The sequence below is a fragment of the Streptomyces sp. NPDC039424 genome (genome assembly GCF_055639495.1).
Genome location: NZ_JBVKAI010000018.1, coordinates 1,693 through 55,499, shown reverse-complemented (window position 1 = coordinate 55,499; position 53,807 = coordinate 1,693). Strand labels below are relative to the sequence as shown.

General features: G+C 71.0%; 54 protein-coding genes, 1 tRNA gene, 4 pseudogenes and 1 riboswitch (1 of these 60 running past the window's edge). Of the genes and pseudogenes, 25 read left to right on the top strand and 34 right to left on the bottom strand.

Going from position 1 to position 53,807, the window contains the following annotated elements; translation table 11 throughout:
* On the bottom strand, nucleotides 1-129 hold the start of the coding sequence (locus ACZ7L0_RS33545) for a hypothetical protein (RefSeq protein WP_471246302.1). It extends 255 nt beyond the left edge of the window; 129 of the gene's 384 nt are visible here — the first part of the coding sequence; the start codon lies at nucleotides 127-129; the stop codon falls past the left edge of the window.
* A 55-nt stretch (nucleotides 130-184) separates the two neighbouring features.
* Between ACZ7L0_RS33545 and ACZ7L0_RS33540 the strand changes: the two genes are divergently transcribed.
* From ACZ7L0_RS33540 to ACZ7L0_RS33530, 3 genes are all read left to right on the top strand, one after another.
* Nucleotides 185-1,081: a MurR/RpiR family transcriptional regulator gene (locus ACZ7L0_RS33540; protein WP_471246301.1), complete on the top strand. Its 897-nt coding sequence runs from the start codon at nucleotides 185-187 to the stop codon at nucleotides 1,079-1,081.
* A 119-nt stretch (nucleotides 1,082-1,200) separates the two neighbouring features.
* A complete protein-coding gene (gene murQ, locus ACZ7L0_RS33535) occupies nucleotides 1,201-2,136 on the top strand; it encodes an N-acetylmuramic acid 6-phosphate etherase (RefSeq protein WP_471246300.1) in 936 nt (311 codons plus the stop codon).
* Nucleotides 2,137-2,152: 16 nt separating this feature from the next.
* The gene (locus tag ACZ7L0_RS33530; RefSeq protein ID WP_471246299.1) at nucleotides 2,153-3,547 is read left to right on the top strand and encodes a PTS transporter subunit EIIC; all 1,395 of its coding nucleotides are present in this window, start codon (nucleotides 2,153-2,155) and stop codon (nucleotides 3,545-3,547) included.
* Here ACZ7L0_RS33530 and ACZ7L0_RS33525 read toward each other — a convergent pair.
* Both ACZ7L0_RS33525 and ACZ7L0_RS33520 read right to left on the bottom strand, forming a co-directional pair.
* Nucleotides 3,507-3,752 (bottom strand): hypothetical protein, encoded by a 246-nt coding sequence (locus ACZ7L0_RS33525; protein WP_471246298.1) that lies wholly within the window; start codon nucleotides 3,750-3,752, stop codon nucleotides 3,507-3,509. The genes ACZ7L0_RS33530 and ACZ7L0_RS33525 overlap by 41 nt on opposite strands.
* A gap of 165 nt (nucleotides 3,753-3,917) precedes the next feature.
* A pseudogene (locus ACZ7L0_RS33520) lies at nucleotides 3,918-4,109 on the bottom strand (hypothetical protein); the annotation flags it as partial.
* A 176-nt stretch (nucleotides 4,110-4,285) separates the two neighbouring features.
* Between ACZ7L0_RS33520 and ACZ7L0_RS33515 the strand changes: the two are divergent.
* A complete protein-coding gene (locus tag ACZ7L0_RS33515; protein WP_471246297.1) occupies nucleotides 4,286-4,858 on the top strand; it encodes a hypothetical protein in 573 nt (190 codons plus the stop codon).
* Between the two features lie 14 nt (nucleotides 4,859-4,872).
* Here the strand turns inward: ACZ7L0_RS33515 and ACZ7L0_RS33510 are convergent, their stop codons facing one another.
* The 7 genes from ACZ7L0_RS33510 to thrC form a co-directional block, all read right to left on the bottom strand.
* The gene (locus ACZ7L0_RS33510) at nucleotides 4,873-6,447 is read right to left on the bottom strand and encodes a carboxylesterase/lipase family protein (protein WP_471246296.1); all 1,575 of its coding nucleotides are present in this window, start codon (nucleotides 6,445-6,447) and stop codon (nucleotides 4,873-4,875) included.
* On the bottom strand, nucleotides 6,447-7,352 hold the full coding sequence (locus ACZ7L0_RS33505) for a metallophosphoesterase family protein (protein ID WP_471246295.1): 906 nt from the start codon (nucleotides 7,350-7,352) through the stop codon (nucleotides 6,447-6,449). Before ACZ7L0_RS33505 ends, ACZ7L0_RS33510 begins: the two co-directional genes overlap by 1 nt.
* Nucleotides 7,353-7,437: 85 nt before the next feature.
* Nucleotides 7,438-8,565, bottom strand: coding sequence for an NADH:flavin oxidoreductase (locus ACZ7L0_RS33500; protein WP_471246294.1), 1,128 nt, complete (start codon nucleotides 8,563-8,565; stop codon nucleotides 7,438-7,440).
* Between the two features lie 180 nt (nucleotides 8,566-8,745).
* A complete protein-coding gene (groL, locus tag ACZ7L0_RS33495; RefSeq protein WP_471246293.1) occupies nucleotides 8,746-10,368 on the bottom strand; it encodes a chaperonin GroEL in 1,623 nt (540 codons plus the stop codon).
* Between the two features lie 307 nt (nucleotides 10,369-10,675).
* The gene (locus ACZ7L0_RS33490; protein WP_004986573.1) at nucleotides 10,676-10,879 is read right to left on the bottom strand and encodes a cold-shock protein; all 204 of its coding nucleotides are present in this window, start codon (nucleotides 10,877-10,879) and stop codon (nucleotides 10,676-10,678) included.
* 442 nt (nucleotides 10,880-11,321) lie between these two features.
* The gene (locus ACZ7L0_RS33485; protein ID WP_471246292.1) at nucleotides 11,322-11,597 is read right to left on the bottom strand and encodes a MoaD/ThiS family protein; all 276 of its coding nucleotides are present in this window, start codon (nucleotides 11,595-11,597) and stop codon (nucleotides 11,322-11,324) included.
* Nucleotides 11,594-12,880 carry a threonine synthase gene (gene thrC, locus ACZ7L0_RS33480; RefSeq protein WP_471246291.1) on the bottom strand — a complete coding sequence of 429 codons (1,287 nt, stop codon included), beginning with the start codon at nucleotides 12,878-12,880 and terminating at the stop codon, nucleotides 11,594-11,596. Before thrC ends, ACZ7L0_RS33485 begins: the two co-directional genes overlap by 4 nt.
* 18 nt (nucleotides 12,881-12,898) lie before the next feature.
* A riboswitch (SAM riboswitch) is annotated at nucleotides 12,899-13,065 on the bottom strand.
* A 130-nt stretch (nucleotides 13,066-13,195) separates the two neighbouring features.
* On the opposite strand from thrC, the gene ACZ7L0_RS33475 reads away from it, so the two are divergent.
* Both ACZ7L0_RS33475 and ACZ7L0_RS33470 read left to right on the top strand, forming a co-directional pair.
* On the top strand, nucleotides 13,196-14,140 hold the full coding sequence (locus tag ACZ7L0_RS33475; RefSeq protein ID WP_471246290.1) for a glucosyl-3-phosphoglycerate synthase: 945 nt from the start codon (nucleotides 13,196-13,198) through the stop codon (nucleotides 14,138-14,140).
* 41 nt (nucleotides 14,141-14,181) lie between these two features.
* The gene (locus tag ACZ7L0_RS33470; RefSeq protein ID WP_471246289.1) at nucleotides 14,182-15,588 is read left to right on the top strand and encodes an alpha,alpha-trehalose-phosphate synthase (UDP-forming); all 1,407 of its coding nucleotides are present in this window, start codon (nucleotides 14,182-14,184) and stop codon (nucleotides 15,586-15,588) included.
* Nucleotides 15,589-16,095: 507 nt separating this feature from the next.
* Here ACZ7L0_RS33470 and otsB read toward each other — a convergent pair.
* Genes otsB through ACZ7L0_RS33455 form a run of 3 tightly spaced genes read right to left on the bottom strand, consistent with a single transcriptional unit; the run spans nucleotide 16,096 to nucleotide 18,532 of the window.
* Nucleotides 16,096-16,953, bottom strand: a complete 858-nt coding sequence (otsB, locus tag ACZ7L0_RS33465; protein WP_471246288.1) for a trehalose-phosphatase — start codon at nucleotides 16,951-16,953, stop codon at nucleotides 16,096-16,098.
* 51 nt (nucleotides 16,954-17,004) lie between these two features.
* The gene (locus ACZ7L0_RS33460) at nucleotides 17,005-17,238 is read right to left on the bottom strand and encodes a DUF3263 domain-containing protein (protein WP_471246287.1); all 234 of its coding nucleotides are present in this window, start codon (nucleotides 17,236-17,238) and stop codon (nucleotides 17,005-17,007) included.
* A 34-nt stretch (nucleotides 17,239-17,272) separates the two neighbouring features.
* Entirely contained in the window at nucleotides 17,273-18,532 is a 1,260-nt protein-coding gene (locus ACZ7L0_RS33455) for an extracellular solute-binding protein (RefSeq protein WP_471246286.1), read from the bottom strand.
* 110 nt (nucleotides 18,533-18,642) lie between these two features.
* Here ACZ7L0_RS33455 and ACZ7L0_RS33450 point away from each other — a divergent pair, with 110 nt between their 5' ends.
* From ACZ7L0_RS33450 to ACZ7L0_RS33440, 3 genes are all read left to right on the top strand, one after another.
* A complete protein-coding gene (locus tag ACZ7L0_RS33450) occupies nucleotides 18,643-19,584 on the top strand; it encodes an ROK family protein (protein ID WP_471246285.1) in 942 nt (313 codons plus the stop codon).
* Nucleotides 19,584-20,726: an N-acetylglucosamine-6-phosphate deacetylase gene (gene nagA, locus ACZ7L0_RS33445; RefSeq protein WP_471246284.1), complete on the top strand. Its 1,143-nt coding sequence runs from the start codon at nucleotides 19,584-19,586 to the stop codon at nucleotides 20,724-20,726. The genes ACZ7L0_RS33450 and nagA overlap by 1 nt, the downstream gene beginning before the upstream one ends.
* Nucleotides 20,727-20,850: 124 nt before the next feature.
* Nucleotides 20,851-21,780 carry a 1-phosphofructokinase family hexose kinase gene (locus ACZ7L0_RS33440; protein WP_471246283.1) on the top strand — a complete coding sequence of 310 codons (930 nt, stop codon included), beginning with the start codon at nucleotides 20,851-20,853 and terminating at the stop codon, nucleotides 21,778-21,780.
* A 15-nt stretch (nucleotides 21,781-21,795) separates the two neighbouring features.
* Here ACZ7L0_RS33440 and ACZ7L0_RS33435 read toward each other — a convergent pair whose 3' ends face one another.
* On the bottom strand, nucleotides 21,796-22,740 hold the full coding sequence (locus ACZ7L0_RS33435) for a carbohydrate-binding protein (RefSeq protein ID WP_471246282.1): 945 nt from the start codon (nucleotides 22,738-22,740) through the stop codon (nucleotides 21,796-21,798).
* A 118-nt stretch (nucleotides 22,741-22,858) separates the two neighbouring features.
* On the bottom strand, nucleotides 22,859-24,511 hold the full coding sequence (gene cdgB / locus ACZ7L0_RS33430) for a diguanylate cyclase CdgB (RefSeq protein ID WP_471246281.1): 1,653 nt from the start codon (nucleotides 24,509-24,511) through the stop codon (nucleotides 22,859-22,861).
* Nucleotides 24,512-24,875: 364 nt separating this feature from the next.
* On the opposite strand from cdgB, the gene ACZ7L0_RS33425 reads away from it, so the two are divergent.
* Together ACZ7L0_RS33425 and ACZ7L0_RS33420 are read left to right on the top strand one after the other, a co-directional pair.
* Complete coding sequence (locus ACZ7L0_RS33425; RefSeq protein WP_471246280.1) at nucleotides 24,876-25,460, top strand: flavin reductase family protein; 585 nt, start codon at nucleotides 24,876-24,878, stop codon at nucleotides 25,458-25,460.
* Nucleotides 25,461-25,515: 55 nt separating this feature from the next.
* Nucleotides 25,516-25,977, top strand: coding sequence for a GNAT family N-acetyltransferase (locus ACZ7L0_RS33420; protein WP_471246279.1), 462 nt, complete (start codon nucleotides 25,516-25,518; stop codon nucleotides 25,975-25,977).
* A gap of 573 nt (nucleotides 25,978-26,550) precedes the next feature.
* Here ACZ7L0_RS33420 and arfB read toward each other — a convergent pair.
* On the bottom strand, nucleotides 26,551-26,988 hold the full coding sequence (arfB, locus tag ACZ7L0_RS33415; protein WP_471246278.1) for an alternative ribosome rescue aminoacyl-tRNA hydrolase ArfB: 438 nt from the start codon (nucleotides 26,986-26,988) through the stop codon (nucleotides 26,551-26,553).
* A 165-nt stretch (nucleotides 26,989-27,153) separates the two neighbouring features.
* On the opposite strand from arfB, the gene ACZ7L0_RS33410 reads away from it, so the two are divergent.
* The gene (locus ACZ7L0_RS33410) at nucleotides 27,154-27,729 is read left to right on the top strand and encodes a TerD family protein (protein ID WP_471246277.1); all 576 of its coding nucleotides are present in this window, start codon (nucleotides 27,154-27,156) and stop codon (nucleotides 27,727-27,729) included.
* A 113-nt stretch (nucleotides 27,730-27,842) separates the two neighbouring features.
* Here ACZ7L0_RS33410 and ACZ7L0_RS33405 read toward each other — a convergent pair whose 3' ends face one another.
* Entirely contained in the window at nucleotides 27,843-29,252 is a 1,410-nt protein-coding gene (locus tag ACZ7L0_RS33405) for a M1 family metallopeptidase (protein WP_471246276.1), read from the bottom strand.
* Between the two features lie 71 nt (nucleotides 29,253-29,323).
* Here ACZ7L0_RS33405 and ACZ7L0_RS33400 point away from each other — a divergent pair, with 71 nt between their 5' ends.
* Complete coding sequence (locus tag ACZ7L0_RS33400; protein WP_471246275.1) at nucleotides 29,324-29,824, top strand: hypothetical protein; 501 nt, start codon at nucleotides 29,324-29,326, stop codon at nucleotides 29,822-29,824.
* 33 nt (nucleotides 29,825-29,857) lie between these two features.
* Here ACZ7L0_RS33400 and ACZ7L0_RS33395 read toward each other — a convergent pair whose 3' ends face one another.
* Complete coding sequence (locus tag ACZ7L0_RS33395; protein ID WP_471246274.1) at nucleotides 29,858-30,553, bottom strand: pentapeptide repeat-containing protein; 696 nt, start codon at nucleotides 30,551-30,553, stop codon at nucleotides 29,858-29,860.
* A gap of 172 nt (nucleotides 30,554-30,725) precedes the next feature.
* On the opposite strand from ACZ7L0_RS33395, the gene ACZ7L0_RS33390 reads away from it, so the two are divergent.
* Nucleotides 30,726-31,706, top strand: a complete 981-nt coding sequence (locus ACZ7L0_RS33390) for a zinc-binding dehydrogenase (protein WP_471246273.1) — start codon at nucleotides 30,726-30,728, stop codon at nucleotides 31,704-31,706.
* Nucleotides 31,707-31,882: 176 nt separating this feature from the next.
* A pseudogene (locus ACZ7L0_RS33385) lies at nucleotides 31,883-33,317 on the top strand (MFS transporter).
* On the opposite strand, the gene ACZ7L0_RS33380 reads toward ACZ7L0_RS33385, so the two are convergent.
* The 3 genes from ACZ7L0_RS33380 to ACZ7L0_RS33370 are packed head-to-tail and all read right to left on the bottom strand — an operon-like array spanning nucleotide 33,306 to nucleotide 35,887.
* Nucleotides 33,306-33,794: a GNAT family N-acetyltransferase gene (locus ACZ7L0_RS33380; protein WP_471246272.1), complete on the bottom strand. Its 489-nt coding sequence runs from the start codon at nucleotides 33,792-33,794 to the stop codon at nucleotides 33,306-33,308. The pseudogene ACZ7L0_RS33385 and the gene ACZ7L0_RS33380 overlap by 12 nt on opposite strands.
* 23 nt (nucleotides 33,795-33,817) lie before the next feature.
* Nucleotides 33,818-35,224 carry an NAD(P)/FAD-dependent oxidoreductase gene (locus tag ACZ7L0_RS33375; RefSeq protein WP_471246271.1) on the bottom strand — a complete coding sequence of 469 codons (1,407 nt, stop codon included), beginning with the start codon at nucleotides 35,222-35,224 and terminating at the stop codon, nucleotides 33,818-33,820.
* 9 nt (nucleotides 35,225-35,233) lie between these two features.
* Complete coding sequence (locus tag ACZ7L0_RS33370; RefSeq protein WP_471246270.1) at nucleotides 35,234-35,887, bottom strand: rhomboid-like protein; 654 nt, start codon at nucleotides 35,885-35,887, stop codon at nucleotides 35,234-35,236.
* Nucleotides 35,888-35,921: 34 nt separating this feature from the next.
* On the opposite strand from ACZ7L0_RS33370, the pseudogene ACZ7L0_RS33365 reads away from it, so the two are divergent.
* Nucleotides 35,922-36,099: pseudogene (locus ACZ7L0_RS33365) on the top strand (hydroxyurea phosphotransferase); the annotation flags it as partial.
* Nucleotides 36,100-36,233: 134 nt separating this feature from the next.
* On the opposite strand, the gene ACZ7L0_RS33360 reads toward ACZ7L0_RS33365, so the two are convergent.
* Nucleotides 36,234-36,307 (bottom strand) — tRNA-Thr (locus tag ACZ7L0_RS33360).
* Between the two features lie 221 nt (nucleotides 36,308-36,528).
* Here ACZ7L0_RS33360 and ACZ7L0_RS33355 point away from each other — a divergent pair.
* The 3 genes from ACZ7L0_RS33355 (at nucleotide 36,529) to ACZ7L0_RS33345 (ending at nucleotide 39,143) form a co-directional block, all read left to right on the top strand.
* Entirely contained in the window at nucleotides 36,529-37,665 is a 1,137-nt protein-coding gene (locus ACZ7L0_RS33355) for an ABC transporter ATP-binding protein (RefSeq protein ID WP_471246269.1), read from the top strand.
* A gap of 194 nt (nucleotides 37,666-37,859) precedes the next feature.
* Nucleotides 37,860-38,315: a hypothetical protein gene (locus tag ACZ7L0_RS33350; RefSeq protein WP_471246268.1), complete on the top strand. Its 456-nt coding sequence runs from the start codon at nucleotides 37,860-37,862 to the stop codon at nucleotides 38,313-38,315.
* A gap of 96 nt (nucleotides 38,316-38,411) precedes the next feature.
* On the top strand, nucleotides 38,412-39,143 hold the full coding sequence (locus ACZ7L0_RS33345) for a nucleotidyltransferase family protein (protein WP_471246267.1): 732 nt from the start codon (nucleotides 38,412-38,414) through the stop codon (nucleotides 39,141-39,143).
* A gap of 89 nt (nucleotides 39,144-39,232) precedes the next feature.
* Here ACZ7L0_RS33345 and ACZ7L0_RS33340 read toward each other — a convergent pair whose 3' ends face one another.
* The 7 genes from ACZ7L0_RS33340 to ACZ7L0_RS33310 form a co-directional block, all read right to left on the bottom strand.
* A complete protein-coding gene (locus tag ACZ7L0_RS33340; RefSeq protein WP_471246266.1) occupies nucleotides 39,233-40,948 on the bottom strand; it encodes a DoxX family protein in 1,716 nt (571 codons plus the stop codon).
* 118 nt (nucleotides 40,949-41,066) lie between these two features.
* Nucleotides 41,067-42,008 carry a 23S rRNA (guanosine(2251)-2'-O)-methyltransferase RlmB gene (rlmB, locus tag ACZ7L0_RS33335; RefSeq protein ID WP_471246265.1) on the bottom strand — a complete coding sequence of 314 codons (942 nt, stop codon included), beginning with the start codon at nucleotides 42,006-42,008 and terminating at the stop codon, nucleotides 41,067-41,069.
* A gap of 100 nt (nucleotides 42,009-42,108) precedes the next feature.
* Nucleotides 42,109-43,512: a cysteine--tRNA ligase gene (gene cysS / locus ACZ7L0_RS33330; protein WP_471246264.1), complete on the bottom strand. Its 1,404-nt coding sequence runs from the start codon at nucleotides 43,510-43,512 to the stop codon at nucleotides 42,109-42,111.
* A gap of 94 nt (nucleotides 43,513-43,606) precedes the next feature.
* Nucleotides 43,607-44,011: a PPOX class F420-dependent oxidoreductase gene (locus tag ACZ7L0_RS33325; RefSeq protein ID WP_471246263.1), complete on the bottom strand. Its 405-nt coding sequence runs from the start codon at nucleotides 44,009-44,011 to the stop codon at nucleotides 43,607-43,609.
* Between the two features lie 57 nt (nucleotides 44,012-44,068).
* Nucleotides 44,069-44,566 carry a 2-C-methyl-D-erythritol 2,4-cyclodiphosphate synthase gene (ispF, locus tag ACZ7L0_RS33320; protein WP_471246262.1) on the bottom strand — a complete coding sequence of 166 codons (498 nt, stop codon included), beginning with the start codon at nucleotides 44,564-44,566 and terminating at the stop codon, nucleotides 44,069-44,071.
* Nucleotides 44,556-45,305 carry a 2-C-methyl-D-erythritol 4-phosphate cytidylyltransferase gene (gene ispD / locus ACZ7L0_RS33315; protein ID WP_471246261.1) on the bottom strand — a complete coding sequence of 250 codons (750 nt, stop codon included), beginning with the start codon at nucleotides 45,303-45,305 and terminating at the stop codon, nucleotides 44,556-44,558. The genes ispF and ispD overlap by 11 nt, the downstream gene beginning before the upstream one ends.
* 301 nt (nucleotides 45,306-45,606) lie before the next feature.
* The gene (locus ACZ7L0_RS33310) at nucleotides 45,607-46,089 is read right to left on the bottom strand and encodes a CarD family transcriptional regulator (protein ID WP_003953493.1); all 483 of its coding nucleotides are present in this window, start codon (nucleotides 46,087-46,089) and stop codon (nucleotides 45,607-45,609) included.
* A gap of 603 nt (nucleotides 46,090-46,692) precedes the next feature.
* Here ACZ7L0_RS33310 and ACZ7L0_RS33305 point away from each other — a divergent pair.
* Nucleotides 46,693-47,370 carry a copper chaperone PCu(A)C domain-containing protein gene (locus ACZ7L0_RS33305; RefSeq protein WP_471246260.1) on the top strand — a complete coding sequence of 226 codons (678 nt, stop codon included), beginning with the start codon at nucleotides 46,693-46,695 and terminating at the stop codon, nucleotides 47,368-47,370.
* Nucleotides 47,371-47,461: 91 nt separating this feature from the next.
* Here the strand turns inward: ACZ7L0_RS33305 and phoP are convergent, their stop codons facing one another.
* Together phoP and phoR are read right to left on the bottom strand one after the other, a co-directional pair.
* A complete protein-coding gene (phoP, locus tag ACZ7L0_RS33300; protein WP_018568744.1) occupies nucleotides 47,462-48,133 on the bottom strand; it encodes a two-component system response regulator PhoP in 672 nt (223 codons plus the stop codon).
* 5 nt (nucleotides 48,134-48,138) lie between these two features.
* Complete coding sequence (phoR, locus tag ACZ7L0_RS33295; protein ID WP_471246259.1) at nucleotides 48,139-49,455, bottom strand: two-component system sensor histidine kinase PhoR; 1,317 nt, start codon at nucleotides 49,453-49,455, stop codon at nucleotides 48,139-48,141.
* A 191-nt stretch (nucleotides 49,456-49,646) separates the two neighbouring features.
* Between phoR and phoU the strand changes: the two genes are divergently transcribed.
* From phoU to ACZ7L0_RS33280, 3 genes are all read left to right on the top strand, one after another.
* Complete coding sequence (gene phoU / locus ACZ7L0_RS33290; protein WP_471246258.1) at nucleotides 49,647-50,336, top strand: phosphate signaling complex protein PhoU; 690 nt, start codon at nucleotides 49,647-49,649, stop codon at nucleotides 50,334-50,336.
* A 133-nt stretch (nucleotides 50,337-50,469) separates the two neighbouring features.
* On the top strand, nucleotides 50,470-50,625 hold the full coding sequence (locus ACZ7L0_RS33285) for a hypothetical protein (RefSeq protein ID WP_471246257.1): 156 nt from the start codon (nucleotides 50,470-50,472) through the stop codon (nucleotides 50,623-50,625).
* A gap of 202 nt (nucleotides 50,626-50,827) precedes the next feature.
* Complete coding sequence (locus tag ACZ7L0_RS33280) at nucleotides 50,828-51,076, top strand: SCO4226 family nickel-binding protein (protein ID WP_471246256.1); 249 nt, start codon at nucleotides 50,828-50,830, stop codon at nucleotides 51,074-51,076.
* A 118-nt stretch (nucleotides 51,077-51,194) separates the two neighbouring features.
* Here ACZ7L0_RS33280 and ACZ7L0_RS33275 read toward each other — a convergent pair whose 3' ends face one another.
* On the bottom strand, nucleotides 51,195-51,551 hold the full coding sequence (locus ACZ7L0_RS33275; RefSeq protein ID WP_471246255.1) for a carboxymuconolactone decarboxylase: 357 nt from the start codon (nucleotides 51,549-51,551) through the stop codon (nucleotides 51,195-51,197).
* A 204-nt stretch (nucleotides 51,552-51,755) separates the two neighbouring features.
* Between ACZ7L0_RS33275 and ACZ7L0_RS33270 the strand changes: the two are divergent.
* Nucleotides 51,756-51,890: pseudogene (locus ACZ7L0_RS33270) on the top strand (UDP-glucose 6-dehydrogenase); the annotation flags it as partial.
* Nucleotides 51,891-52,012: 122 nt separating this feature from the next.
* Nucleotides 52,013-52,723, top strand: coding sequence for a hypothetical protein (locus ACZ7L0_RS33265; protein WP_471246254.1), 711 nt, complete (start codon nucleotides 52,013-52,015; stop codon nucleotides 52,721-52,723).
* Here the strand turns inward: ACZ7L0_RS33265 and ACZ7L0_RS33260 are convergent.
* Both ACZ7L0_RS33260 and ACZ7L0_RS33255 read right to left on the bottom strand, forming a co-directional pair.
* Complete coding sequence (locus ACZ7L0_RS33260) at nucleotides 52,720-52,857, bottom strand: hypothetical protein (RefSeq protein ID WP_471246253.1); 138 nt, start codon at nucleotides 52,855-52,857, stop codon at nucleotides 52,720-52,722. The genes ACZ7L0_RS33265 and ACZ7L0_RS33260 overlap by 4 nt on opposite strands.
* Before the next feature lie 321 nt (nucleotides 52,858-53,178).
* On the bottom strand, nucleotides 53,179-53,807 hold a 629-nt coding region (locus tag ACZ7L0_RS33255), incomplete at its 5' end, for a tetratricopeptide repeat protein (protein WP_471246252.1).

Below are 53,807 nucleotides of genomic sequence, written 5' to 3'. Positions count from 1 at the left end.
CCGCTGGGCGACGGACTCCTCGACCAGCGAGACGACGTCCGCCTCGGCGACATCACCCGCGACCAGGTCGGCCAGTACGAGGGCGCGGGCGGCGTGCAACGCCTGCTCCAGGGGGCTGATGGGGTTCATGCACCCATTGTGCGCACTCTTGACCGGGACACCGAGCCGAAAATATCTTTCATTCGTGACCCAGGACGTGAAGGAAATTTTCGGGGGAGCCCTGGCCGCCAAGGTCCGCACGCTCGCCCCGTCGATGACCCGCTCCATGCAGCGCGTCGCCGAAGCCGTCGCGAACGACCCGGCGGGCTGCGCGGCCCTCACGGTCACCGGCCTCGCCGAACTCACCGGCACCAGCGAGGCCACGGTCGTACGCACCGCCCGCCTGCTGGGCTACCCCGGCTACCGCGACCTGCGCCTCGCCCTCGCCGGCCTCGCCGCCCAGCAGCAGTCCGGCCGCGCCCCCGCCATCACCACCGACATCGCGGTCGACGACCCTCTGGCCGACGTCGTCGCCAAACTCGCCTACGACGAGCAGCAGACCCTCGCCGACACCGCCGCCGGACTCGACACCGCCCAGCTCGGCGCCGCCGTCGCCGCGCTCGCCGTGGCCCGGCGGACGGACGTGTACGGCATCGGCGCCTCGGGGCTGGTCGCGCAGGACCTCACCCAGAAGCTGCTGCGGATAGGCCTGATAGCCCACGCGCACAGCGATCCGCACCTCGCCGTCACCAACGCCGTGCAGTTGCGGGCGGGGGACGTGGCGATCGCGATCACGCACTCGGGGTCGACGGGGGACGTCATAGAGCCGCTGCGGGTCGCCTTCGAGCACGGGGCGACGACGGTGGCGGTCACCGGGCGGCCGGACTCGCCGGTCACCCAGTACGCCGACCATGTGCTGACCACGTCCACGGCCCGGGAGAGCGAACTGCGGCCGGCCGCGATGTCCTCGCGGACCGGTCAGCTGCTGGTGGTGGACTGCCTGTTCGTCGGGGTGGCGCAGCGGACCTACGAAACGGCGGCGCCGGCGCTGGCTGCCTCGTACGAGGCACTGGCCCACCGCCATCGGAGTGGTTCACGCTGAACCCGGGCACGCTGCGCCATCCTCACCGAAGTCCTCGTGAAACCGATGTCCTCGTGAAACCGCAGTCCCCGTGAAACCGCAGTCCCCGTGAAAAGGGAAACCGGAAAGAGCCACCCCCCATGACCTCCACCTCCGACGCCCGCGACCTGCGCGCCGAGTTGGCCGCCCTGACCACCGAGGCGTTCCGTCCGGAACTCGCCGACATCGACCGGCTGCCCACCCGCGAGATCACCCGCCTCATGAACGGTGAGGACACGGCCGTGCCCGCCGCCGTCGCCGAACAGCTCCCGCGGATCGCGACCGCCATCGACGCCCTCGCCGAGCGCATGCGGCGCGGCGGGCGGCTGATCTACGCGGGCGCGGGCACCGCCGGACGGCTCGGCGTGCTGGACGCCTCCGAGTGCCCGCCGACCTTCAACACCGACCCCGACCGGGTCGTCGGCCTGATCGCGGGCGGCCCGGAGGCGATGGTGACGTCCGTGGAGGGGGCGGAGGACTCCAAGGAGCTGGCGCACCGGGACCTGGACGCGCTGAAGCTGACCCCCGAGGACACGGTGGTCGGCGTCTCCGCCTCCGGCCGCACCCCGTACGCGATCGGCGCCGTCGAACACGCCCGCGCCCAGGGCGCCCTGACCATCGGCCTGGCCTGCAACCGGGACAGCGCGCTCGCGGCGGCGGCCGAGCACGGCATCGAGGTCGTCGTCGGCCCCGAGCTGATCACGGGCTCCACTCGGCTGAAGGCGGGTACGGCCCAGAAGCTGGTCCTCAACATGCTGTCGACGATCACGATGATCCGCCTGGGCAAGACGTACGGGAACCTGATGGTCGACGTACGCGCCTCCAACGACAAGCTGCGCGCCCGCTCCCGCCGGATCGTCGCGCTGGCCACGGGCGCGGCGGACGAGGAGATCGAGAAGGCCCTCACGGAGAGCGGCGGCGAGGTGAAGAACGCGATCCTGGTCCTCCTGGCCGGCGTGGACGGCCCGACGGCCGCCCGCCTTCTGGAGGACTCCGGCGGCCATCTGCGCGCCGCGCTGGCGGCGACGGGCGGCTGACCCGCACGCTCGGGGGGTGCACACCTCGTACGACACCGCCGCCGCCGTCCTCCCCCTGGTGGGCGGTCCCGCGAACGTCACCTCCGTCGCCCACTGCATGACCCGGCTGCGGCTCGGGCTCGCCGATCCGTCGGTCGTCGACGAGGAGGGGCTGAGGGGGCTGCCCGGGGTGCTGGGTCTGGTCGTGGACGGCGGGTCGTGCCAGATCGTGCTGGGGCCGGGGGTGGTCGCCGAGGTCACGGCGGAGGTCGAGGCCCTGCTGGCGGCCCGCACGACCGCCGAGGAACTGGCCGCCCGGGGCGCCGGCTTGAGGGAGCGGCACCGGCAGCGCAACGCGACCCCGGTCAAGACCGCCCTCCGCCGCGTCGCGAACGTCTTCGTCCCCCTGATCCCGGCCCTGATCGGCTGCGGCGTCCTCGCCGGCCTGAGCGGCCTGCTGGTGAACGCCGGCTGGCTACCGGGCCTGACCCCCGCCCTCTCCGCGATCGCCTCCGCCTTCATGGCGCTGATCGCGGTGTTCGTCGGCTACCAGACGGCGAAGGAGTTCGGGGGCACGCCGGTGCTGGGCGGGGCGGTGGCGGCCGTGGTCGTGTACCCGGGCGTGGCGAAGGTGACGGCGTTCGGTGTGCACCTGGTCCCCGGGCAGGGCGGGGTGCTGGGCGCGCTGGCGGCGGCGCTGCTGGGCACGTACGTGGAGAGGTGGTGCCGGGGCCGAGTGCCGGGCGCCCTGGACGTGCTGCTGACGCCGACCGTGACCGTCCTGGTCGCCGGCCTGGTGACGCTCTACGGCCTGATGTACGCGGCCGGCGCGGTGGCCTCGGCGATCGGCACGGCGGCCGACTGGCTGCTGGCGACCACGGGCGCGTTCGCCGGACTGGTCCTGGGCGGGCTGTTCCTGCCCCTGGTGATGCTGGGCCTGCACCAGGCCCTTATCCCCATCCACACCACCCTCATCCAACAGCAGGGCTACACGGTCCTGCTCCCGGTCCTCGCGATGGCGGGCGCGGGCCAGGTGGGCGCGGCGCTGGCGGTGTACGTCCGCCTGCGCCACGACGTCTCGCTGCGTACGACGATCAGGTCGGCGCTCCCGGCCGGTCTGCTGGGCGTCGGCGAGCCGCTCATCTACGGCGTCTCCCTCCCCCTGGGGCGGCCGTTCCTGACCGCCTGTGCGGGCGGGGCGGCGGGCGGGGCCTTCGTCGGGTTCTTCGCGATGCTGGGCGACAAGGTCGGGGCGACGGCGATCGGGCCGTCGGGCTGGGCCCTGTTCCCGCTGCTGGCGGGGAACAGGAGCCTGGCCCTGACGGCGTCGATCTACGCGGGGGGACTGCTGGTCGGGTACGGGGTGGGCTTCCTGGCGACGTATGTGGTCGTCAGCCCGCCCGGTAGCCGGAAACCCGGGCGATCCACTTGATGAAGTCGCCGGGGTCCTGGTCGGCGCCGTGCCCGGCGTCCCAGTAGTACTTGATGTCGACGTCGTCGCCGAGGTTGTCCAGCCGGGCGGCCGGGTTGGAGGCGACGGTCAGCGAGGTGTCGGAGTCCTTGGTGCCGAGCCGGATCCACCAGTGCTTCGCGCGGTGCGGGTTGACCTTCTCGACCAGGTGGAACATCGGGTTCATCAGGGCGAGCTTGGCGGGGATGTCGCTGTCCGGGCGCGCTGCCGCCCGAGGTGTGGCGCAGGCTGTAGAGGGTGAAGTGGCGGGCCTTGGTGGTGCCCGTGAGATGCCGCCAAAATTGTCAGCATGACCTCGGGAGGGGCGGAGGTTGACCGGATCCAGCCGTCAGGGCCGCGACATCGCCCGCAGCGCGTCCGTCAGACGCTCGGCCGTACGTACGTTGCAGCGCCCCAGATCGACCAGGGCGAACGGCTTCTCGCTGGCTCCGGTGACGGGGTCGACCCGAAGGGAGGGCAACACCACACCGACGCCTTCCAGGGCGGCCCGCAGGGACTCCACGACTTCCTCGGTCGAGCGCATCTCCGTCTCCCTCCACGATGAGTTGCCGTATCGACACACAGAGTGACCGCTACCCGTCCGGCCCGGCGATATCACCTGCCGCGACGCCTGTCCGGCCCGCGCAAGCACGACAATGGCGGGAGGCACCCAGGTCACCCCCTCTCGCCCGAGCATCCGAAGGACTACGTGGACCGATCATGAACCACGCCCAACTCACCGCCCTCGGCCGCGCCCTCCGCGTGCTCGGCGAGCACGGGGACGCGCTCACCGTCGACACGCCGGACGCCCGGCTGCACGAGGTCAAGGCCGACCTGCGCCGGGCTCTGGATCTGCTGGACGAGAGCGTCGGCAACGGCGCCGCCACCACCCGGTGTCCCGAACATCCGACCGGGCCCGTCGACGAGAGCGCCCCCGATCTCTGCCTCCTCTGCGAGACCCGGCGGCGCGCCGCCCGGCGGTCGGAGTTCGGCGGCGGCCGGCCGCAGACCGCTGAATCCGCGTCCTCCGCCCCGTCCCGTTACGGGGTCCGCGGGGACCGCCCCCAGCCCCAGCAGCGCTGGCTGCCGGAGCTGTGGAACGGCAGGGAGTGGCAGTTGTGCGGCACCCCGCGCCGGGACCGCAGGGAGGCAGAGCTGTACCTCGCCGCCCAGCGGCGCGGGTCGCGGCCCGCGATGGCGTACCGGCTGGTGCACGAGTTCACCGACTACGAGGTGCTGCGGGTGTGGGGCACCCCCGTGCAGACCGACATCGAGCCGCTGGGGAATCTGTAGTACTCCAGCCCCCCTCAGCCGGCCAGCGGCAGTGCCTCGAACCCGTACCCCTCCCACAGCCGGCGGCTCGCCTCCTGCGGAAACGCCGTCACCGTCGGCTCCACGTCCAGCACCTGCACCAGGCGCCGCTCGTCGTCGTACTCCGGCCAGCCGGGGTCGCCCGTCCGGGCGAACGACGTCCAGGACCGGCGGAAGCGGGACGACAGTGCCTCCGCCTCCGGAGGGACGTCGACGCCGGCGAAGAGCAGGGCGCCGAGGTCGGCCTTGAAGTTGCCGAACAGCAACGACACGTCCAGGAAGTGGCAGGCGCCCAGGGTGCCGCCGTTCCCGGGGGCGGGGTAGGTGAGTTCGTAGTAGTGCACACGGCCGCCGCCCGCTCGCTGGGCCTGAGCCAGACGGAGGGTGGGGATGGCGAACAGCCAGTCGGTCTGGACGCGTTCGTACAGCTCGGCCGGGGTGGCCTCGGGGAACGCCGCCCGGTAGGCCTGCTCACCGGCCTCGCCGCCCGGTGCGTACAGGCGCAGCGCGGAGGTCGCCCGCTCCTCGGTGATCCGGCCGGTCATACCGCCGAGGGCGAGGAAGAGGCGGAACTCGTCGCGGTTGTGGCCGGCGACGAGGTCGATGTCCCGGGCGGCTCCGGACGCCAGCGCCTGCCAGGGCGTCGTGGGCAGCACCTCGCCGTCGACGACCGGGGCGAAGGGGGTCGTCGTGGGTGCGGCCTTGCCCCACCGGTCGAGGTACCGGACCATTTTCTCGCCCAGTGCCAGTCCCGCGTAGGTCAGTTTGCGCGGGTCGACCGTCGACAGGTCGGCGGCCGTCGGGCGCAGGCCCGCCTCCGCCGCGAGGGCGGTGCCGATGTCCCGGGCGAGGGCGTCGGAGAAGTACGTGCCCGGCACGCTCTGGGCGATGGCCCGCCCGAAGAGGCCCTTCGCCCTCGGCATCGCCAGCAGCGAGGCCACCGATCCGGCGCCGGCCGACTCACCCATGACGGTGACCTGTCCGGGGTCGCCGCCGAACGCCGTGATGTTGTCCCGTACCCATTCCAGGGCCGCCACCTGGTCCAGGAGGCCGCGGTTGGCGGGGGCGCCGTCCAGCGCGGCGAAGCCCTCGATGCCCACGCGGTAGTTGAAGGTGACCACGACGAGGTCGCCGTCGCGGGCGATGTGCCGGGCGTCGTAACCGGGGCTGCCCGCGTGGCCCAGCTTGTAGGCGCCGCCGTAGATCCACACCATGACGGGGCGGGCGGACGCCGGGTCCGGTTCGGGGGTCCAGACGTTGACCGTCAGCCAGTCGTCGTCCCGCGGGATGTCCGGTACGGCGCCCGTACGAGCCTGGAGGCCCGGTTCCTGCGGGGGCGGTGGCCCGAACTCGTACGCCTCGCGGGTCCCGTCCCAGGCCCGGGGCGGGCGCGGTGCCGCGAACCTCGCCGGCCCGACCGGGGGTTCGGCGAACGGGATGCCCCGGAAGACCGCCAGGCCGTGTTCGCGGCGCCCGCGCACGGCGCCCGCGGTGGTCCGTACGACTGGCCCCTCGGCCGAGGAGGAGGGGGAGGAGGAGTTCGTCGCCCCGTGGGACTCCGTGGTCGTCATCAAAGCTCCCTACTGGTCTGCGGCTGTTCCGCGGCGTGCTTCTCGATGAAGTCTCGCGTGCGCTGCTCGTCCAGTTGGTACACCGTCTCGTGCGCCCGTGGGTCGCGGGCGTGGAAGGTGTGGAACATCGGGCTCGCCGGTCCGCCGAGCTCCACCAGCGAGGCCGACGCCCCGCGCACCACCCGTTCGGTGCCGGGGGCACAGGTCAGGTCGACGCGGCTGACGACGCCCGGCGTGACCCACACCGGCGTCCGCTCCAGGAAGCCGAAGAGCTGGAGGTGGAAGTGTCCGGTGAGGATCACCCGGACGTCGGTGTCGCGGATCGCGTCGGCCAGTTCGGCCGGGTCGAGCAGGCCGAACGCCCGCTGGGTCGGTACGTCGAGGGTGACCGGAGGGTGGTGGAAGACCAGGACCGTGCCGTGTTCGGCGGGCGTCCGCAGCACCTCGCGGAGCCAGTCGAGCTGGGCGGTGCCGAGGCGGCCGTACACCTTGCCGGGTACGAGGGAGTCCAGCGTGACGAAGCGGTGGCCGCCGACGGTGCTCACGGCCGCCCGTTCCCGCTCGGCCGACTGAAGGACGGTCTCCGCCCGGTCGGTGCCGTCCGCCGCCAGATGCCCGCTGCCCAGCACCTTGCCGAACGCCTCGCGCTCGTCGTGGTTGCCGGTGCTGTAGAAGACCGGCGCCTGCCGGACACGGGCGAACTCCCCCACCAGCTCCCGTACGGTCCGGTACGCCTCCACCGCTCCGTCGTCGGCGAGGTCGCCGCTGACGACGATCGCGTCGATGTTCCGCTGGTGGCGCAGTTCGGTGAGCATCAGGCGCAGGGACTCGGTGGCGAGCGCGCCCTGCGCGTCGGGGGTGGCGGTGCGCTCGATGTGGGTGTCGGAAAGGTGAAGGATCCTCATCTCCCGCACCGTAACGGGGGGTTGGCAGCGGATCCAGGGCCAATGTCCCGGCCCTGGCTCCGTTCCGCGTGTCAGCCCTCCGTCGTCAGCTCAGCGTCTTCAGCGCGGCGGCGTCGTACGGCTTCAGCTCGTCGAAGCGGCCGGCGAGGACCTTCGCCGCCCACTCGGGGTCCTGGAGCAGGGCGCGGCCGACGGCGACCAGGTCGAACTCGTCGGCTTCGAGGCGGTCGAGGAGGTCGTCGAGGCCCTTGACCGGGGAGCCCTCACCCTGGAAGGCGTTGATGAAGTCGCCGTCGAGGCCGATCGAGCCGACGCTGATGGCGGGCTTGCCGGTCAGCTTCTTCGTCCAGCCGGCGAGGTTGAGGTCGGAGCCGTCGAACTCGGGGAACCAGTAGCGGCGGGTGGAGGCGTGGAAGGCGTCGACACCGGCCGCGGCGAGCGGGGTGAGGATGGCCTCCAGCTCCTCGGGGGTCTCGGCGAGCCGGGCGTCGTAGGCCTCCTGCTTCCACTGCGAGTAGCGGAACAGGATGGGGAACTCCGGCGAGACCTTCTCGCGGACCGCGGCGACGATCTCGGCGGCGAACCGGGTACGGGCCACGGGGTCGCCGCCGTAGGCGTCGGTGCGGCGGTTGGTGCCGGCCCAGAGGAACTGGTCGATGAGGTAGCCGTGGGCGCCGTGGATCTCGACGCCGTCGAAGCCGATACGCTCGGCGTCGGCGGCGGCCTCGGCGAACGCTCCGATGACGTCGTCCAGGTCCTGCCGGGTCATCGTCTTGGCGTCGGCGGTGCCGTTGATGCGCAGGCCGGAGGGGCCGACGGAGGGGGCGTCCGGGTAGGGCAGCTCACCCTGGTTGCGGACCGTGCCGATGTGCCAGAGCTGCGGGACGATGGTGCCGCCCGCCTCGTGCACCGCCCCGGCCACCTTCTGCCAGCCCGCGAGCTGCTCCTCGCCGTGGAAGCGGGGGACTCGGCCGCTCTGACCCGCCGACTCGTGGCCGACGTACGTCCCCTCGGTGACGATCAGGCCCACACCGGCGGCGGCGCGACGGGCGTAGTACGACAGCACGTCCTCGCCGGGGATGCCGCCCGGGGAGAACTTACGGGTCATCGGCGCCATCGCGATGCGGTTCGGGACGGTCAGGCCGTTGATCGTCGTCGGCCGGGACAGGATCAGCGCCGCGCGGGCGGCGGACTCGGTGGCGGTGACGGTCACGTGGGGGCTCCTCAGGGTTGACCAGTCGGTATGTGCATACGCATGCAGTAAAACCGACTCGTCCGGCGCGGCATTCCGGCCGCGCTGTGATCCCGGACACGCCCGAGGGCGGCACCCCCTGTCTCCAGGGAGTGCCGCCCTCGGTCTCGTACAGCGATGAACTCGTGATCCCGGTGAGGATCAGAAGTCCATGTCACCGCCCGGCATGCCGCCACCGGCGGGCGCGGCGGCCTTCTCCGGCTTGTCGGCGATGACGGCCTCGGTGGTGAGGAACAGCGCGGCGATGGAGGCGGCGTTCTGCAGCGCGGAACGGGTCACCTTCGCCGGGTCGATGATGCCTTCCTTGACCAGGTCGACGTACTCACCGGTCGCGGCGTTCAGGCCGTGGCCCGGGGTCAGGTTGCGCACCTTCTCCACCACGACACCGCCCTCGAGGCCGGCGTTGACGGCGATCTGCTTCAGCGGGGCCTCGAGCGCGAGCTTCACGGCCTGGGCGCCGGTCGCCTCGTCACCCTCGAGCTCCAGCTTCTCGAAGACGGCGGTGGCCTGGATGAGGGCCACGCCACCACCGGCGACGATGCCCTCCTCGACGGCCGCCTTGGCGTTGCGGACGGCGTCCTCGATGCGGTGCTTGCGCTCCTTGAGCTCCACCTCGGTGGCGGCACCGGCCTTGATGACCGCGACACCGCCGGCGAGCTTCGCCAGGCGCTCCTGCAGCTTCTCGCGGTCGTAGTCCGAGTCGCTGTTCTCGATCTCGGCGCGGATCTGGTTGACCCGGCCGGCGACCTGGTCGGCGGAGCCGGAGCCGTCGACGATGGTGGTCTCGTCCTTGGTGATGACGACCTTGCGGGCGCGGCCCAGGAGGTCCAGGGTCGCGTTCTCCAGCTTGAGGCCGACCTCCTCGGAGATGACCTCGCCGCCCGTGAGGATGGCGATGTCGCCGAGCATGGCCTTGCGGCGGTCACCGAAGCCCGGGGCCTTGACGGCCACGGACTTGAAGGTGCCGCGGATCTTGTTGACGACCAGGGTCGACAGGGCCTCGCCCTCGACGTCCTCGGCGATGATCAGCAGCGGCTTGCCCGACTGCATGACCTTCTCCAGCAGCGGGAGCAGGTCCTTGACCGAGGAGATCTTGGAGTTGGCGATCAGGATGTACGGGTCGTCGAGGACGGCCTCCATACGCTCCATGTCGGTGGCGAAGTACGCCGAGATGTAGCCCTTGTCGAAGCGCATACCCTCGGTGAGCTCCAGCTCCAGACCGAAGGTCTGGGACTCCTCGACGGTGATGACGCCTTCCTTGCCGACCTTGTCCATGGCCTCGGCGATGAGCTCGCCGATCTGGGTGTCGGCGGCGGAGATGGAGGCCGTGGAGGCGATCTGCTCCTTGGTCTCGACGTCCTTCGCCTGCTCCAGCAGGGCGGCGGAGACGGCCTCGACGGCCTTCTCGATACCGCGCTTCAGGGCCATCGGGTTGGCACCGGCGGCCACGTTGCGCAGGCCCTCGCGGACCAGCGCCTGGGCCAGGACGGTCGCCGTGGTCGTACCGTCACCGGCGACGTCGTCCGTCTTCTTGGCGACTTCCTTGACCAGCTCGGCGCCGATCTTCTCGTACGGGTCCTCGAGCTCGATCTCCTTGGCGATGGAGACACCATCGTTGGTGATCGTGGGGGCGCCCCACTTCTTCTCGAGGACGACGTTGCGGCCCTTGGGGCCGAGCGTCACCTTGACGGCGTCCGCGAGCTGGTTCATGCCGCGCTCGAGGCCGCGCCGCGCCTCCTCGTCGAACGCGATGATCTTGGCCATGTGAAGTGGTCCCTCCAGGACTGGGGGTGATTCCTTCGGACCGCGCCCGCGCCCGCGACGGACGGCTCGCGGACCCCGTGGTTCCTTGCCCCACTTGGCCTGCGGGCCTCACCGACCCGGTCCTTCGCTGTCACTCTCACCTTCAGAGTGCTAACGCCAATGATTAGCACTCGGCATGGTCGAGTGCAAGCGGCTACCAGGGTTTGGGCGGGGCGCTCCGCCGCGCGCGAACAGGGGTGCGCCCCCGCCCGGACAGGGCGAAGGGCCCGCACCCCGAGAGGCACGAGCCCTTCACTTGTATTAACGTTCAGGCGGTGACGCGAACCATGTCGGCCTGCGGACCCTTCTGGCCCTGCGAGATCTCGAACTCGACCCGCTGGCCCTCTTCCAGGGTGCGGTAGCCGTCCATCTGAATCGCGCTGTAGTGGACGAAGACGTCCGCACCACCGTCGACCGCGATGAAGCCGTACCCCTTCTCCGCGTTGAACCACTTGACGGTGCCCTGAGCCATGCCTAACTCCCCTATTACTGGCCCTTGCACAGATCCACACTTCGCGGATCCGGGTCAGACCTCACCCCCCATGGATTGGGGGCGTGCGCCGGAACGCGTCGACCGCGGCTGAATGTATCTGTCCAACTGCCGTCTGCAACAGGTCAATCGGACGAGAAATCCGGACGGGCCCGGTCGGGAATCTGCCAAAAATTCGGCTGAATTCAGGGCAAGTCGGGCTACACAAAAGCCTCAAAAGGCGCAAAAGACCCGCACACTTTGGCTACATCTTGTCGGGCGCGCGGCATGAATCCAGGGTCACCGACCCGGAGATCAGGAGCGGGTTCCCCAACTGTACCGCGCTCAATCACACTGAATTGCCCCCTCCGTTTCTCTCACGGAGGGGGCAATTCGATGAACTCTCGGTAACTGGCGTTACCGACGGTAATTGATCAATCTTCAATCAGCCGCCGGCGACGGCCGGAATGATCGACACACCCGCGCCGTCCGGGGTCACCGTCTCCAGTCCCTGCTCGAAGCGCACGTCGTCGTCGTTGACGTACACGTTGACGAACCGGCGCAGCTTGCCCTGGTCGTCCAGGACACGCGCGGCGATACCCGTGTGGTTCTTCTCCAGGTCGGCGATGACCTCGGCGAGGGTCGCGCCGTCGGCCTGGACCTCGGCCCGACCGCCGGTGTAGGTGCGCAGGATGGTGGGGATGCGGACGGTCACGCTCATGCGAGGCCAGCCTCTCGGAAGGAGTCGAGGTTCGGGCGGATCGTAGCGGTCAGGCCGGTGCCGGCCACCGCGTCCAGGGTCTTGAGGCCGTCGCCCGTGTTGAGGACGACCGTCGTCTTGGTGGGGTCGAGGACACCGTTCTCGATCAGCTTGCGCGTGACGCCCACGGTCACGCCACCCGCGGTCTCCGCGAAGATGCCCTCGGTGCGGGCCAGCAGCTTGATGGCGTCCACCACCTGCTCGTCGGTCACGTCCTCCACCGCACCGCCGGTGCGGCGCGCGATGTCGAGGACGTACGGGCCGTCGGCCGGGTTGCCGATCGCCAGCGACTTGGCGATGGTGTTCGGCTTCTGCGGCCGTACGACGTCGTGGCCCGCCTTGAAGGCGGTCGACACCGGGGAGCAGCCCTCGGCCTGGGCGCCGAAGATCTTGTACGGCCGGTCCTCGACCAGCCCGAGCTTGATCAGCTCCTGCAGACCCTTGTCGATCTTGGTGAGCTGCGAGCCGGAGGCGATCGGGACGACGATCTGGTCGGGCAGCCGCCAGCCGAGCTGCTCGCAGATTTCGTACGCCAGGGTCTTGGACCCTTCCGCGTAGTACGGCCGCAGGTTGACGTTGACGAAGCCCCAGCCCTCGCCCGCCGGGTCGCCGATCAGCTCGGAGCAGAAGCGGTTCACGTCGTCGTAGTTGCCCTCGATGCCGACGAGCTCGCCGCCGTAGACCGCGGCCATGACGACCTTGCCCTGCTCCAGGTCGTGCGGGATGAACACGCAGGAGCGGAAGCCGGCCCGGGCCGCCGCGGCACCCACCGCACCGGCCAGGTTGCCGGTGGAGGAGCAGGAGAGGGTGGTGAAACCGAAGGCGCGCGCCGCCTCCAGTGCCTGTGCCACCACACGGTCCTTGAAGGAGTGCGTGGGGTTGCCGGAGTCGTCCTTCACATACAACCGCGACGCGTTGATGCCGAGTTCACGCGCGAGGTTGTCGGCCTGGACGAGCTGGGTCCAGCCGGGGTTGATGTTGGGCTTGGTCGCCACGTCCGCCGGGACGGGCAGCAGGGGTGCGTAGCGCCAGATGTTCGCGGGTCCCGCCTCGATCCGTGCCCGGAGCTCCTCGGTGTCGTACGCCGAGAAGTCGTAGGCGATCTCCAGCGGGCCGAAACACTCCTCGCAGGCGAAGACCGGTCCGAGCGGTACCCGGTGGCCGCACTCACGGCAGCTCAGCGCCGCGGCGGGGCCGAGGTCTACGGTGGAGTCGGTGGTGCTTGCAACAGTCTGCACAGCCATGTGAGGCGAGGCCCTTTCTCCTCATCTTCCTCACGACGCATCTCGCCGTGAGACGGATTTGGCACCTTCCCTAGCCGGGAGCCTCGCGGAAACGATCGAAAGCGATCGGAAACGATCTACGAGAACCGACTGGAGGGTTGCCGGGGCTTCATCGGGCCGTGTCCCTCTGCCCCTCTGGATGAGCGGTATGCGGTTGTGAACGACGACGACCTCGGACATGCGATGGTCATCCGCGTTGTTCAAGACTGTAACCGAAGGCCAGGACAGTTGAGATAGTCGTCCGAACCGCGAGACAACAGTGAGGAGCCGCAGACTGTGCTGGAAGAAGTCGAGCGCTGGCTGAGCACCCGCTCCTGGTCCGTGACCGATCGCCCGCTCCACCGGCTCCTGGCCGCCAAGCAGCGCACGGGCCAGTCGGTCAGTGTCGTGCTGCCCGCGCTCAACGAGGAGGAGACGGTCGGGGACATCGTCGCGATCATCCGTCACGACCTCATGCAGCAGGTCCCGCTCGTCGACGAGATCGTCGTCGTCGACTCCGGGTCCACCGACCGCACCTCCGAGGTGGCCGCCGCCGCGGGCGCCCGGGTCGTCCACCGCGACGACATACTGCCGCGGATACCGGCCGTGCCCGGCAAGGGCGAGGTCCTGTGGCGCTCCCTGCTGGTCACCGGCGGGGACATCGTCTGTTTCATCGACGCCGACCTGAAGGAGTTCTCCTCGGACTTCGTCTCGGGGATCGTCGGACCGCTGCTGACCGACCCGGAGGTGGACCTGGTCAAGGGCATGTACGACCGTCCGCTCGGCGGGGCGGCGGGCCAGGGCGGCCGGGTCACCGAGCTGATGGCGCGCCCGCTGCTGAACATGCACTGGCCGCAGCTGGCCGGGTTCGTGCAGCCGCTCGGCGGCGAGTACGCGGCCCGCCGGACGCTGCTGGAGCGGCTGCCCTTCCCCGTCGGCTACGGCGTGGAGCTGGGCATGCTGGTCGACGCGCTGCACCTGGTGGGCCTGGACGCCCTCGCCCAGGTGGACGTGGGCGTACGCAAGCACCGGCACCAGGACGGGCAGGCGCTCGGCCGGATGGCCGCCGCCATCTACCGCACCGCCCAGCTCCGTCTGGCCCGCGGCCATCTGATCCGGCCCTCCCTCACCCAGTTCGAGCGGGGCGAGGAGGGCTTCGAGCCGCGCACCTTCTCCGTGGACACGGAGGAGCGGCCGCCTATGACGGAGATCGCGGAGTACGCGGCGCGTCGGGTGGCCTGACCCACGTTTGAGCGTTTCCGGGCCGGGCTAGGTTGAGGCTTATGGCTTCCACGCACGGTGCTGAGGTGCTGGTCGCGTCCAACCGCGGCCCGGTTTCGTACGAAGTCCGCGAGGACGGTTCGCTGCACGCCAAGCGGGGTGGCGGCGGGCTGGTCTCCGGGCTGTCCGCGATCGGTTCGGGCGCCGACTCCCTGTGGGTGTGCGCCGCGCTGTCCGACGGCGACCGCGAGGCGGTACGGCGCGGGGTGGGCGAGCCCGGCGTGCGGATGCTGGACATTCCGGCCGACGTGTACGCCGACGCGTACAACGGCATCGCCAACTCGGTGCTGTGGTTCGTCCACCACATGCTGTACCAGACCCCGCTGGAGCCGGTCTTCGACGCGGAGTTCCGCCGCCAGTGGGCGTCCTACCAGGCCTACAACCGGGCCTTCGCCGAGGCACTGGCCCAGGAGGCGGCGCAGGGCGCGGTGGTCGTCATCCAGGACTACCACCTGGCCCTGGCCCCCCGGATGCTCCGGGAGCTCCGTCCCGACCTGCGCATCGGGCACTTCTCCCACACCCCCTGGGCCCCGCCGGACTACTTCCGCCTGCTGCCCGACGACATCGCGGCCGAGCTGCTCGGCGGGATCCTGGGCGCGGACCGGGCGGCCTTCCTCACCCAGCGCTGGGCGGACGCGTTCACCGACTGCTGTCACGCGGTCCTCGGCCCCGGCATGCCCTCCGGCACCCGCGTCGGCGTGCACGGTCTCGGCGCGGACGCGGACTTCCTGCGGCAGCGGGCGCACCAGCCGGACGTGAAGGACCGGATGGCGGCGCTGCGGAGGGAGATCGGTTCGGCGCCCGACGGAGCGGCGCGGAAGGCGATCGTCCGGGTCGACCGCACCGAGCTGTCCAAGAACATCGTGCGCGGGATGCTGGCCTACCGGCAGCTCCTCGACGACCACCCGGAGTGGCGCGAGCGGGTGGTGCACGTGGCCTTCGCCTACCCCTCGCGCCAGGACCTCGCCGTGTACCGCGACTACACCGCCGAGGTGCAGCGGGTGGCGGAGGAGATCAACGCCACGTACGGCACGCCCGGCTGGACCCCGGTCGTCCTCCACGTCAAGGACGACTTCGCCCGCTCCCTGGCCGCCTACCGGCTGGCCGACGTCGCCCTCGTCAACCCCATCCGCGACGGCATGAACCTGGTAGCCAAGGAGGTCCCCGTCGTCTCCGACGAGGGCTGCGCCCTGGTCCTCTCCCGGGAGGCGGGCGCGTACGAGGAGCTGGGCGAGGAGGCGGTCACCGTGAACCCGTACGACATCACCGGCACCGCCCGCGCCCTCCACCAGGCCCTCACCATGCCCACCGGCGAACGCGCGGAACGAACCAAGCGGCTGGCAGCCGCGGCCACCGCCCTCCCCCCGGCCCAGTGGTTCCTGGACCAACTACGAGCCCTGAACACCTGACCCCGCCCGCCAGGCGACCTGCGCCAGCAGCCGACGGCGCCCGGGCGCACCATCCGCCACCCGACTGCTCACCGCAGCCCACCGGCCCCGCGCCGTACGGCCCGCCCACCACCGGGCCAGCCGCGGCACGCGCCGCGCAGCGTACGGGTGCTCGTCACAGGCGGACGCTGCCGCGGCGGCGGGGCCAGGCGGGCGTTGCCGCGGCGGCGGGGCCAGGCGGGCGTTGCCGCGGCGGCGGGGTCACGCGACGCCGGGCGTGCGGCGGGACGCGCCGCGCGGCAGGCGCGCAGTGGGCCGGGAGCTCGTCGCGGACGACCGGCGCCGTAGCAGCGGAGGGGCTGCACGGCACCGGGCCAACAGATCCGGAGGACGGGACCGCGCCGCGCAGCGTTGCGGGGGCTCGTCGCAGGCGACCGATGCCGCGACGGCGACGCCGGGCGTGCGGCGGGCGCGTCGCGCGGCAGGCGCGCTGTGGTCGCGGCCGGTGGCGGGGCTGTGGGGTGTGGGTCAGTGCAGGGCTGCTGCGAGGGTGCGCAGTAGTTTCATGACGCCCTGGGGGCCGTCGACCACGAGGTCTGCGCGTTCGGCGAGTTCCGTCACCTCGGTGCTGCCGCTGCAGACCAGGAGGCCGGGGATGCCGTCGGAGCGGAGTTTGTCGACGGCGGCGAAGGCGGGGAGGTCGCCGAGGTCGTCGCCGGCGTAGAGGACGGACTCGGCGCCGATCTCGCGGACGTACTCCAGCAGGGCGACGCCCTTGTCCATGCCGGGCGGGCGGAGTTCGAGGACCATGCGGCCGGGTTCGACGATCAGGCCGTTCTGGGCGGCGAGGTCGGTGAGGGGTTCGCGCAGGGCCTCGAAGGCGGCCTGGGGGTCGTCCGCGCGGCGGGTGTGGACCGCGACGGCCCGCCCCTTCTCCTCGATCCAGGTGCCGCGCCAGGCGCCGATGCGGTCGAGGAAGCCCGGCAGTTCGGCGCGGACGGCGGTGACGCCGGGGTGCGGGGCGGGGGCGCTGACGGTGCCGGTGCCGGCGTCCCAGCGTTCGGCGCCGTAGTGGCCGAGGACGACGAGGTGCTCCAGTCCGGGGACGCCCGCGAAGCCGCCGTACCGCACGGCGACGCCGGCCGGGCGGCCGGTGATCACTGCGACGGCGGCCACCTGAGGGGCGAGGGCGGCGAGCGCGGGAACGGCCTCCGGGTGGGCGCGGGCCTGGTCGGGGTCCGCGACGATCGGGGCCAGCGTCCCGTCGAAGTCGAGTCCGATCACCGCGGAGCGCGGGCGGGTGAGCAGCGCGTGCAGCCCGTCCCGCCCGGCCTGGGTGACGGGGGTAGGCAGCGGGTCCGTCGAGTCCGTCGTGTGGATGCCCATGAACCGACCCTATCCACGGGACGCCGGATGCACTCCTGGGAGCGGGTGGTCTCAGCGCTCCGCACGCCGTGCCTGGCGGACCCGGCGCAGCCGGTTGACCGTGACCGGGTCGTGGGCCAGGGCCCGCTCGTCGTCCAGGAGGGCGTTGAGCAGCTGGTAGTAGCGCACGGGGGCCAGGCCCAGTTCCTCGCGTATCGCGCGCTCCTTGGCGCCGGGGCCCGCAAAGCCCCGGCGTTCGAGCGCGAGGATGCCCTGTTCGCGTCGGCCGAGCTCGTCCCGTTCCATGCCCAGAACGGTAACGCGGGGCACCGACAACGGGTCAGCTCTGGTCCTCCGAGGTGGCCGTCGCCTGCAGGCGGCTGAGGATCGCGGAGGGGCTGCCGCCGGGGGCGACCGCCTGGCCGATGCTCTTCTTGACGCCGGCGCTGACCGCCGCCCAGGAGGTCTTGCCGACGGGGTAGAGGGAGGAGGTCGGGAGTTCCTGGAGGAAGGGCCGCAGGGCCTTGTCCCGGCCGGACGCGGCCATGATGTCGGAGGCGGAACCGGTGACCGGCAGCAGCCCGTAGCGGCGGGAGAAGTCGAGGACGTTCTTGTCGTTGTAGACGAAGTCGAGGAAGTCGCCGACCTGCTCGGCGTGCCCGTTCTGCTTGAACGCCATCATCCAGTCGGCGACGCCCATCGAGGACTGCGCCTTCTCGGTCCGCCCCGGCATCGGCACCGTACCGAACTTCACGCCCTTCTTGGCGGCCTGCTTGGCCAGCGTGGGATGCCCGTTGAGCATGCCGACCTGCCCGTCGGCGAAGGCGGCGAACGCGTCGGCGCGGTTGAGCTTGCCGGGGGCGACCGGACCGGTCAGTCCCTTGCCGACGAGGTCGTCCTTGAGCCAGGTGAAGGTGTCGATGTTCTGCGAGGAGGCGAGGGAGTACGAGCCGACGTTGTCGGTGTAGCCGCCGTCCCCGCTGAGCAGCCACTGCATGGTCTCGGCCTGTGCCTCCTCCGGGCCGAGCGGCAGCGCGTAGGGGTATTTCACACCCTCGGCCTTGAGCTTCTCGGCGTCGGCGGCGAGCTCGCTCCAGGTGGTGGGCGGGGTGAGGCCGGCCCGGGCGAAGAGGGTCTTGTTGTAGAAGAGCACGCGGGTGGAGGCGGCGAAGGGTATGCCGTACTGCAGATGGTTCCACTGGCCCGCCTCGGCGAGCTGGGAGACGAAGTCGGCCTGGACGGGGATGGAGAGCAGGTCGGAGACCTGGTACAGCTTGCCCGCCGCCGCGTAGTCGGCGTACGCGCCGATCTGCGCCATGTCGGGTGCCTTGCCGGCGTCGACCATCTCCTTGACCTTGCGGTCGACGTCGTTCCAGGAGTAGACGGTGACCTCGACCTTCACCCCGGAGTGCTTGGCCTCGTACTGCTCGACCAGTTCGTCCCAGTACTTCTTCGAACTGTCGGCGGCGGAGTCCCCGTAGTCGGCGGCGACGAGTCTCAGGGTCACGTCGGACGATCCGGTGCTCCCGCAGCCACCGAGGACCGCGGTCATGCCCAGCGCGGCTGCCGCCGCGATCGTTCCTGCCGTACGACGTGCCACTGCGTTACGCCCCAAACCCTGCTGTCTTTTGTTCAATATGTGGACTCCATAAGGTCTACACCACGCGAGTGGACTAGACCTCTTGCGGGTCCGCGGGCCACACTACCCCCGTGAGACATGTCATCGCCGTCGACGTGGGCGGTACCGGGATGAAGGCCGCCCTCATCGGGCCGGACGGCGAACTGCTGCACCGCGCCCGCCGGGCGACCGGCCGCGAGCGCGGGCCCGACGCGGTGGTCGAGGGCATCCTCGGCTTCGCCGCCGACCTGCGCGCCCACGGCGAGCAGCGGTTCGGCGAACCGGCCGCCGCGGCGGGCCTCGCCGTCCCCGGGATCGTCGACGAGGGCCGGGGCATCGCCGTCTACGCGGCCAACCTCGGCTGGCGGGACGTACCCCTGCGCGCCCTGCTCGCCGAGCGGCTCGGCGTCCCGGTCGCCCTCGGCCACGACGTGCGCACCGGCGGGCTCGCCGAGGGCCGGATCGGCGCGGGCCGGGGCACCGACCGGTTCCTGTTCGTGGCGCTGGGCACCGGGATCGCGGGCGCCATCGGCATCGACGGCCGGGTGGAGGCGGGCGCGCACGGCTTCGCGGGCGAGATCGGCCACATCGTCGTACGGCCCGGCGGCACCCCCTGCCCCTGCGGACAGCACGGCTGCCTGGAGCGGTACGCGTCCGCCGCCGCCGTGAGCGAGGCCTGGGCGTCCGCCTCCAAGAACCCGGAAGCGGACGCCGCCGGCTGCGCGAAGGCCGTCATGTCCGGCGACCCGAACGCCGTCCGGGTCTGGCAGGAGGCGGTGGACGCGCTGGCCGACGGCCTGGTCACCGCGCTCACCCTGCTGGACCCGCGCACGCTGATCATCGGCGGCGGGCTCGCCGAGGCGGGGGAAACCCTGTTCGCACCGCTCAGGGAGGCCGTCCGGCGGCGCGTCACCTTCCAGAAGCCGCCGTCCCTCGTCCCCGCGGCCCTCGGGGACACCGCCGGGTGCCTGGGCGCGGGGCTGCTCGCCCGGGATCTCCTCGAATCCACCGACCCTTCGGAGGTAACCGCCTGATGGCCCCCACCATGGTTCTCGCCGGTGCCCGGGTGGTGCTTCCCACCGGGATCACGCAGGACGGGCGCGTGATCGTCGAGGGTACGCAGATCGCCGGAGCCGCCCCCGCGGACGCCGAGGTCGTCGACGTACGAGGCCACTGGGTGGTCCCGGGCTTCGTCGACATCCACAACCACGGCGGCGGCGGCGCCTCCTTCTCCGGCCCGGTGGACGACGTCCTCACCGCCATCCGCGCGCACCGCCGGCACGGCACGACCACGCTGGTCGCCTCCACCGTCACCGACGACATGGACTTCCTGACCCGGCAGGCGGGCCTGCTGTCGGAGCTGGCCGAGCAGGGCGACCTGGCCGGGATCCACTTCGAGGGCCCGTTCATCTCGCCGTGCCGCAAGGGCGCCCACTCCGAGGAACTGCTGCGCGACCCGGACCCGGCCGAGGTGCGCAAGCTGATCGACGCGGCGCGCGGGCAGGCGCGGATGGTCACCCTCGCCACCGAACTGCCGGGCGGCATCGACTCCGTGCGGCTGCTGGCGGAGCACGGCGTGATCGCGGCGGTCGGGCACACGGACGCCACGTACGAGCAGACGGTCGCGGCGATCGACGCGGGCGCCACCGTCGCCACCCACCTCTTCAACGCCATGCCCGTACTCGGCCACCGCTCCCCCGGCCCGATCGCCGCCCTCCTGGAGGACGAGCGGGTCACGGTCGAGCTGATCAACGACGGCACACATCTGCACCCCGCCGCCCTGAAGCTGGCGTTCCGTCACGCGGGCGCCGCACGGGTGGCGTTCATCACGGACGCGATGGACGCGGCCGGCACCGGCGACGGCCGCTACATGCTCGGCCCGCTGGAGGTCGAGGTCAGCGAGGGCGTGGCCCGGCTGGTGGAGGGCGGCTCCATCGCGGGCTCGACGCTGACGCTGGACCGCGCGTTCAAGCGGGCGGTGACGGTCGACGGACTGCCGGTTCAGGACGTGGTGGCGGCCCTGTCCGCCACCCCGGCCCGTCTGCTGGGCATGGACGACCGCGTCGGCTCCCTGGAGCCCGGCAGGGACGCCGACCTGGTGCTGCTGGACGAGGCGTTCGACCTCAAGGGCGTGATGCGCCGGGGCGAATGGGTGGTCGATCCCCAACTGGGCTGATCTGTCCCCGAGTCGACGAACGGTGGCCGGTTACGCGGACTGGGCCGGTCGCCGTCTCTTTGGCATGATCGGGCTTCCGGAAAAGGGAAGCCACGCGTCTGTGCTCGAGGGGAGGTCGGCCCAGGTGATCCTCACGGTCACGCTGAACACCGCTCTCGACATCACCTATCGCATACGGTCCCTGCGGCCCCACACCTCCCACCGCGTCCAGGAGGTCTGCGAACGGCCGGGCGGCAAGGGCGTGAACGTGGCCCGGGTGCTCGCCGCCCTCGGGCACGAGGTGACGGTCACCGGGTTCGCGGGCGGTGCGACCGGGCGGGCCGTACGGGAGCGGCTGGCCGCCGTGGAAGGGGTGCGGGACGCGCTGGTCGAGGTCGGCGGGGACACCCGGCGCACCATAGCCGTCGTCGACGAACTGACCGGCGACACCACCCAGCTGAACGAGCCCGGCCCGCAGGTCACCCCGGCCGAATGGGCCGCGTTCCAGGAGACGTACGGGCGGCTGCTGGGTGCGGCGTCGGCGGTGGCGCTGTGCGGCAGCCTGCCGCCGGGGGTGCCGGTGGGCGCGTACGCCGGGCTGATACGCACCGCCCGAGCCGCCGGCGTCCCCGTCCTGCTGGACACCAGCGGGGAACCGCTGCGGCGCGGGGTGGCGGCCCGCCCGGACATCGTCAAGCCGAACGCCGAGGAGCTGGCCGAACTCACCGGCTCCCACGACCCCTTGCTCGCCACCCAGGACGCCCGGCGACGCGGTGCCCACGCGGTCGTCGCCTCCCTGGGCGCCGACGGCCTGCTCGCGCACACCCCCGAGGGCCGCTGGCGCGCCGCCCCGCCCGCCCGCGTACACGGCAACCCGGCCGGCGCCGGCGACTCGGCGGTCGCGGGCCTGCTGTCGGGGCTGGTGGAGCACCTCCCCTGGCCGGAGCGGCTGGCCCGCGCGGTCGCCCTCTCGGCAGCGACGGTACGGGCACCCGCGGCGGGCGAATTCGACCGGGCGGCCTACGAGGAGCTGGTGGGGCGGGTGGCGGTGACCGGCGAGGTCAGCGCGGCGTAACGCCCCGACGGCGGACTACTTCCACCCCGACTCCAGCCAGAGCTGGTCGAAGTTGGCATCGCACTGATTGCCCTGCTCGCAGGAGAGCTTGATGGTGTTGCTGCCCTTGTTGAGGGTGATGTCCCCGAAGGTGTTGGTCCAGCCCTTTTCATAGTCGCCCTCTGGGCCGTGGGCGAAGTTCTCCATGTTGAACGGGCGGGTCTGGGCCGTGCCGTTCACCGTGAGCGTGGCGGTGGCGTTCTTGCCGGGCACGCCGTAGGTGGCGTACAGGGTGTACTTGCCCGACTTGGGGATACCGCTCACGTTCCAGGTGATGGACGCGCCGACATGGTTGAAGTTCGTGACGTAGATGCCACCACCGGCCTTCGCGCCCTTGATGTCCGAGGCCGGGGTGGTGCCGCCGTCCAGGCGCAGCGCCTTCGCGTCGATCTTCGGCAGGTCCGCCGAGGCGGACGCCGAGCTGCTGCCGGAAGGGGTCGGCGAGGCCTTCTGCGACTGGGTCGGCGCGGTGGACGCCTGGTTGTCGGCCTTCTTGTCGTCGTCGGAGTCGCCGTTGAGCATGGCGATGCCGATGCCTATGACGACCGCGGCGACCACCGCGACGGCGCCGATCAGCAGGCCCTTGGTGTTCGGGCCGCGCCCCCGCCCGCCGCCCCCGCCGCCGGGCATCGGCTGCTGGGTGGTCGGCGCGCCGCCGGGGAAGGTCTCCGGCGCCTGGTAGGTGGCGTTCGGCTGCCCGTAGGGGGCGGCCTGCTGCTGCGGGGCGCTCTGGCCGTACTGCGTCTGCTGGCCGCCGTACGTGCGCTCGCCGACCGCCCGCGTCCTGCTCCTGCTGACCGAGTTCGGGTAGCCGTAACCGCCGGACGGCGGCTGGGCGCCCCTGGCCTGCCCGTCGGCGTACAGATAGCCGAACGGGTCGTCGTCCTCGGGCGTGCTCGGGCCGTTTTCGCCGGGCGTCATCCCTTGGTACTCCTCAACAGGTGCGGGTGGATGCGGTACGTGGTGAGAATGGCGAGCCTACCCGCTCCGTGTGGCCCAAACGGGTGACTCTGGCCGCATCACAGTGCTGACCTGGGGATCATCCGGCCCGTCGATGCTGTTTGGGACGAGATCGTTTCTCGACGTACATGCGTTCGTCAGCGGATTTCAACACTTCGTCCGCGGTCATTCCACAGTGTGCCCATCCGATGCCGAAGCTGGCGCCCACCCGCACCGCCCTGCCCTCGGCCCGGATCGGCTGGATGATCTCGTTGCGCAGGCGTACGGCGAGGTCCTGGGCGTCGGCCTTGCCGAGTCCGTCGGCGAGGATCACGAACTCGTCGCCGCCGAGCCGGGCCACCGTGTCCCCGTCGCGGACCCCCCTGCTCAGCCGCCTGGCGACCTCGATGAGGACGGCGTCGCCCGCGTTGTGCCCGAACCGGTCGTTGATCGACTTGAAACCGTCGAGGTCGCAGAAGAGGACCGCCAGGCCCTTGGTGCCGTCGTCCAGCTCGCCCTCGGGGGCGACGGTGTGCACATGGTGGTCGTAGCCGTCGTACGTCTCCGCGCCCGTCGCGAAGTCGAAGCCGTGGCCGCCCACGTCGAAGGCGGGGTGGCCGTAGGCCGCGTCCAGCGACTCCAGGCCGCCGGACTGGGTGGGCCGCTGACACAGGCGGGCGGACAGGCGCGAGCGGAGCTCGGCGGAGTTCGGCAGGCCGGTGAGGGAGTCGTGGGAGGCGCGGTGGGCGAGCTGGAGCTCGCGGCGCTTGCGCTCCTCGATGTCCTCGACGTGGGTGAGCAGGAAGCGGGGGCCGTCGGCGGCGTCCGCGACGACGCTGTTGCGCAGGGAGACCCAGACGTACGTGCCGTCCCGGCGGCCCAGCCGGAGCTCCGCGCGCCCGCCCTCCGCCGAGGTGCGCAGGAGCGTGCCTATGTCCTCGGGGTGGACGAGGTCGGAGAAGGAGTAGCGGCGCATCGCGGAGGCGGGGCGGCCCAGCAGCCGGCACAGGGCGTCGTTGGTGCGCAGTATCCGGCCGTGCTGGTCGCCGCCCATCTCGGCGATCGCCATGCCGGAGGGGGCGTACTCGAACGCCTGCCGGAAGCTTTCCTCACTGGCCCTGAGCGCCTGCTGCTCCCGCTCCAGGCGGACCAGGGCGCGCTGCATGTTGGCCCTGAGACGGGCGTTGCTGATCGCGATGGCCGCCTGGAACGCGTACATCTGCAGCGCCTCGCGCCCCCAGGCGCCGGGCCTGCGGCCGTTGCGCGGGCGGTCCACGGAGAGCACGCCGAGCAGCTCGCCGGAGGAGCCGGCCGGGCCGCCGGGTGTGAGCATCGGCGCGAAGAGCCGGTCGGAGGGGTGCCACTCGTCCTCGAAGCGGGGCGCGGGGCCGTCCGTGAACCACTGGGGTACGTCGTCGTCGTCCAGCACCCAGCCCTCGGTGTGCGGTATGAACCGCAGGTCGCCCCAGGCCTCGCCCATGCTCAGCCGGCGGTCCCAGGAGGCGCGGGAGCCGACGCGGCCGGTGATGAGGGCCTCGGCGGCCGAGTTGCCGGAGAAGGCGGCGACCACGAGGTCGCCGTCGGGGCGTACGAGGTTCACGCACGCCAGCTCGTACCCGAGGGCGTTGACCGCGCCGTCCGCGACGGTCTGCAGTGTGTCCGCCAGGCTGCGGGCCGTGTTCATGTCGGCCATGACCTGGTGCAGCTGTCGCAGGGACGCAAGGCGGACATACGGTTCCGACTCGGTCTCCATGCTCGCCCTCCCCCCGAGACCTCGCAGCGAATCAAGGGTTCTCTTCGGCGCTTCTTATCGGTGGTGCCCTTGTCGTGCTCTTGGCTGAGCTCTTGCAGGTTTCCCCGCCACTGAATCACAGCGCGCTGCCCACTCGGTACACAGGGTCAACAATTCCCGCCCCTTGTGACTCAAGTCACAGGAGAACGTGAACAATTGAGTGGAGTTTCTGCGTTTTCCCTGTGCGTTTACTGAACGCAGGCTTTGCGGGTGTGTGGACATGATGCACGAAGAGTCCGCCATCGGGTCCTAGGACCTTCTCCTCGGGCATCCTCGGCCGGAGGCCCGATGCGGCACGCCCGCGACGGAGATTAGCGTTTCCGGCGTGCCGAACACTTCTCCCGCCCCACCCTTCCCCCTTGCCCCCACCGCCTCCGGGCATGCTGAGGGGGTGAGCAACGACGAGTTCCGGGCCGCGATGTCCCGGCTGGCCTCGGGTGTGGTCCTGGTGACCGCGAAGGAGCCGCCGCTCGACCCCGACGACCCCCAGGCACCGGCCGGCGAGGACGTCGGTATGACCGCCACCGCCTTCATGTCGGTCTCCCTGGACCCGCCCCTGGTCCTGGTCAGCCTGCGCGAGGGCTCCCGCATGGACGACCTGCTCGCCGAGCAGCCCCTGTGGGCCGTCTCCGTCCTCGCCGACAGCCAGCTGCAGACCGCGGGCCGCTTCGCCATGAAGGGCCGGCTCAGCGACCGCCTGCTCTTCGCGGACCTCGGCGTCACCCCCGGGGAGGCCACCGGCGCTCCCCTGGTGGAAGGCGCCCTGGCGACCCTGGAGTGCCGCACCGAGCAGCAGGTGGCGGCCGGCGACCACACCCTGGTGATCGGCCGGGTCCTGACCGCCCGGGTGCCGAGCACCGAGGGCGGCCCGCTGCTCTATTTCCGGGGCCGCTACCGGCACTTGGGGTAATCGCCGCCCGCGAAATTCGCTGCGGCTTGGTGAACGGCCCGCTTAAAGTGCCGGGATGACGCCCCGTCTGGAAGAAGTGACCCCGCGGAATTTCGACGCCGCGACCGGCATTCGCGTCCGCCCCGACCAGGAGCACGCGGTCGCCCCGGTCGTGAAGTCCCTGGCCGAGGCGTACGTCCACCCCGCGGGTGTCGCCTGGCCCCGCCTGATCGTCGACGACGACCGCCCGGTCGGCTTCCTGATGGCCTTCTTCGACATCGACTGGCACGGCGACGGCACCGTGTTCCGCTCCGGCCTGTGGCGCCTCAACATCGCCGCCGACGAACAGGGCCGCGGCTACGGCCGCTTCGCCGTCGACTCCGTCGCCGCCGAGATCCTCCACCGCGGCGGCAAGGAGCTGTACGCCACCTGGCACCCCGGCCCCACCGGCCCCGAGAACTTCTACCTCGGCCTCGGCTTCCACCGAACCGAGGAGACGAGCGGCGACCAGACGGTGGGGGTACTGGAACTGTCCTGACCCCGAAACGAACGAGCCCCGACTGCCCGAGCCACCCGCCCCCGACCCTGCCCACGAGCTGCGACGCGGCGGCCCTCCGCCGATGACGAGCCCCGTCCCCCCACTCCGGACTGGCGCCGACAAAAACCCCCGACCCGTGACGCCACAAACGAGGCCCGGCTACGCGAGCCACCCGGCGGGCCCTTCCAGCCTGGCCGTCGCCGCAGCACGAGGCCGTTCAGGCCGCCGGAGGGATGCGCGTCAGCCCCAGTCCACCCCGCCACGAAACACCCGACGCCGAGGCGACCCAGGAAGTGCCGCGGGGCGGCCGACGGCAGACAGGCTGACGCCCTCCGTCGCTGACGAGGCGCGCCCCACTCCGGCCTGCGCCGACAAACCCCCCGACCCGTGACGCCACAAACGAGGCCCGGCTACGCGAGCCACCCGAACCCGACACCAGCCCGGCCCACGAGCCGCCACACGGCGGCCGACGGCCCTCCCGTGGCGCTCCACTACCCCGCAAGCGGTCCGGTCGCCCCTTTCGGCCTGCCCGGCGCCGGAGGAGGCGGCCGTTCAGGCAGTCAGCGGAGCGCTTCAGCTCCAGTCGCGGCCCGACCTGCCCCGCTTGGTGTCCGAGCGGGCCTTCTTCTCCCGTAGGCGCCGCTCGTTGATCCCCCGGGGGATGCGTGTGGGCCTGCGCGGCTTGGGTGGGGGTGCGGTGGCTTCGGCGAGGAGAGCCGCGAGGCGTACGGCGGCGGTCTCGCGGTTGCGCCACTGGGAACGGTGCTCGGAGGCGCGGACGGTGACGACACCGTCCACCAGCCGCCCCGCGAGCCGCTCCAGTGCCCGCCGCTTCCACACCTCGGGCAGGGCCTCGGTCCTCGCCAGGTCGAAGCGCAGCTCCACCTGGGAGTCGCTGGTGTTGACGTGCTGCCCGCCGGGTCCCGAGGACCGCGAGAAACGCCACATCAGCTCGGCCTCGGGCAGGGAGACGGAGCCACGGATGACGTGAGGACCGGACATGCCGTCCATCTTCCCGCCTCTGTCCGGTCCACGTCACCCGGATTTCACGTTGGGTAAAAAAGGTAAAGGCACCCGGAACCATGGGGACCCCCCTCGACGTTCTCCGGAGTGACGGTAGCTTCGTCCCCAGTGCGAAGCCCGTACTGACGCAACGAGGGAAGGGACTCCCAAACCATGGCTGTAAGCCTGTCCAAGGGCGGCAACGTCTCGCTCACGAAGGAAGCTCCGGGCCTGACCGCCGTCACGGTGGGCCTCGGCTGGGACGTCCGCACCACCACCGGCACGGACTTCGACCTGGACGCCTCCGCGATCGCGGTCAACCAGCAGGGCAAGGTCTACTCGGACGCCCACTTCGTCTTCTTCAACAACAAGCAGACCCCGGACAACACCATCGTCCACACCGGCGACAACCGCACCGGCGAGGGCGCCGGCGACGACGAGGCGATCAACGTCAACCTCGCCGCCCTTCCCGCCGATGTCGACAAGATCGTCTTCCCGGTCTCCATCTACGACGCCGAGAACCGCAACCAGAACTTCGGCCAGGTCCGCAACGCCTACATCCGCATCGTCAACCAGGCCGGCGGCGCCGAGATCGCCCGCTACGACCTCTCCGAGGACGCCGCCACCGAAACCGCCATGGTCTTCGGCGAGCTCTACCGCAACGGCGCCGAGTGGAAGTTCCGCGCGGTCGGCCAGGGCTACGCCTCGGGCCTGGTGGGCATCGCCCAGGACTTCGGCGTCAACGTCTGACCCCGCCCAGGCACTGACGGAGGCCCCGGCCGCGCTTCCCGAGCGACCGGGGCTCCGCCACACCCCCTGAGAGGTACGCGGGACGGCCGAGGCGGTCACCCGGTCGGGCCGTGTCACGGATGGGACGGTTTCCCGTCTCCGTACAGCCAGTCCGCCCAGATCGCGTCGAAGTCCTCGTCCGGTGCCTGCTTCTCCACATAGGCCGTGAACTCGGCGGTGTCCGCGTTCGCGTGGCGGTGGGTGGCGGCCCAGCCCTGGATGATGTCGTAGAAGGTGTCGTCGCCGACCTTCTGGCGGATCTTGTGCAGGACCATCGCACCGCGCTGGTAGACGGGCGGGTCGGAGATGTGCGCGGCACTGCTCGGTTTCGCGGGCGGGAAGTCCCAGATGACCTCGGGGTCCTCGAGTTCGTCGTACGTGCCGTCGTAGAGCGCGGTGAAGGTCTGCTGCGCGGAGTCGCCGCCGTTGTCCTCCTGCCACAACCACTCCGCGTACGTCGCGAACGCCTCGTTCAGCCACATGTCCCGCCAGCTCTTCGGGGTGACGGAGTCGCCGTACCACTGGTGGGCCAGTTCGTGGACCAGGGTCCCGGTGTCGGTGGCGCGAGGGAAGACCGGGCGGGACTGGGTCTCCAGGGCGTAGGCCACCTCGTCGGTGTGGTCGACTATCGCGCCGGTGGAGGAGAAGGGGTACGGGCCGAAGTTGTACTCCGCCCACTCCATGATCTCGGGGATCTTCGCCAGTACCTTCCGGCTCGCCTGCACCTGCGAGGGGTCGACGGCGACGTACACGGGCAGGCCGTCCGCCGTGGCGGTGCGGGTGATGGTGTAGCGGCCGATCGCCACCGTGGCGACATAGCTCGCCATCGGCTCGGCGGCGTGCCAGGCGAACGTCGTACGGCCGCCGGTCGTGCTCTCCCGCGTCAACTCGCCGTTGGACACGGCCCGCAGGCCCTTGGGGACGGTGACCGTGATGTCGTACGACGCCTTGTCGGAGGGGTGGTGGTTGCCGGGGAACCAGGCCATGGACCCGACCGGCTGCCCGAGCGCGAGGGCGCCGTGGTCCGTGCGCAGCCAGCCCTCCTGCGAGCCGTCGGCGTCGGTGATCGTCTCCGGGGTGCCCGAGTAGCGCACCGTGGCCTCGAACGTCTCCCCCTTCTCCAGACCGTCGTGCGGACGGACGGTCAGCTCCTGGCCGGCCCGGCTGAAGCGGGCGTCCCTGCCCTCGACGGTGACCGCCTCCACGTGCAGGCCCTTCAGGTCGAGGTCGAAGGCGGACAGGTCCTCGGTGGCGCGGGCGATGATCACCGTCTTTCCGGTGAGGTGGTGGCGGCCGGGGTCGTAGGAGAGGGTCAGGCCGTAGTGCGTGACGTCGTAGCCGGCGTTGCCCGCCTTCGGGAAGTACGGGTCGTGCACGCCGGACCCGCCTTGGCCGGTGGCGTGCGCACCGCCGTCACACGCGGTGAGGGGGAGAGCAAGGGCGAGGAGAGCGGCGACCGGGACAACACGCACGGATCTGGACATGTCAGCGATCCTATGAGGGTGCGGCCGGAACCCGTGCGGTGATCGCGCACGGGCGTGGCACCATCACGTACGTGCTCGACATCGGCTACGCCCTCTCCAACCGCTTCCCCGACCCGCCCCAGACCGACTACCGGCGCGCGGACGTCCACGCCCTGCGCCACGACCTGTTCTGCGGCGACGTCTACCTCGCCGACACCAAGACCGACCGCGAGCTGTCCACAGCCTGGGGATGGGTGCCGGTGCTCGACTTCGCCTGGGCCCTGTGCGACATCGCCGAGCGCCTGGACCGGGACCCGGCCGGCTCCCGCGCCTCCCGCCCCCAGCGCGCGGAACTGGACTTCACCGAGTCCACCGACCGCATGCTCTTCGAACGCCGCTTCGGCTGGGTCGACATCGAGTCCGACTGGATGCCGGCCGAGGAACCACCCCTCACCTTCTCCCACACCGAACTCCGGCGCGAGTCCCGCGACTTCCTCCACGACCTCATCGCCGACCTGACCGACCTCCACGAGGACCTGTCGGAAAACCCGGCGATCTGGACCCTTCAGGCGCGATTCCCAAGAGTGCCTTAGGACGCCGTAGCCCCCTCGGACACGGGACGGCCCTCACCCCTCCACCCGGATCCCCAGCTCCCCCGCCAGCACCGGTGCCAGGTCCAGCAGTTGGCCAGGGCTGATCACCGCCCCCGCCAACCGCCCCACCCCCCGCGCGATCTCCAGCGAAGCGGCCCCGCGCAGGTCCACGTCCGTGAGGGTCACGCCGGTGAGGTCGGCGCCCTTCAGGACGCAGTCGGTGAACTCCACGCGTTCCAGGCGGGCGTCACCGAAGTCGGGTTCGACGAGGACACAGCCTTCGAAGACGACGTCTCTGAGCCGGGCCCTGCGGAGGTTGAGGTAGTCGATCTTGCCACCGCGGATCACGACCCGCTCCAGGACGGCGCCGTGCAACTGCGTGCCGCCGAGACGGGCGTCGTGGAGTTCGACGTCACGCAGGGTCGACTCGGCCAGGTCGGTACCGACGCCCCGTATCCCCGACAGCACCGAGTCCAGGACACGCGCGTGGCGCAGCCGCGTCTCGTCGACGGCGCACCCCGTCAGCGCGCAGTCCATGAACCGCGCGCCCGCCCCGTCCTGCCCGGCGAGGTCCGCCTCACGGAACTCCACCCCGTCGTAGTCCCCGTCCGGCTCCAACCCGGCGCCACCCCAGGGCTCCAGCGGCGGCAGCCGCAACTCCGGCCGCCGCGCCGCCCGCACCGCGCCCGCCCTGGTCCCACCGGCCCCGCCGGTCACCTTCCTCGCCATGCCCCCATGCTGCACCCCGCCGCTGACAATCGCCCTGACCTGCGGCACCGCTCGCCCTCGACCGTCCACCCTTGACCTCAACGGTGCTTGAGGTTGTGGGGTGGGACGCACAGCGATCCGCGCGTCCACAGCGCTCCGCGTCCGCAGCACTCCGCGCCCACAGGGGGTCCCCATGCACGCCATCCGTCTGCACACCTTCGGCCCGGCCGGCAACCTCACCTACGAAGAGACCGACGACCCCACCCCCGGCCCCGGCCAGGTACGCGTCGCCGTGGCCGCCGCCGGAGTACACCTCCTGGACGCCGCCCTGCGCGAGGGCTCCCAGGGCCCCCTGCCCGAACCGACCGCCCTGCCCACCATCCCCGGCCGCGAGGTGGCCGGGGTCGTCGACGCGCTCGGCCAGGGAGTGGAGGAGCGGTGGCTGGGCCGGCGCGTCGTCGCCCACCTCGGCTTCGCGCCCGGCGGCTACGCCGAACTAGCCGTCACCGACGCCGCGCGCCTGCACGACATCCCGGCCACCCTCGACTTCGCCGAGGCCGTCGCCATGATCGGCACCGGACGTACGGCCATGGGAATCCTGCAGTTCACCGACCTCGGCCCGGACTCCGTGGCCGTCGTCCCGGCCGCCGCCGGCGGCATCGGCACCCTCCTCACGCAGTACGCCCGGCACGCGGGCGCCACCGTGATCGGACTCGCGGGCGGCCCGGAGAAGGTCGCACGCGTCCGCACGTACGGCGCCGACCTCGCCGTCGACTACACCGACCCCGCCTGGCCCGAGAAGGTCCGCGCCCACCTCGGCGGCCGGACCGCCACCGTCGTTTTCGACGGCGTCGGCGGCGACATCGCCCGCGAGGCCGTCGCCCTGCTCGGCCCCGACGGGCAGCACCTCGTGTTCGGCTGGTCCGCGGAAGGCATCCGCGACGGACGGCCGCACCTCGTCGAAGGCCTCTCCGAACGGGTCCTCGGCCCCGCGATGCTCGCCCGCGCCGGCGGCCCCGACCCCGTCCGCACCCTCGAACTGCGCGCCCTCGCCGAAGCCGCCGCCGGCCGCCTCAAGCCCGCCGTCACCCGCTTCCCGCTCGCCGAGGCCGCGGCCGCCCACCGGGCCCTGGAGACGCGCGGCACCATCGGCAAGGTGGTGCTGGAGCCATGACCCGAAACAGGAAAACAAGCCGGAACACAAGCCGGAACAGTCAGTCGCAAAGGGATCCACAAAACTCCGCACCCGCGGATGCGACACATACCGATACATGGTCTTCTGGGCTGGTGAGTGTCACCCGAACGGGCCAACCCACCCCCGACACCGACCCTCGCCGCTGGTGGGGCCTGGTGATCATCGCGCTGGCACAGCTGATGGTGGTCCTGGACGCGACGATCGTGAACATCGCCCTCCCCTCCGCCCAGCACGACCTGCACATGTCCGACGGCAACCGGCAATGGGTCATCACCGCCTACACCCTCGCCTTCGGCGGCCTGCTCCTCCTCGGCGGCCGCGTCGCCGACCTCGTGGGCCGAAAACGCACCTTCGTCATCGGACTCATCGGCTTCGCCGCCGCCTCCGCACTGGGCGGCGCCGCCACCACCTCCGGCATGCTCTTCGGCGCCCGCGCCCTCCAGGGCGCCTTCGCCGCCGTACTCGCCCCCTCCGCGCTCAGCCTGCTCACCACCACCTTCACCGACCCCAAGGAACGCGGAAAGGCCTTCGGCATCTACGGCGCCCTCGCCGGCAGCGGCTCCGCCATCGGCTTCATCGTCGGCGGACTGCTCACCGAGTACCTCAACTGGCGCTGGTGCCTCTACGTCAACGTCCCCATCGCCGTCATCGCGGTCCTCGGCGCCTTCGCACTCCTCCACGACCGCCCCGGCCACGCCGGCGCCCGCCTCGACGTACCCGGCGCCGTCCTCGGCTGCGGCGGACTCGTCGCCATCGTCTACGGCTTCAGCGAAGCCCAACCACGGGGCTGGACCGACCCCCTGGTCCTCGCCCTCTTCGCGACGGGCCTCCTCCTGCTCACCGCCTTCGTCTGGTGGCAGACCCGGGCCCCCATGCCCCTGCTCCCCCTGCACATCGTCAAGGACCGCAACCGGGCCGGCTGCTTCCTCACCATGGCCCTCGCCATCATCGGCATGTTCGGCCTGTTCCTGTTCATGACCTACTACCTCCAGGTCATCCTCGACTACTCACCCGTCAGAACAGGCCTGGCCTTCCTCCCCCTCACCGCCGCCATCATCATCGGCTCCACCCAGATATCCGCCCGGCTCCTGCAACGCGTCGCCCCCCGCGCCCTCATGGTCCCCGGCATGATCCTCGCCGCCACCGGCATGCTCATCCTCACCCGCATGACCGTCCACTCCTCCTACACCACCGAGATCCTCCCCGCCCTCCTCCTCATGGGCCTCGGCATGGGCCTCACCTTCATGCCCGTCTTCGCCACCGCCACCCGCCGGAGTCGCCCCCCAGGACTCCGGCGTCACTTCCGCCACCGTCAACACCTCCCAGCAGGTCGGCGGCTCCATCGGCACCGCGCTGCTCAACACCATCGCCACCACCAGCGGCACCGCCTACATCACCGCCCACCTGCGCACCCCCGCGCAGAAGGCCACCGTCATCCCCGCCGGCGTCGTCCACGGCTACACCGTCGCCATCTGGTGGGCCGCCGGCATCATGCTCCTGGCCGGCCTCGTCGCCGGCCTCATGGTCACCGCCAAACCCCCCAAGCACGGAGCACCGGCACGGACACCGGTACCCGAGTCAGTGACCTGACGCCGCCCCGCCCAGCGCCGCCAACGCCCCATTGGTCAGCCGGTACACCGTCCACTCGTCCTGCGGACGCGCCCCCAACGACTCGTAGAACCCGATCGCGGGCCGGTTCCAGTCCAGCACCGACCACTCCAGCCGCCCGTACCCCCGCTCCACACAGATACGGGCCAACTCGGCCAGCAACGCCCTCCCGTGCCCGCCGCCCCGCGCCTCCGGACGGACGTACAGATCCTCCAGATACACGCCGTGCACCCCCCGCCACGTCGAGAAGTTCAGGAACCACAGCGCGAACCCGACCGTCTCCCCGGACGCATCGTCCACGGCGACATGCGCGAACACCGCCGGCCGCGCACCGAACAACGCCTCCCGCAACTGCTCCGGGGACGCCTTCGCCTCCTGCGGGGCCTTCTCGTACTCGGCCAGCTCACGGATCAGGGCATGGATGACGGGGACATCGGCGGAAGTCGCGGCACGAATCATGCGGCGAGGCTAACCGGAGGCCCTCAATGCCGCCCCGCCACCCGATCGGCCGCCCGAGCCAACCGCGACGACTCCCCGCTCGGCCGCAACCGCTCCCGCTGATCCGCCGCCCGATAAGTCGCGTACATCCCCTGCACTCCCAGCCACCGAAACGGCTCCGGCTCCCACTTCCGCACCTTGTGGTTCACCCACGGCAGTTCCGTCAGCTCCGTCCGGCCGCCCTGGCCCGAATCCTGCCGCACCAGATCCCGCAACGTCCGCGCGGCCAGATTCGTCGTCGCCACGCCCGAGCCGACGTACCCGCCCGCCCAGCCGAGCCCCGTCGCACGGTCCAGGGTGACCGTCGCGCACCAGTCGCGCGGCACCCCGAGCACCCCCGACCAGGCATGCTCGACACGCACTCCGGCCAGCGCCGGGAAGAAGCGGACCAGGATCTCCCGCAGGGCCTCGACGGTCGCGTCCTGGGTCCGGCCGTCGTTGTCCGTCCGCGAGCCGAAGCGGTACGGCACTCCCCGCCCGCCCAGCGCGATCCGCCCGTCGGCCGTGCGCTGCGCGTACATGTACGCGTGCGCCATGTCGCCCAGCGTCTCCCGTCCGTCCCAGCCGATCGCCGCCCACTGCTCCTCGGAGAGCGGCTCGGTGGCGATCATGGAGGAGTTCATGGGGAGCCAGGTCCGCCGCTGGCCCTTGAGGGAGGCCGTGAAGCCCTCCGTGCAGCGCAGGATGTAGGGCGCGCGGACGGTGCCGTACGGGGTGACCGCGTGCTTGGGCCGGATCTCCGTCACCGGTGTCGACTCGTGGATGGTCACCCCGAGCGCCTCCACGGCCGCCGCCAGCCCCTTCACCAGCTTCACCGGGTGCAGGCGCGCCCCGTGCGGCGTCCACGTCGACCCCACCGCGTCCGCCACCCGGATCCGCTCGGCGGTCTCGCGGGCGCCGTACAGCTCGCGGTCCTTCTCCCCGTACGACAGTTCGTGCTCGTAGAAAGCCTTCAGACGGGCCAACTGGGCGGGCGTGGTCGCCACCTCGAGCACCCCGCCCTGGTGCACGTCCGCGTCGATGCCCTCGGCCTCCGCGACCGCGATCACCTCGGCGACCGTGTCGTTCATCGCCTTCTGCAGGCGCACCGCGGCGTCGCGGCCGTGCAGCTTCGCGTACCGGTCGCGGCCCGCGATGCCGTTGTACAGCCAGCCGCCGTTGCGCCCCGAGGCGCCGTACCCGCAGAACTTCTGCTCCAGGACGGTGACGCGGAGGAAGGGCGCCGCCTTCTTCAGGTAGTACGCGGTCCACAGTCCCGTGTACCCGCCCCCGACGATCACGACATCGGCGGAGGTGTCACCGGTCAGCGGCTCCCGCGCCACCGGGAGACCGTCATCCGCGTACCAGAAGGAGATACCGCCGTTCACGACACTGCTCGCCGAGCTGCTCATGCGCGGACGTTAACTCCTGAGAGCGGCCAGTGTCTCCTTCGGATTCCATGGTTTTCCCCGCCCTCTGGCCAGCGGATAGCAGGCGAGACCGATCAGTACGGCGACGAAATGCCCGAAGTCCGTGAAGGTCGGCCCGGCGGTCAGCGGCACCAGGAAGACCGCCAGAACGACCGCCAGATACGGGTACCGCCAAGGCGCCGCGATCCGGTACGTGAGCACGCCCACCACCCCCGCCAGCGCATAACTCACCCCCACGTCGAGGGTGTTGACCGCCGAATGCGGCGCCATCCCCTCCCGGATCGCCCGCAGCAACGCCCCCTCGCTGATCAGCGTCGCCAGCACGTGCGCGGCCACACACACCACCAGCCAGCGAGCCGTACCCAGCCAGCGCTCGGCCGGCGCGTGGAAGACGGTGAAGAGGAGGGCGTACGGAAGCCAGTGCCCGCTGGCGATCCACATCGCGCTGGCGATCAGCACCCGCACCGGATTGCGCGACAGCTCATGGATGTTCGTCGACCGCTGCCGCAGGAAGTGCTGCTCGAACTCCGGCGACATGTGATGCAGCGCGACCGTCGTGACGAACAGGATCCCCAGCCACACATACGTGCCGGGAGCACTGCGGGCGAACGCCCACACCCGGCTCGGACCCCGGTTCTTTCCCATGAGCCGATTCACGCAGACCAGTATCGTCCGACGGGTGATCGACATTCCGGGCGAACTGGCGGCGGCACAGGAGAAGTACAACGGAGCGGCCGGACGGGCCTTCGTCGCCGGGCTGCCGGACCTCGCGACCGGCTTCCTCGACCGCTGGGGACTGCGCCTCGACGGCCCGCCGATGTACGGCGTCAGCGCCCTGGTCCTGCCGGTCGCGGTCCGCGCCGCCGCCCGCGCCCCCTGGCTGGCCATCGATCCCAAGCCCCTGTCCGGGAACCCCGGCTTCTGCTTCGCTGACGCGAACCCGGTAAAAGCAGAAGCCCAGGGCAGACAGGGTCTGACCTGGGCTTTCCTGAGCCCCCTGTCGGATTCGAACCGACGACCTTCGCTTTACAAGAGCGGCGCTCTGACCAGCTGAGCTAAGGAGGCCTGCACGCGCGTACCAAGCACGTGCCCGAGCAGTGTACCCAGGTCGAGAGGGCCCCCGGTCGAAAATTTCCGCGAAGTTCACACCCCCTGGACTACTGACAGACCAGGTGAACCCCAGGTACCGTCCTGACCCAGTTCACCCCGGTGGACTACACCAACGAACCACCTTCCTACTCGGATCGTCCGGCACGTTCCTGCCGGTAGAAGGGGGCCCATTCACCATGGCCACTGTCTCGTTCGACAAGGCGACCCGGATCTACCCGGGTTCCACGAAGCCCGCCGTCGACGCGCTGGAGATCGACATCGAGGACGGCGAGTTCCTCGTCCTGGTCGGCCCGTCGGGTTGCGGAAAGTCCACCTCGCTCCGGATGCTCGCGGGCCTGGAGGACGTGAACGCCGGCGCCATCCGCATCGGTGACCGTGACGTCACGCATCTGCCGCCGAAGGACCGGGACATCGCCATGGTGTTCCAGAACTACGCGCTGTACCCGCACATGACGGTCGCCGACAACATGGGCTTCGCGCTCAAGATCGCGGGCGTCAACAAGGCGGAGATCCGGCAGAAGGTCGAGGAGGCCGCGAAGATCCTCGACCTGACCGAGTACCTGGACCGGAAGCCGAAGGCCCTGTCCGGTGGTCAGCGCCAGCGTGTGGCGATGGGCCGCGCGATCGTGCGCGAGCCGCAGGTGTTCCTCATGGACGAGCCGCTGTCCAACCTGGACGCCAAGCTCCGTGTCTCCACCCGTACGCAGATCGCCTCGCTGCAGCGCCGCCTCGGCATCACCACCGTGTACGTCACGCACGACCAGGTCGAGGCCATGACGATGGGCGACCGGGTGGCCGTGCTGAAGGACGGCCTGCTCCAGCAGGTCGACTCGCCGCGGAACATGTACGACCGTCCGGCCAACCTGTTCGTGGCCGGCTTCATCGGCTCCCCGGCGATGAACCTGGTCGAGGTGCCGATCACCGACGGCGGTGTGAAGTTCGGCAACAGCGTCGTGCCGGTCAACCGGGACGCGCTGAAGGCCGCCTCCGACAAGGGCGACCGTACGGTGACGGTCGGCGTCCGGCCCGAGCACTTCGACGTGGTCGAGCACAACGGCGCTGCCGCCTCCGCCCTGTCGAAGGACACCGAGGACGCCCCGGCCGGTCTCGCGGTCTCCGTGAACGTCGTGGAGGAGCTCGGCGCCGACGGCTACGTCTACGGCACCGCCGAGGTCGGCGGCGAGACGAAGGACCTCGTCGTCCGCGTCAACGGGCGCCAGGTGCCGGAGAAGGGCGCTCAGCTGCACGTCGTGCCGCGGCCGGGCGAGACCCACGTGTTCTCGACCTCGACGGGCGAGCGGCTCTCCGACTGATCATCACCCGGATTGACGAAGAGGGTCCCGCGGTCCGCCGCGGGGCCCTCTTCGTCGCCGTGGCGGATACCCCGGCAAGCGGGGGGATTTCGAGCAGTGTGCGTCAACGCCCTACCCACAAACGGGCATCTCCTCATCCCCCGAACCGGTGACTAAATGTCTCCAAATCATTACCGCACGCTACCCTCACACGCGTGAAGCACTCCACCACCCAACAGTCGCGACGCGGTCAGCGGGGCCCCGCCCGCCGGATCGGCCGCACCCTCGCCTTCGTCCTGCCCGTCTTCCTGGTGCTCTCCGGGACCCTCGCGGTCACCCGGGTCAACTGGTCGGGCAACCCTTCGAGCTCGGTGCTGACCGCCTCGGACATCTCCTCGGACATGTCCTCGCGGACCGTCCGGCGCGCCCCGCAGGACGTGCTGCGCGACCAGCTGATGGGCGAGCTGCAGGAGAAGGACCCGGGTGTGGTTCTCACCCACCTCCAGCAGGCCGTCAACGGACATCCGTCGCTGGGGAAGCACTGCGTCTCCATCGCCCGTGCCCTGGGCCGGGCCGCGGTCCGGATCTACGGCGCGTCGCGCGCCCAGTCGTACGCCCGTCCGGTGTGCGACACCGCCTTCGCGTCCGGGGTTCTGGCCGGGCACAGCTGACCGTCCGGGCAAGCGACACCGGGAGGTGGGTAACGGCTGATTAAGGAGCCGGTTGCGGCTCTGAGCCCGGAGTGGGGCGCCGCGTACAGTTCGGGCATGACCGATCCGAACGCCGCGTCGCGTCCCACTCAAGCCGTCATCCTGGCCGGTGGCCAGGGTTCCCGGCTGCGTCCGTACACCGACGACCGGCCCAAGCCGATGGTCGAGATCCCCGGTACGGGGACTCCGATCATCGGCCATCAGCTGTCCTGGCTCGCCGAGGAGGGCGTGACGGACGTGGTGGTCTCCTGTGGCCACCTCGCCGATGTTCTGCAGAAGTGGCTGGACTCGGCCGACCTGTCCGTCAACGTCACGACCGTCGTGGAGACGGAGCCGCTCGGCCGCGGTGGCGGCCTGAAGTACGCGGCTGCCCGTCTCCCGCACCCCGACCGTCCCTGGTACGCCACCAACGGCGACATCTGGACCCGTTTCTCGCTCCGTGACATGGCGGACTTCCACACCGAGCGGGACGCCGTGGCGACGCTCGCGCTGGCCCGGCCGCGGATTCCGTGGGGTGCGGTGAAGACGGACGGCTTCGGGCACATCACGGACTTCATCGAGGCCCCGCCGTCGACCTTCGAGATCAACGCGGGTGTGTACGTGTTCTCGCCGGAGTTCGCCGGTCTGCTGCCGGAGCGCGGTGACCATGAGCGGACCACGTTCCCGCATCTGGCGCGTGAGCGCCGGCTGGCCGGTTTCCCGATCCCGCAGGGCGCGTACTGGCGTGCCATCGACACGGCGAAGGACCTGAGGGAGGCGGCGAAGGAGCTCGCGGCGCTGGGGCGTTGAGAAGCTCTCCGGATGCCTTCGGATACGTCGACGGGGTCCCGCACATCGGTCGTGCGGGACCCCGTCGTCGTACCGGGTGCCTGTCCGGGTTATCCCAGGAGGCCGCCGACGAGGCCCGGCTGCCCCGAGGACGAGCCGCCGCCACTGCCGCCGCCGGTCGAGCCGGTGCCACCGGAGGCGGTGCCGCCCGAGGTGGGGCCGGAGCTGGTGCTGGGGGCCTGCTGGGCCGGCGAGGTGTGCTGCGGTGGGGCCTGGCCCGCGGTGCCCTGGGTCTGGCTGGGCGTGCCGCCGGTGGCGTTGCCGGCGGAGCTGGTGGCGCCGGGGGTGGTCGCGGCGCCGGAGGGGCTGGCGCCCGTGGTCGCGTCGCCTGTGGGCGGGGTGGAGGCGGCCGGCGTCCGCTTGTGCTGCTTGCCGGGTTCCGGGGCGAGCGGGGAGCCGGGCTGGTTGTTGCGGGGGGCCTCGCCGGGGCCGGGGACGACCACGCGGTCGGCGTCGCGGACGGCGCCGCCGAGGAGGGAGCCGACGAGGAGGGTGAGACCGGTGGTGAGGGCGGTGATGAGGGCGCCGCGGCGCAGGACGTAGCTTCGCAGTTCCCAGATGTCGGAGCGGGGTCCGAGGCGGCGCCAGGCGCTGCCGGCGAGACGCCCGTCGACGGAGTAGACGGGGGCACCGGCGATGATCAGCGGGGACCAGGCGGCGAGGTAGATGATGTCCGGGGCGTCGTAGGCCGGGACGGTCTTCCAGCTGACGGTGACGATGAGTGCGGCCGACAGCAGTGCGCCGAACACGGCGGCGACCCGCTGCCAGCAGCCCAGGACGGTGAGGACGCCGACGATGACCTGGGCGAAGGCGATCACGAGGCCGGAGCCGACGGGGTGCTGGAGGGCGAACTGGCGCAGGGGTTCGGCGACTTCCCAGGGGTGGAGGGTGTTGAGCCACTTGACCATGGAGCCGCGGGTGCCGCCGTCGAAGTAGACGGGGTCGCAGAGCTTGCCCATGCCGGCGTAGATGGAGATGGAGCCGAGGAAGACGCGCAGAGGGAGCAGGACGACGCCGAGGTTCATGCGGCGGCCGGGGTAGTAGGCGTGCCGGGCCGGGTCGTCGCTGTGGCGTTTGGGCAGGGTCGCGGCGGCTGCCGTGTCGTCCGGGTCCTCGGGGTCTTCGAGGTCGTCCGGGTCTTCGGGGTCGTCGTAGTCGGCTGCGGCGTAGGGAGGTTCGTCGCCGTAGCCGGGTGGGTGGTAGGCGGGTGGGCCGTAGGCGCCGGCGCCGGTGCGCATGTGGGGCAGTCGGCCGGTCTCGCCGGGGGCGGGGGTGCGCTGGTGGCCGACGACGGGGGTTTCGACGGTCTGGTCCAGCGCGTCGTAGCCGTCGCCGTAGCCGGTGGTGTAGGGGTCGCCGTCGCCGAGGCGGGGGATGACCTGCGTGGCTCCGGTGTCGGCGATGGGCTCGTCGGCATAGCGGACGCTGCCGCCCCGCACGGCCTGGAGCAGCCGGTGGGCGCCGGTGTCGTCGGGTGCGGAGCGTCCGCTCCAGACGACCGGGCGACGGCGGGGGGCGTCCGCTCTGCCCGCCGGTCCGGCGACGGGGATGCGGGCGGTGTCCTCGGTGGCGCTCGAGTACCGGGCGATCCGCGGTGACTGGCTTCGCCGTGTCGAAGCGCCCAGCTGCACGCGGAAGCTCGCGTGATTGACGATGACCTGCGCCGGATCGCTCGGCACCTTCACCATGCTCAGCGCGGGAGCGTCGTCGTATCCCGACGAGCGGTCCCCCGTGGGTGTGCGGGGTGTTCTGGTGTCCACACTCATCTAACCGAGTGACGTGGTGTTAGGACACTGCCCCGGCGGGGCGGAAGTGTCCGGACCGCGTCAAGCTCGGCCTTGTCGCCCATTTTGCCCCGCACGGGTGACCCCCGTGGACGTGTGTTCAGGCGCGCCTGCGGGCCGCCTCGTACAGCACGATGCCCGCCGCGACACCGGCGTTGAGCGATTCGGCGCCGCCCGGCATCGGGATGCGGACGCGGAAGTCGCAGGTTTCGCCGACGAGCCGGGACAGGCCCTTGCCCTCGCTGCCGACGACGATGGCGACGGGGCCGCCGAGGGCTTCGAGTTCGCCGAGCTCGACGTCGCCGTCGGCGGCGAGGCCGACGACCACGATCCCGGCCTTCTTGTAGCCCTCGAGGGCGCGGGTGAGGTTGGTGGCGCGGGCGACGGGGGTGCGGGCGGCGGTGCCGGCGGAGGTCTTCCAGGCGCCGGCGGTCATGCCGGCGGCGCGCCGCTCGGGTACGACGACGCCGTGGCCGCCGAAGGCGGAGACGGAGCGGACGACGGCGCCGAGGTTGCGCGGGTCGGTGACGCCGTCCAGGGCGACGATCAGCGGGTCCTCGCCCTCGTCGTAGGCGGCGGCGGCGAGGTCCTCGGGGTGGGCGTACTCGTAGGGCGGGACCTGGAGGACGAGGCCCTGGTGGTTGAGCCCGTTGGTCATGCGGTCGAGCTCGGGGCGCGGGGCCTCCATGAGGTTGATGCCGCCGCGTTCGGCGGCGAGCTGGAGGGCCTCGCGGACGCGCTCGTCGTTGTCGATGAACTGCTGGACGTAGAGCGTGGAGGCGGGTACGCCCTCGCGCAGTGCCTCGAAGACGGGGTTGCGGCCGACGACCAGTTCGGAGGTGGGCTTGCCGCCGCGGCCCCGGGCCGTGGGGCGGCGCACGGCCTGCTTCGCCTTTGCATTGGCGATGCGGTTCTTCTTGTGACCCTTGCGCATCTCGGCGGGCGGGGTGGGGCCCTTGCCTTCGAGGCCCTTGCGCCGCTGGCCGCCACTGCCGACCTGCGCGCCCTTCTTGCCGGACATGCGACGGTTGTTAGCGGCCATGACCTACCTGTCTGTGTGAGGCGTGAGTACGTACGTATATGCAGTGTGCCGCCCGGATAGCCGGGCGGCACAATCGATCAAGAGATCGATCATCGGGGGATCAGCGCGGGCCGAGGCTCCAGCGCGGTCCCTGCGGGCTGTCCTCGATGGCGAGGCCGGACTGGTTGAGCTGGTCGCGGATGGCGTCCGCGGTGGCCCAGTCCTTGCGGGAGCGGGCGGCCTCGCGCTGGTCGAGGACCATGCGGACGAGGGTGTCCACCACTCCGTGGAGGTCTTCGCCGCGGTCGCCGTCCTCGCCTGCCCAGTGTGCGTCGAGCGGGTCGAGGCCTAGGACGCCGAGCATGGCGCGGACTTCGGCGAGCCGGGCGACGGCGGCTTCCTTGTCGTCGGCGGCGAGGGCGGAGTTGCCCTGCCGGACGGTGGTGTGCACGACGGCGAGGGCCTGGGGGACGCCGAGGTCGTCGTCCATGGCCTCGGCGAAGGCGGGCGGGACCTCGGCGGACGGCTCGACGACTCCGCCGGCCTTCTCCACCACGCGCTGCACGAAGCCCTCGATGCGGGCGAACGCGGACTCGGCCTCGCGCAGGGAGTCCTCGCTGTACTCGATCATCGAGCGGTAGTGCGGGGTGCCGAGGTAGTAGCGCAGGACGATGGGGCGCCACTGCTTGACCATCTCGCTGACCAGCACCGAGTTGCCGAGCGACTTGGACATCTTGTCGCCGGCCATGGTCACCCAGGCGTTGTGCACCCAGTACTGGGCGAAGTCGTCGCCGAAGGCCTTGGCCTGGGCGATCTCGTTCTCGTGGTGCGGGAAGATCAGGTCGAGGCCGCCGCCGTGGACGTCGAAGGCGCTGCCCAGGTACTTGTGGGCCATGGCCGAGCACTCCAGGTGCCAGCCGGGCCGGCCGGGGCCCCAGGGGGTCGGCCAGGTCGGCTCGCCCGGCTTGGCGGCCTTCCACATGGCGAAGTCCCGCGGGTCGCGCTTGCCGGTCTCGCCCTCGCCGGACGGCTGCAGCAGGTTGTCCAGCTCCTGCCGGGACAGCTCCAGGTAGCCGGGGAAGGAGCGCACGTCGAAGTAGACGTTGCCGTCTGCCTCGTAGGCGTGCCCGCGTTCGATGAGCGTCTGCATCATCTCGATCATCTCGGGCACGTGGCCGGTGGCGCGGGGTTCGTACGTCGGCGGGAGGCAGCCGAGGGCCGCGTAACCGTCGTTGAAGGCGCGCTCGTTGTCGTACCCGATCGACCACCAGGGCCGGTTCTGCTCGTGGGCCTTGGTGATGATCTTGTCGTCGATGTCGGTGACGTTGCGGATGAACGTGACCTCGTAGCCGCGGTATTCGAACCAGCGGCGCATGATGTCGAAGTTCAGCCCGGACCGGATGTGCCCGATGTGCGGTGCCGCCTGCACGGTGGCGCCACAGAGGTAGATCGAGACACAGCCCGGCTTGAGCGGGGTGAAGTCACGGATCTGCCGGGCGCTGGTGTCGTACAGGCGAATAGTCACCACTCCAGGGTAGTGGTCGCGGGACAGTGCCTTGCGACCCTTGTGCCGAAGGGTCGTTTATTCGTGACAAGTGCGCGGAAGACGGGGAGACCCGTCAGAGACTCCCGACGACCTTGCGCGGCACGATCCGTACGACCACCCGTTCCGCGTCCTGTGCCGAGGCCGGGTTGAACTGGGCGTATTTCTTGCCGGTGTACTTCAGGCTGAGCTCGTCGATCAGTGCCTGGCCGCCCTCGGTGGTCAGCTCCGCGTTGCCGCGGATCTCGGCGTACTCGTAGGGCGACTCGGGGTCCTGGACGACGACGCTGACCCGGGGGTCGCGGTCGAGGTTCTTCTTCTTGCGACGGTCGACGGTGGTGGAGATCAGGAGCTGGTCGCCGTCCCGTTTCACCCATACCGGGGAGAGCTGGGGGTCGCCGTCGGGCTGGGCGGTGCCCAGGACGACGAAGACGGGGCTGTCGAGGAGGGACTTGAGGCGGTCGGACAGAGCGGCGGGCATGAGGGTACCTCCGGGACCGTAAGTCGCTGGTCACTCTGCGGGTACCCTCACACGCTCTCAGCTCACCCGCACCACGAGCGCGGTCGCGACGGCCATCAGGCCCTCGTCGCGGCCGGGGAATCCGAGTCCGTCGGTGGTGGCTCCGGAGACGGAGACGGGGGCGCCGGCCGCATCGGAGAGGATCTTCTGGGCCTCGTCGCGGCGCTTGCCGATCTTCGGGCGCGGTCCGACGACCTGGACGGCGATGTTGCCGATCCGGAAGCCGGCCTCGCGGACGATACGGGCGGCTTCCGTCAGCAGGGTGACGCCGGGCGCGCCGGACCACTCGGGGCGTCCGGTGCCGAAGTGCTGGCCGAGGTCGCCGAGCCCGGCGGCGGAGAAGAGGGCGTTGCAGGCGGCGTGCGCGACCACGTCCGCGTCGGAGTGTCCGGCGAGGCCGGTTCCCTCGCCCTCCCACTTCAGTCCGGCGCACCACAGCTCGCGGCCGTCCTCGAAGGCGTGGATGTCGGTGCCGATGCCGACCTGGGGCAGTGGCGGCAGCGCCTCAGAAGCCATCGTTGAGCCTCCTGCGGGCGAGGACCGCCTCGGCGAGGACCAGGTCGAGGGGGCGGGTGACCTTGAAGGCCTCCTCGTGCCCGAGGACGGTGACGACGCGCAGGCCGAGCTGTTCCACCATGCTCGCGTCGTCGGTGACGTCGTCGGTGACGCTCTCGTGGGCGCGGACCAGGGTGTCGCGGTCGAAGCCCTGCGGGGTCTGCACGGCGCGCAGCCGGGACCGCTCCGGCGTGGCCATCACCGGCTCCGGCTCGCCGGGGGCCGCCGGGGCGACTTCCTTGACGGTGTCTGCGAGGGGCAGTGCGGGGACGACGGCCGGGGCTCCGTCGCGTACGGCCTCGATGACGGCGTCGACGGTGTCCACGGGGACCAGGGGCCGGGCGGCGTCGTGCACCAGCACGACGCGGTGCTCGGGCGGCAGCGCGTCGAGGCCCAGCTTCACCGACTCCTGGCGTGTCTCGCCGCCGGGCACCACCAGGAAGTCCGTGCGCTCGGGCAGGGCGTGCGCGTCGAGGAGGGACTTGACCTCGGCGGCGCCGTCGGGCGGGGCCACGACGATCACCAGGGAGACGGCACGGGAGGCGGCCATCGCGCGGACCGCGTGGATGAGTATGGGTGTTCCGCCCAGCGCGCGGAGCGCCTTGGGGGCGCCCGGACCAAGGCGTACGCCCCGTCCGGCGGCCGGAATCACGGCGGCGACGGGCGATGGCGCGGGCGAAGGACGCGAATCGTCAGACATCGGTTCCTGTCAGGTTTGTGTGCTCGGCCTGAATGGGTATGGCCTCAGCGTCAGCGTGCCACCGGGCACTGCACCTCGACCGGACCCTTCCGTGAAACCGGTCGAGGGAATCGGCCGAACCGGCTGCCCGGGCCCGGCACGATCGGTACACGGGGCATCGGGGACTCCCCGTGGGGCACACGGCATCACGTACGTCGGCTGAGGACGGACATGCCGCAGCGCCCGGCGACAGGTGGTGTGTCATCGGGCACCGCGGCATTTCAGTGTGCTGAGCGGGCGTAGCCTGCCAAAGGCCGGTCCGTCAGGACGCGAGAACCTCGTCGAGCAGGGCCTCGGCCTTGTCCTCGTTGGTGTTCTCCGCGAGGGCGAGCTCGCTCACCAGGATCTGGCGAGCCTTGGCGAGCATGCGCTTCTCACCGGCGGAGAGTCCGCGCTCGCGCTCGCGACGCCACAGGTCACGTACGACTTCCGCGACCTTGATGACATCGCCGGAGGCGAGCTTCTCCAGATTTGCCTTGTAACGACGCGACCAGTTCGTGGGCTCCTCGGCGTACGGCGCGCGCAGCACCTCGAAGACCCGGTCCAGCCCGTCCTGACCGACCACATCACGTACGCCGACGAACTCCGCATTGTCCGCTGGCACACGTACCGTCAGGTCACCCTGGGCGACCTTCAGCACCAAGTAGGTCTTGTCCACGCCTTTGATCTGGCGAGTTTCGATGGCCTCGATCAGCGCGGCCCCGTGATGGGGATAGACCACGGTGTCGCCAACCTTGAACGTCATGTGACAGGTACCCCTTCCGTGGCTATCCAGAGTAACACGGAAACGGCGGGTTCTGAATGGCGTTTTCGCAGGTCAGGGCATATCTCGGGGCTTGACAACAGCGACAGGAACGTGCTTCGGAAGGCCTGCGGAAGCAGGTATTCGCAGGTCGGAGCGGCTCTTCGGGCGGGGTGAAACCCGTACGTTACACACATCCGGAGCCCCCTCCAAGCGGTCGAACGTCCACATTTGTCCGGCTCCACACGTGCGACTTACGCTACTCCGTTCGGTGACTGGAGCCGGGTACGAGACGAATCCGGAATTGATCACGAGGACCCGCTGATCGACGTACTGATCGGTACGTGATCAATATCCGGGTGGCCGTACATTCCTTCACGGAAATTTTGCCGGTCGCGTTATGTGAATGCCGGAGGAGACCATGGTCAATGCCGGCGGGGAGTGACTCCGGGGACGTCGGGTACCCCCTGCATGAGGGAAGCGCGCACGTTGGGGGAGGGTCGGGTGCGGCCGGGCGGGAACGGCTCGGTAACCTGAGGCCGTTGACAGACACTTAGGGCGGCTTTATATGGAGGTCGCCCCTGCGTTCAAGGAGTTGCCGCCGCCGTGAGCAGCAGCCTTCGACGCGGCGCCCTCGCCGCCTCCGCCATCGTTTTCTCGATCGCCTCGCTCGCCGCCTGCGGTGCCGGCAACGACGCCCAGACCCTGGAGATCAAGCCGGACAACGCGGCGACGTCCGTGGGCACGATCAAGGTGCAGAACGCCGTGGTCATCACCCAGCCCGACGAGCAGTCGACGGGCCCGGCGGTCATCTCCGCCACCATCTTCAACAGCGGCCCCAAGCCGCAGACCCTCCAGTCGATCGCCGTCCCCGGCACCGGCAAGTCCGCCAAGCTCTCCCCCGCCAAGGGCAAGGACCTGAGCATCCCGGCCGGCGGCTCCCTGATCCTCGGCGGCGAGGGCAACGCCTCCGCCGTGCTGGAGAACACCAGCGAGGCCCTCCAGGCCGGCAACGCCCAGAAGATCACCTTCACCCTCAGCTCGACCGGTGATGTGAGCCTGCGCGCCTTCGTCGTCCCCGCCAAGAACTACTTCAGCAAGTGGGGCCCGACCGAGATCCCCTCGCCCTCCTCCTCGCCGTCGTCCTCGGCCTCGCCGGCCGCGGGCGCCTCCGCGAGCGAGAGCGGCAAGCCGTCGAAGGGCGCGTCCGCCTCCGCGACGGAGTCCCCGGACGCCGGGACCACCCCGAGCGACTCGGCCTCGGCTTCCGCCGCGGGCCACTGAGCGGCCGTACACACGGACGAAGGGCGGGACCCCTGGAGGGGGTTCCGCCCTTCTGTCATGGCACCGGACGGGGCACGGCCCGCGGGGTCGCCTACGGCTCGAACTTGTAGCCCAGCCCCCGCACCGTCACCAGATAGCGCGGCGCGCCCGGATCCGGTTCGATCTTGGCGCGCAGGCGCTTGACGTGGACGTCCAGGGTCTTGGTGTCACCGACGTAGTCGGCGCCCCAGACGCGGTCGATGAGCTGCATACGGGTGAGCACGCGGCCGGCGTTGCGCAGCAGCATCTCCAGGAGGTCGAACTCCTTGAGGGGGAGGTCGACCTTGGAGCCGGAGACGGTGACCACATGGCGGTCGACGTCCATCCGGACCGGGCCGGCCTCCAGCGCGGCCGGGGTGACCTCCTCCGGCTCGCCGCGCCGGCGCAGCACCGCGCGGATGCGGGCGACCAGCTCCCGCGAGGAGAAGGGCTTGGTGACGTAGTCGTCGGCTCCTATTTCCAGGCCGACCACCTTGTCGATCTCGCTGTCCTTGGCGGTCACCATGATCACCGGGACGTTGGAGCGGCCACGCAGCTGGCGGCACACCTCCGTACCGGGCAGGCCCGGCAGCATCAGGTCGAGGAGGACGAGGTCGGCGCCGTTGCGCTCGAACTCGTCGAGTCCGTCGGGGCCGGTGGCGGCCACGGCCACCTCGAAGCCCTCCTTGCGGAGCATGTAGGAAAGGGCGTCGGAGAAGGACTCCTCGTCCTCGACGACGAGCACTCGGGTCACGGAAGGACCTCCGGGGCGGGAAGCGTTTCGTACGCGGTTGAGTCGGGGGAACTGGAGGGGGACGGCCCGGCCTCATCGTCGAGGTCGGGGTGCTGCTGGGCGCGGTCTCGGGCCGCACCCGCCTCCGGCAGCCGCAGGGTGAAGGTGGAGCCCTGGTTCTCTGCGCTCCACACCGTGACCTCCCCGCCGTGCGAGGCGACCACGTGCTTGACGATGGCGAGGCCGAGGCCGGTGCCGCCGGTGGCCCGGGAGCGGGCCGGGTCGACGCGGTAGAAGCGCTCGAAGATGCGCTCCTTGTCCTTGTCGGAGATGCCGATGCCCTGGTCGGTGACGGCCAGCTCGATCATGTCGCCGCCGGGTGCGACGATCCGGCGGGCGGCGATGCCGACGCGGGTGCGGGCCGGGGAGTAGTTGACGGCGTTCTCGACGAGGTTGCCCAGGGCGGCGGCGAGCTGCCCCCGGTTGCCCCAGACGTGCAGGTCCGCCGTGCCGCCCGCCCGTCGCCCGCCGGCACCCTGATCGAGCCCTTCGGGCGACCACACGTTCGAGGCCATGGTGATCTGCTTGGCGCCGGCCTGGTGGCGGCAGCGGTCGACGGCCTCGGCGACGAGCTCGTCGACGCGGACGGGCTCGGCGTCCTCCAGGGGGTCGTCGTTCTGCACCCGGGAGAGGTCGATGAGTTCCTGGACCAGGTTGGTCAGGCGGGTGGCCTCGATCTGCATGCGACCGGCGAAGCGCTGCACGGCCTCCGGGTCGTCGGAGGCGTCCATGACGGCCTCGGACAGGAGGGAGAGCGCGCCGACGGGGGTCTTCAGCTCGTGGCTGACGTTGGCGACGAAGTCGCGTCGTACGGCCTCGATGCGCCGGGCCTCGGTGAGGTCCTCGACGAGGAGCAGCACCAGCCGGGAGCCCAGCGGGGCCACACGCGCGGAGACGGCGAGGGCCTCCCCCCGCCCGGTCCCGCGCCGGGGCAGGTCCAGCTCGACCTGCCGTATCTCGCCGTCGCGTCTGGTGTCCCGGGTCATCTGGAGCATGGGTTCGACGGCGAGCTTGCCGCCGCGCACCAGCCCGAGGGCGTACGCGGCGGAGCTGGCCTTGACCACGGCGTCGGCCTCGTCCAGGACGACGGCCGACGAGCGGAGCACGGACAGGACCGTGTCCACTCCGGGCGGGAGTACGGGATCGGTGTGCAAGGAAGTCCTGGTCGGTCGCTTCTGGTCGCGTTCGCTCCAGCGGAACGCCAGCATGGCGATGACACCGGTGAGCACCCCGGCGATCGCTGCCGCTGCGGCGACCGCCGCGTTCACGTCCATGCGTCCAGGTTAGGCACGGGAATCCTCCTGACCACAGCCGTCTGGGTGCGAGCTCGAACACTCGTCGCCCAGAGTTCACCTTGGAGCCAGTATTGGTTCATTTGGGGTGGCGGAAACGGACGCGTACGGGCCGGAACGTGGGAGCGTGGGGATCGCAGACCCCCGAAGGACACGTACGAGAGGGAACCCTGATGCGGGACGCGTACCACGAGGAACTGGACTCGATCGGCGACGGTCTGGTGGAGATGGCCCGGCTGGTCGGGTCGGCGATCGGACGCGCCACGACGGCCATCCTCGACGCCGATCTCAAGCTGGCCGAAAGCGTCATCGAGGCCGACAAGAAGATCGACGAGCTGCAGCACGACCTGGAGGCGCGGGCCATAGCCCTGCTGGCCCGCCAGCAGCCGGTGGCGACGGATCTCCGGATCGTCGTCACGTCGCTGCGCATGTCGGCCGATCTGGAACGCTCCGGTGACCTCGCCCAGCACGTGGCGAAGCTCGCCCGGCTGCGTTTCCCCGAGCGGGCGGTCCCCCAGGACCTGCACGCCACCATCCTGGAGATGGGCCAGCTCGCGCAGCGCCTGATGGCGAAGGCGGCCGAGGTCATCATCACGAAGGACGTCGACCTCGCGCTCCAGCTGGAGTCGGACGACGACGCGATGGACCTGCTGCACCGCACCCTCTTCCAGCACCTGATCGACGAGCGCTGGAAGCACGGCATCGAGACGGCCGTGGACGTCACCCTGCTCGGCCGCTACTACGAGCGGTACGCGGACCACGCGGTCGCGGTCGCCAAGCGGGTCGTCTTCCTGGTGACGGGCGAGCACGCGGACGACATCCAGCCGGACATCCAGCCGGCGACGGGGGCGGAGGGCTCGTAACCCGCCCTCATGGTTTCTCGTGGCCCGGGGCTGGCGTCCGGGGCGTGCGGGCGCCACTGTGCGCCGTTGACGCGCCCTGAGCACCGGGCATGAAATGGGCAAAGGCACCAGGCCCTGACCACTGGGAGGAACCATGGCCGAATCCCCCAGCACCACGCCCGACCCCACGCAGCAGCACGAGACCGAACAGCCCACCGACATCAGGACCCTCCCTCTCGTCGCCTCCTGCGGCTGCGGCTCGGGGTGCGGGTGCGGCTGCCAGTCGGGCAGCCCGTGCCAGTGCGGGTGACGGCGGGAACCGTTTGAGACGTACGAGGCCTCGGTGATCACGGATCGCCGGGGCCTTCGTCGTACGCCGGGACGAGGAGGCCCGGGGGCCATGAATCGCCCCTCGTGGGCCGCGGGAGCAGCATAGGAGAAGAGGAAGGAAAGGAAGAAAGGGAGACAGAAATAAAGAAAACGGACAGGGGGGGAAGAGGAGGCGCAAGGCCATGGCCAAGTACATGGACGTCCACCACGGCATGAAGGGCATCACCGCCGAGCAGCTGAAGCAGGCGCACCAGGCCGACCTGGCCATCGAGGGCGAGGAGCGGGTCCACTTCGAGAAGGCCTGGGCGGACCCGGAGTCCGGCACCGTCTACTGCCTCTCCGAGGCTCCTTCGGCCGAAGCGATCCAGCGGATCCACGAACGGGCGGGGCATCGGGCGGACGAGGTGCATCCGGTGCCGTTGACGGTCTGAGGACCGCTCTGGAAGGTGACCGCACTGCGTGGAGCCCCCGGGCGCGGCCGGAGGCTCCGGAGGCGTGGACAGCGCGCGGCGTGGACGGCGGGGGTGTGGACAGCGGGGTCCCGCCCGCTCAGGCGCCGCCCCGGCTCCGCGCCTCCGCCTCGGCGATGGCCTGGGCCTCGGAGTCGGCGACCGCGAGGGCCAGACCGAAGGCCTCCGCCATATGACTGGCGGCCGACATGACGCGGGCCGTGCCGACCACGGGGGCGATGGCGACGAGGACGTCCTGCAGCTGTTCGGTCGTCAGGTTCGCCTCGGCCGCGGCGCCGGCGTGGGCGAGGTAGGAGACCGCGGGCGCGTCCATGGCGACGAGTGCGGCGAGACGGGTCAGGATGAGTGTGCCCGCGTCCATGCCGCACCGCTCGATCGAGTCGATCGTCATGGCGGTGAGTGTGTCGAGAACGGGGGCGTCCGATGCGGTGGCCATGGCGGGACCGCCTTTCCCTCGGGGAGCCGACACCTCACAACGTACGCATGCGGGTGGGGCGCGGCTTCACCCTGCCCGGGTGAACCGTGATGCAGGAACAGGTGGCCACACAGGTCGCGAAGCTCAACTCGGGCACCGTGCCCTTCATCGAGCCCGGACTGCCCGAACTGCTGGTCGAGGCGCTGGAGTCGGGCCCGCTGCTTCGCCCCCGCCGGGGACCAGGTGGAAGTCGCCTGGAACCCCGAGTTCCTCCGCGAGAGCCACGCCGTGGACGACACCATGCGCCCCGACCGGCTGGTCTTCGGCGTCTGCTCCCCCTGGGCGGAGACCCGGCCGCGACCGACACCGCCCGGCGCGGCTTCCCGGAGCTGGGCTACGCCACCGACGCGCTCCGTAGGCGACCCGGCCCGCCCCGGTATTGCGGTCGCGTCGGCGTACCCGGTCGGGCGATGATCTGCCGCATGACGGAGAAGGCGGGCCTGGGCGTCGACGACGACCACGGGTGGACGAAGCGTTTGGCATGGGCTCACGGCCTGGTGGCACCGAGCCCTGCCGAACGCGCCACCGCCCTCGCCCGCCTGGCCGCTGCCCGCGGCGAGGCCGACGCCGCTCGCGACCGCCTCTACGCGGCCTCGTACGGCTCGTCTCTCCGGCTGTGGTGCACAGCCCGACGCCGGGCCGCCGCGCACAGGGCCTACGAGGAGGCCGCGAGTCACTGCCTCCCGCAGGCGCTGTGGACCAGGCACCGCCACGACGGGGACCTCGTCACCTGGCCGGGGCTGCCCTACGCGCTCCTCTTCCTGGAGTGGGAGGCCCGTTATCCACAGCAGTGGACGGAGCACGCCAAGGAGTGGGGCACGAAGCAGTCCCTGATCCGGGACATGGCGACCGTCGGCCACCACCCACAGGTGCGGGCCAAGCTCGTCGACCTCGTCGACGTCGTCGTCCAGCGGCCCTACCGCTGCAAGGACCGCGAGTACGTCCGCGTGGCCCGGTCCGTGGACGGCCCCGACCTGCGCGGCAGGCTGACCACGGCGCGGCGATCGGACAATCCCTGGGCCCGGCGCCACGCCGGTTACGTGCTCTGGCTCCTCGACCACCCCGAGATACCGAACACCCGGGACGTCTGGACCACCTGGCTCGCTCGCGAGCACCGCTCCGAGCGGCCCTAGAGCTGATCGCGCCACCACGGCGCGTCAGCACTCCTGACGTGTACGACCTTGGCCCTGGCCAGGATCTTGTCGTCGAGTGCCTGCACGAGGGCGCGCAGCTCACGAGCGCTTTTCCTGGGCAGCGCGTGCAGCACGGCCTCAAGGTGATCACGGTAGTAGCCGGGGTCGCACCCGCACTCAGGGATGCCGCACCGAGCACCCGTGAACGGATCCGCCACCCGCCTGAGGGGGCCGTGTGCCAGCCTCTTCCAGTGCCAGAACGCCTCCGCGGTGGCTTCGGACCGGAAGCGGGACCTTTCCAGCCGCCGCAGGTCGGCCGCGCAAGAGCCCGAAAGACGGCCGATCTCCGGGTACCGGCGCGGAGCCGGTGCCCGGACAGGGGGTTCGCCCCGCAGGGCTGAGGGGCGCCTACGCGGCATTGCCCCTTTGGTTGCCGGTCATGGGGGCAACGTATCTCACGTGCCGGGCACGGGTCGCGTGGCCTGCATGATCACTGCCACTGACTCGTCCCGCATCAGGCCGTCGAGGATGGAGCGGAAGGCGTCGTCGCCGAGGAGAGTTCTCTGCTTGCCGAGCCAGTAAAGGGCCGTGTCGGGTGGGTTTCCCATTTCCAGTTGCAGTACCAGGGCCTGCAGCGTGTGAGGCACGCCTTCTGCGACGCGTTGCTGCAAGGTACGGAGCACGCCCAACTGACCGTAGCTGATGGCGATGCCGGAGCGGTCGCCCTGCTCCTCCTTGATCGCGAGAGCAGCCCGGTAACGTTTCTCGGCTTCCTCGTAGTCCCCCCGATCCTGCGCGATGATGCCCAACTGGTGGTAGCCGGCGGCGATGCCGGAGCGGTCACCCAACTCCTCCTTGATCGCGAGGGAGGTCCGGAAACGCTCCTCGGCCTGCTCGTTGTCCCCTCGCTCCTGCGCGATGATGCCCAGCTGGTGATAGCCGGCGGCGATGCCGAGGCGGTCACCCAACTCCTCCTTGATCGCGAGGGCGGCCCGGTAACGCTCCTCGGCCTGCCCGTAATCCCCCCGCACTTGCGCGATCATGCCCAGCTGGTGATAGGTGGCGGCGATGGCGGACCGGTCGA

What these genes read in the sequence shown, in the direction of transcription:
- ACZ7L0_RS33525 (WP_471246298.1), bottom strand. Translation starts at nt 3,752, where the DNA reads ATGAACCCGATGTTCCACCTGGTCGAGAAGGTCAACCCGCACCGCGCG.
- thrC (WP_471246291.1), bottom strand. Translation starts at nt 12,880, where the DNA reads ATGGCTGTGCAGACTGTTGCAAGCACCACCGACTCCACCGTAGACCTC.
- ACZ7L0_RS33275 (WP_471246255.1), bottom strand. Translation starts at nt 51,551, where the DNA reads ATGGCCACCGCATCGGACGCCCCCGTTCTCGACACACTCACCGCCATG.
- ACZ7L0_RS33515 (WP_471246297.1), top strand. Translation starts at nt 4,286, where the DNA reads ATGAACCACGCCCAACTCACCGCCCTCGGCCGCGCCCTCCGCGTGCTC.
- ACZ7L0_RS33395 (WP_471246274.1), bottom strand. Translation starts at nt 30,553, where the DNA reads ATGGCGAGGAAGGTGACCGGCGGGGCCGGTGGGACCAGGGCGGGCGCG.
- ACZ7L0_RS33280 (WP_471246256.1), top strand. Translation starts at nt 50,828, where the DNA reads ATGGCCAAGTACATGGACGTCCACCACGGCATGAAGGGCATCACCGCC.
- nagA (WP_471246284.1), top strand. Translation starts at nt 19,584, where the DNA reads ATGGCCCCCACCATGGTTCTCGCCGGTGCCCGGGTGGTGCTTCCCACC.
- ACZ7L0_RS33285 (WP_471246257.1), top strand. Translation starts at nt 50,470, where the DNA reads ATGGCCGAATCCCCCAGCACCACGCCCGACCCCACGCAGCAGCACGAG.
- ACZ7L0_RS33505 (WP_471246295.1), bottom strand. Translation starts at nt 7,352, where the DNA reads ATGAGGATCCTTCACCTTTCCGACACCCACATCGAGCGCACCGCCACC.
- phoR (WP_471246259.1), bottom strand. Translation starts at nt 49,455, where the DNA reads ATGGACGTGAACGCGGCGGTCGCCGCAGCGGCAGCGATCGCCGGGGTG.
- ACZ7L0_RS33405 (WP_471246276.1), bottom strand. Translation starts at nt 29,252, where the DNA reads ATGTCCAGATCCGTGCGTGTTGTCCCGGTCGCCGCTCTCCTCGCCCTT.
- ACZ7L0_RS33340 (WP_471246266.1), bottom strand. Translation starts at nt 40,948, where the DNA reads ATGAGTGTGGACACCAGAACACCCCGCACACCCACGGGGGACCGCTCG.
- phoU (WP_471246258.1), top strand. Translation starts at nt 49,647, where the DNA reads ATGCGGGACGCGTACCACGAGGAACTGGACTCGATCGGCGACGGTCTG.
- ACZ7L0_RS33370 (WP_471246270.1), bottom strand. Translation starts at nt 35,887, where the DNA reads ATGGGAAAGAACCGGGGTCCGAGCCGGGTGTGGGCGTTCGCCCGCAGT.
- ACZ7L0_RS33435 (WP_471246282.1), bottom strand. Translation starts at nt 22,740, where the DNA reads ATGACGCCCGGCGAAAACGGCCCGAGCACGCCCGAGGACGACGACCCG.
- ACZ7L0_RS33355 (WP_471246269.1), top strand. Translation starts at nt 36,529, where the DNA reads ATGGCCACTGTCTCGTTCGACAAGGCGACCCGGATCTACCCGGGTTCC.
- ACZ7L0_RS33460 (WP_471246287.1), bottom strand. Translation starts at nt 17,238, where the DNA reads ATGGAACGGGACGAGCTCGGCCGACGCGAACAGGGCATCCTCGCGCTC.
- ACZ7L0_RS33380 (WP_471246272.1), bottom strand. Translation starts at nt 33,794, where the DNA reads ATGATTCGTGCCGCGACTTCCGCCGATGTCCCCGTCATCCATGCCCTG.
- ACZ7L0_RS33485 (WP_471246292.1), bottom strand. Translation starts at nt 11,597, where the DNA reads ATGAGCGTGACCGTCCGCATCCCCACCATCCTGCGCACCTACACCGGC.
- ispF (WP_471246262.1), bottom strand. Translation starts at nt 44,566, where the DNA reads ATGGCTTCTGAGGCGCTGCCGCCACTGCCCCAGGTCGGCATCGGCACC.
- cdgB (WP_471246281.1), bottom strand. Translation starts at nt 24,511, where the DNA reads ATGGAGACCGAGTCGGAACCGTATGTCCGCCTTGCGTCCCTGCGACAG.
- rlmB (WP_471246265.1), bottom strand. Translation starts at nt 42,008, where the DNA reads ATGGCCGCTAACAACCGTCGCATGTCCGGCAAGAAGGGCGCGCAGGTC.
- ACZ7L0_RS33345 (WP_471246267.1), top strand. Translation starts at nt 38,412, where the DNA reads ATGACCGATCCGAACGCCGCGTCGCGTCCCACTCAAGCCGTCATCCTG.
- ACZ7L0_RS33410 (WP_471246277.1), top strand. Translation starts at nt 27,154, where the DNA reads ATGGCTGTAAGCCTGTCCAAGGGCGGCAACGTCTCGCTCACGAAGGAA.
- ACZ7L0_RS33310 (WP_003953493.1), bottom strand. Translation starts at nt 46,089, where the DNA reads ATGACGTTCAAGGTTGGCGACACCGTGGTCTATCCCCATCACGGGGCC.
- ACZ7L0_RS33375 (WP_471246271.1), bottom strand. Translation starts at nt 35,224, where the DNA reads ATGAGCAGCTCGGCGAGCAGTGTCGTGAACGGCGGTATCTCCTTCTGG.
- groL (WP_471246293.1), bottom strand. Translation starts at nt 10,368, where the DNA reads ATGGCCAAGATCATCGCGTTCGACGAGGAGGCGCGGCGCGGCCTCGAG.
- ACZ7L0_RS33490 (WP_004986573.1), bottom strand. Translation starts at nt 10,879, where the DNA reads ATGGCTCAGGGCACCGTCAAGTGGTTCAACGCGGAGAAGGGGTACGGC.
- murQ (WP_471246300.1), top strand. Translation starts at nt 1,201, where the DNA reads ATGACCTCCACCTCCGACGCCCGCGACCTGCGCGCCGAGTTGGCCGCC.
- ACZ7L0_RS33325 (WP_471246263.1), bottom strand. Translation starts at nt 44,011, where the DNA reads ATGCCCGCCGCTCTGTCCGACCGCCTCAAGTCCCTCCTCGACAGCCCC.
- ACZ7L0_RS33470 (WP_471246289.1), top strand. Translation starts at nt 14,182, where the DNA reads ATGGCTTCCACGCACGGTGCTGAGGTGCTGGTCGCGTCCAACCGCGGC.
- otsB (WP_471246288.1), bottom strand. Translation starts at nt 16,953, where the DNA reads ATGGGCATCCACACGACGGACTCGACGGACCCGCTGCCTACCCCCGTC.
- ACZ7L0_RS33510 (WP_471246296.1), bottom strand. Translation starts at nt 6,447, where the DNA reads ATGACGACCACGGAGTCCCACGGGGCGACGAACTCCTCCTCCCCCTCC.
- arfB (WP_471246278.1), bottom strand. Translation starts at nt 26,988, where the DNA reads ATGGACGGCATGTCCGGTCCTCACGTCATCCGTGGCTCCGTCTCCCTG.
- ACZ7L0_RS33420 (WP_471246279.1), top strand. Translation starts at nt 25,516, where the DNA reads ATGACGCCCCGTCTGGAAGAAGTGACCCCGCGGAATTTCGACGCCGCG.
- ACZ7L0_RS33265 (WP_471246254.1), top strand. Translation starts at nt 52,013, where the DNA reads ATGACGGAGAAGGCGGGCCTGGGCGTCGACGACGACCACGGGTGGACG.
- ispD (WP_471246261.1), bottom strand. Translation starts at nt 45,305, where the DNA reads ATGTCTGACGATTCGCGTCCTTCGCCCGCGCCATCGCCCGTCGCCGCC.
- ACZ7L0_RS33390 (WP_471246273.1), top strand. Translation starts at nt 30,726, where the DNA reads ATGCACGCCATCCGTCTGCACACCTTCGGCCCGGCCGGCAACCTCACC.